61 protein-coding genes, 1 rRNA gene and 1 riboswitch (1 of these 63 cut by a window edge) are annotated in these 56,543 nt (G+C 45.7%); of the genes, 50 read left to right on the top strand and 12 right to left on the bottom strand.

Going from position 1 to position 56,543, the window contains the following annotated elements; genetic code table 11:
• Positions 1-350: the 5' portion of an HAD family hydrolase gene (locus tag REC12_RS19685; RefSeq protein ID WP_308897449.1), read on the bottom strand. 121 nt of this gene lie to the left of the window's left edge; the window shows 350 of its 471 coding nt (coding positions 1-350); it begins with the start codon at positions 348-350; the stop codon falls past the left edge of the window.
• Between the two features lie 142 nt (positions 351-492).
• Between REC12_RS19685 and REC12_RS19690 the strand changes: the two genes are divergently transcribed.
• Both REC12_RS19690 and REC12_RS19695 read left to right on the top strand, forming a co-directional pair.
• Complete coding sequence (locus REC12_RS19690) at positions 493-906, top strand: iron-sulfur cluster assembly scaffold protein (protein ID WP_308897451.1); 414 nt, start codon at positions 493-495, stop codon at positions 904-906.
• A gap of 66 nt (positions 907-972) precedes the next feature.
• Positions 973-1,389: a MerR family transcriptional regulator gene (locus REC12_RS19695; protein ID WP_308897453.1), complete on the top strand. Its 417-nt coding sequence runs from the start codon at positions 973-975 to the stop codon at positions 1,387-1,389.
• Between the two features lie 49 nt (positions 1,390-1,438).
• Here the strand turns inward: REC12_RS19695 and REC12_RS19700 are convergent, their stop codons facing one another.
• Entirely contained in the window at positions 1,439-1,654 is a 216-nt protein-coding gene (locus REC12_RS19700) for a hypothetical protein (protein WP_308897455.1), read from the bottom strand.
• Positions 1,655-2,097: 443 nt separating this feature from the next.
• Between REC12_RS19700 and REC12_RS19705 the strand changes: the two genes are divergently transcribed.
• The 21 genes from REC12_RS19705 to REC12_RS19805 all read left to right on the top strand — a co-directional run bounded on the left by REC12_RS19705 (position 2,098) and on the right by REC12_RS19805 (position 18,608).
• Positions 2,098-3,000, top strand: coding sequence for a hypothetical protein (locus REC12_RS19705; protein WP_308897456.1), 903 nt, complete (start codon positions 2,098-2,100; stop codon positions 2,998-3,000).
• Between the two features lie 2 nt (positions 3,001-3,002).
• Positions 3,003-3,533, top strand: a complete 531-nt coding sequence (locus REC12_RS19710) for a YeeE/YedE thiosulfate transporter family protein (protein ID WP_308897457.1) — start codon at positions 3,003-3,005, stop codon at positions 3,531-3,533.
• A 1-nt stretch (position 3,534) separates the two neighbouring features.
• Entirely contained in the window at positions 3,535-4,113 is a 579-nt protein-coding gene (locus REC12_RS19715) for a YeeE/YedE thiosulfate transporter family protein (RefSeq protein ID WP_308897458.1), read from the top strand.
• A 26-nt stretch (positions 4,114-4,139) separates the two neighbouring features.
• Positions 4,140-6,353 carry a molybdopterin-containing oxidoreductase family protein gene (locus REC12_RS19720; protein WP_308897460.1) on the top strand — a complete coding sequence of 738 codons (2,214 nt, stop codon included), beginning with the start codon at positions 4,140-4,142 and terminating at the stop codon, positions 6,351-6,353.
• Positions 6,354-6,366: 13 nt separating this feature from the next.
• The gene (locus REC12_RS19725; RefSeq protein ID WP_308897461.1) at positions 6,367-6,942 is read left to right on the top strand and encodes a 4Fe-4S dicluster domain-containing protein; all 576 of its coding nucleotides are present in this window, start codon (positions 6,367-6,369) and stop codon (positions 6,940-6,942) included.
• A gap of 22 nt (positions 6,943-6,964) precedes the next feature.
• Positions 6,965-7,861 carry an NrfD/PsrC family molybdoenzyme membrane anchor subunit gene (gene nrfD, locus REC12_RS19730; RefSeq protein ID WP_308897463.1) on the top strand — a complete coding sequence of 299 codons (897 nt, stop codon included), beginning with the start codon at positions 6,965-6,967 and terminating at the stop codon, positions 7,859-7,861.
• Between the two features lie 38 nt (positions 7,862-7,899).
• Positions 7,900-8,352 carry a QcrA and Rieske domain-containing protein gene (locus REC12_RS19735; RefSeq protein WP_308897465.1) on the top strand — a complete coding sequence of 151 codons (453 nt, stop codon included), beginning with the start codon at positions 7,900-7,902 and terminating at the stop codon, positions 8,350-8,352.
• Positions 8,349-8,966, top strand: a complete 618-nt coding sequence (locus tag REC12_RS19740; protein WP_308897466.1) for a cytochrome b N-terminal domain-containing protein — start codon at positions 8,349-8,351, stop codon at positions 8,964-8,966. The genes REC12_RS19735 and REC12_RS19740 overlap by 4 nt, the downstream gene beginning before the upstream one ends.
• Positions 8,967-9,005: 39 nt before the next feature.
• Positions 9,006-9,371, top strand: coding sequence for a hypothetical protein (locus REC12_RS19745; protein ID WP_308897467.1), 366 nt, complete (start codon positions 9,006-9,008; stop codon positions 9,369-9,371).
• 2 nt (positions 9,372-9,373) lie between these two features.
• Complete coding sequence (locus REC12_RS19750; protein WP_308897469.1) at positions 9,374-10,891, top strand: hypothetical protein; 1,518 nt, start codon at positions 9,374-9,376, stop codon at positions 10,889-10,891.
• A gap of 362 nt (positions 10,892-11,253) precedes the next feature.
• A complete protein-coding gene (locus tag REC12_RS19755) occupies positions 11,254-11,814 on the top strand; it encodes an RNA polymerase sigma factor (RefSeq protein ID WP_308897471.1) in 561 nt (186 codons plus the stop codon).
• Complete coding sequence (locus REC12_RS19760) at positions 11,807-12,556, top strand: DUF4367 domain-containing protein (RefSeq protein WP_308897473.1); 750 nt, start codon at positions 11,807-11,809, stop codon at positions 12,554-12,556. The genes REC12_RS19755 and REC12_RS19760 overlap by 8 nt, the downstream gene beginning before the upstream one ends.
• 85 nt (positions 12,557-12,641) lie before the next feature.
• On the top strand, positions 12,642-13,070 hold the full coding sequence (locus REC12_RS19765; RefSeq protein WP_308897476.1) for a hypothetical protein: 429 nt from the start codon (positions 12,642-12,644) through the stop codon (positions 13,068-13,070).
• 121 nt (positions 13,071-13,191) lie between these two features.
• Positions 13,192-13,620 carry a hypothetical protein gene (locus REC12_RS19770; protein WP_308897478.1) on the top strand — a complete coding sequence of 143 codons (429 nt, stop codon included), beginning with the start codon at positions 13,192-13,194 and terminating at the stop codon, positions 13,618-13,620.
• The gene (locus REC12_RS19775) at positions 13,620-13,988 is read left to right on the top strand and encodes a hypothetical protein (RefSeq protein WP_308897480.1); all 369 of its coding nucleotides are present in this window, start codon (positions 13,620-13,622) and stop codon (positions 13,986-13,988) included. Before REC12_RS19770 ends, REC12_RS19775 begins: the two co-directional genes overlap by 1 nt.
• A gap of 372 nt (positions 13,989-14,360) precedes the next feature.
• Entirely contained in the window at positions 14,361-14,528 is a 168-nt protein-coding gene (locus REC12_RS19780; protein ID WP_308897483.1) for a hypothetical protein, read from the top strand.
• A 38-nt stretch (positions 14,529-14,566) separates the two neighbouring features.
• Positions 14,567-14,917 carry a hypothetical protein gene (locus REC12_RS19785; protein WP_308897484.1) on the top strand — a complete coding sequence of 117 codons (351 nt, stop codon included), beginning with the start codon at positions 14,567-14,569 and terminating at the stop codon, positions 14,915-14,917.
• Positions 14,918-15,053: 136 nt separating this feature from the next.
• A riboswitch (cyclic di-GMP riboswitch) is annotated at positions 15,054-15,137 on the top strand.
• Positions 15,138-15,247: 110 nt separating this feature from the next.
• A complete protein-coding gene (locus REC12_RS19790) occupies positions 15,248-16,960 on the top strand; it encodes a methyl-accepting chemotaxis protein (RefSeq protein WP_308897486.1) in 1,713 nt (570 codons plus the stop codon).
• Positions 16,961-16,980: 20 nt separating this feature from the next.
• On the top strand, positions 16,981-17,955 hold the full coding sequence (locus REC12_RS19795; RefSeq protein ID WP_308897488.1) for an ammonia-forming cytochrome c nitrite reductase subunit c552: 975 nt from the start codon (positions 16,981-16,983) through the stop codon (positions 17,953-17,955).
• A 268-nt stretch (positions 17,956-18,223) separates the two neighbouring features.
• A complete protein-coding gene (locus REC12_RS19800) occupies positions 18,224-18,424 on the top strand; it encodes a DUF362 domain-containing protein (protein ID WP_308897489.1) in 201 nt (66 codons plus the stop codon).
• Positions 18,417-18,608: a hypothetical protein gene (locus REC12_RS19805; RefSeq protein WP_308897490.1), complete on the top strand. Its 192-nt coding sequence runs from the start codon at positions 18,417-18,419 to the stop codon at positions 18,606-18,608. Before REC12_RS19800 ends, REC12_RS19805 begins: the two co-directional genes overlap by 8 nt.
• A gap of 22 nt (positions 18,609-18,630) precedes the next feature.
• Here the strand turns inward: REC12_RS19805 and REC12_RS19810 are convergent, their stop codons facing one another.
• The 3 genes from REC12_RS19810 to REC12_RS19820 form a co-directional block, all read right to left on the bottom strand.
• Positions 18,631-20,280: a M20/M25/M40 family metallo-hydrolase gene (locus tag REC12_RS19810; RefSeq protein WP_308897491.1), complete on the bottom strand. Its 1,650-nt coding sequence runs from the start codon at positions 20,278-20,280 to the stop codon at positions 18,631-18,633.
• Between the two features lie 80 nt (positions 20,281-20,360).
• The gene (locus tag REC12_RS19815; RefSeq protein ID WP_308897492.1) at positions 20,361-21,971 is read right to left on the bottom strand and encodes an N-acyl-D-amino-acid deacylase family protein; all 1,611 of its coding nucleotides are present in this window, start codon (positions 21,969-21,971) and stop codon (positions 20,361-20,363) included.
• 117 nt (positions 21,972-22,088) lie between these two features.
• Complete coding sequence (locus REC12_RS19820) at positions 22,089-22,271, bottom strand: hypothetical protein (RefSeq protein ID WP_374214231.1); 183 nt, start codon at positions 22,269-22,271, stop codon at positions 22,089-22,091.
• A gap of 807 nt (positions 22,272-23,078) precedes the next feature.
• On the opposite strand from REC12_RS19820, the gene nifH reads away from it, so the two are divergent.
• The 8 genes from nifH to REC12_RS19860 all read left to right on the top strand — a co-directional run bounded on the left by nifH (position 23,079) and on the right by REC12_RS19860 (position 29,692).
• Positions 23,079-23,906 (top strand): nitrogenase iron protein, encoded by an 828-nt coding sequence (gene nifH, locus REC12_RS19825; protein WP_088225391.1) that lies wholly within the window; start codon positions 23,079-23,081, stop codon positions 23,904-23,906.
• 37 nt (positions 23,907-23,943) lie between these two features.
• The gene (locus REC12_RS19830) at positions 23,944-24,270 is read left to right on the top strand and encodes a P-II family nitrogen regulator (protein ID WP_308897494.1); all 327 of its coding nucleotides are present in this window, start codon (positions 23,944-23,946) and stop codon (positions 24,268-24,270) included.
• A 12-nt stretch (positions 24,271-24,282) separates the two neighbouring features.
• Positions 24,283-24,690, top strand: coding sequence for a P-II family nitrogen regulator (locus REC12_RS19835; RefSeq protein ID WP_308897496.1), 408 nt, complete (start codon positions 24,283-24,285; stop codon positions 24,688-24,690).
• A gap of 44 nt (positions 24,691-24,734) precedes the next feature.
• The gene (anfD, locus tag REC12_RS19840; RefSeq protein ID WP_308897498.1) at positions 24,735-26,297 is read left to right on the top strand and encodes a nitrogenase iron-iron protein, alpha chain; all 1,563 of its coding nucleotides are present in this window, start codon (positions 24,735-24,737) and stop codon (positions 26,295-26,297) included.
• 28 nt (positions 26,298-26,325) lie between these two features.
• Positions 26,326-26,676 carry a Fe-only nitrogenase subunit delta gene (gene anfG / locus REC12_RS19845; protein ID WP_308897545.1) on the top strand — a complete coding sequence of 117 codons (351 nt, stop codon included), beginning with the start codon at positions 26,326-26,328 and terminating at the stop codon, positions 26,674-26,676.
• Positions 26,677-26,735: 59 nt separating this feature from the next.
• On the top strand, positions 26,736-28,130 hold the full coding sequence (anfK, locus tag REC12_RS19850; protein ID WP_308897500.1) for a Fe-only nitrogenase subunit beta: 1,395 nt from the start codon (positions 26,736-26,738) through the stop codon (positions 28,128-28,130).
• A 315-nt stretch (positions 28,131-28,445) separates the two neighbouring features.
• Positions 28,446-29,159, top strand: a complete 714-nt coding sequence (locus REC12_RS19855) for a type 1 glutamine amidotransferase (RefSeq protein WP_308897501.1) — start codon at positions 28,446-28,448, stop codon at positions 29,157-29,159.
• Positions 29,159-29,692 (top strand): pyridoxamine 5'-phosphate oxidase family protein, encoded by a 534-nt coding sequence (locus REC12_RS19860; RefSeq protein ID WP_308897503.1) that lies wholly within the window; start codon positions 29,159-29,161, stop codon positions 29,690-29,692. Before REC12_RS19855 ends, REC12_RS19860 begins: the two co-directional genes overlap by 1 nt.
• A 1,107-nt stretch (positions 29,693-30,799) precedes the next feature.
• Here REC12_RS19860 and REC12_RS19865 read toward each other — a convergent pair.
• Positions 30,800-30,973 (bottom strand): hypothetical protein, encoded by a 174-nt coding sequence (locus tag REC12_RS19865; protein ID WP_308897504.1) that lies wholly within the window; start codon positions 30,971-30,973, stop codon positions 30,800-30,802.
• 18 nt (positions 30,974-30,991) lie between these two features.
• Positions 30,992-31,747 (bottom strand): RHS repeat domain-containing protein, encoded by a 756-nt coding sequence (locus REC12_RS19870; RefSeq protein ID WP_510167180.1) that lies wholly within the window; start codon positions 31,745-31,747, stop codon positions 30,992-30,994.
• Positions 31,748-32,262: 515 nt separating this feature from the next.
• Between REC12_RS19870 and REC12_RS19875 the strand changes: the two genes are divergently transcribed.
• Entirely contained in the window at positions 32,263-33,168 is a 906-nt protein-coding gene (locus REC12_RS19875) for an NAD(P)/FAD-dependent oxidoreductase (RefSeq protein ID WP_308897507.1), read from the top strand.
• A gap of 43 nt (positions 33,169-33,211) precedes the next feature.
• Here REC12_RS19875 and REC12_RS19880 read toward each other — a convergent pair whose 3' ends face one another.
• The 3 genes from REC12_RS19880 to REC12_RS19890 form a co-directional block, all read right to left on the bottom strand.
• Complete coding sequence (locus REC12_RS19880) at positions 33,212-33,472, bottom strand: hypothetical protein (RefSeq protein WP_308897508.1); 261 nt, start codon at positions 33,470-33,472, stop codon at positions 33,212-33,214.
• 182 nt (positions 33,473-33,654) lie between these two features.
• A complete protein-coding gene (gene thrB / locus REC12_RS19885) occupies positions 33,655-34,554 on the bottom strand; it encodes a homoserine kinase (protein WP_308897509.1) in 900 nt (299 codons plus the stop codon).
• Positions 34,551-35,846, bottom strand: coding sequence for a homoserine dehydrogenase (locus REC12_RS19890; RefSeq protein ID WP_308897510.1), 1,296 nt, complete (start codon positions 35,844-35,846; stop codon positions 34,551-34,553). Before REC12_RS19890 ends, thrB begins: the two co-directional genes overlap by 4 nt.
• A 355-nt stretch (positions 35,847-36,201) precedes the next feature.
• On the opposite strand from REC12_RS19890, the gene ilvE reads away from it, so the two are divergent.
• The 11 genes from ilvE to REC12_RS19945 all read left to right on the top strand — a co-directional run bounded on the left by ilvE (position 36,202) and on the right by REC12_RS19945 (position 46,986).
• The gene (gene ilvE / locus REC12_RS19895) at positions 36,202-37,101 is read left to right on the top strand and encodes a branched-chain-amino-acid transaminase (RefSeq protein ID WP_308897511.1); all 900 of its coding nucleotides are present in this window, start codon (positions 36,202-36,204) and stop codon (positions 37,099-37,101) included.
• Positions 37,102-37,121: 20 nt separating this feature from the next.
• Positions 37,122-38,810 carry a biosynthetic-type acetolactate synthase large subunit gene (gene ilvB / locus REC12_RS19900; protein ID WP_308897512.1) on the top strand — a complete coding sequence of 563 codons (1,689 nt, stop codon included), beginning with the start codon at positions 37,122-37,124 and terminating at the stop codon, positions 38,808-38,810.
• 4 nt (positions 38,811-38,814) lie between these two features.
• A complete protein-coding gene (gene ilvN, locus REC12_RS19905; protein ID WP_308897513.1) occupies positions 38,815-39,294 on the top strand; it encodes an acetolactate synthase small subunit in 480 nt (159 codons plus the stop codon).
• Positions 39,295-39,363: 69 nt separating this feature from the next.
• A complete protein-coding gene (gene ilvC, locus REC12_RS19910; protein ID WP_308897514.1) occupies positions 39,364-40,362 on the top strand; it encodes a ketol-acid reductoisomerase in 999 nt (332 codons plus the stop codon).
• Positions 40,363-40,441: 79 nt separating this feature from the next.
• Positions 40,442-41,707, top strand: a complete 1,266-nt coding sequence (gene leuC / locus REC12_RS19915) for a 3-isopropylmalate dehydratase large subunit (protein ID WP_308897515.1) — start codon at positions 40,442-40,444, stop codon at positions 41,705-41,707.
• A 1-nt stretch (position 41,708) separates the two neighbouring features.
• Positions 41,709-42,197 carry a 3-isopropylmalate dehydratase small subunit gene (locus REC12_RS19920; RefSeq protein ID WP_308897516.1) on the top strand — a complete coding sequence of 163 codons (489 nt, stop codon included), beginning with the start codon at positions 41,709-41,711 and terminating at the stop codon, positions 42,195-42,197.
• The gene (gene leuB / locus REC12_RS19925) at positions 42,190-43,248 is read left to right on the top strand and encodes a 3-isopropylmalate dehydrogenase (protein WP_308897517.1); all 1,059 of its coding nucleotides are present in this window, start codon (positions 42,190-42,192) and stop codon (positions 43,246-43,248) included. The genes REC12_RS19920 and leuB overlap by 8 nt, the downstream gene beginning before the upstream one ends.
• A gap of 76 nt (positions 43,249-43,324) precedes the next feature.
• Complete coding sequence (locus REC12_RS19930) at positions 43,325-43,489, top strand: hypothetical protein (RefSeq protein WP_308897518.1); 165 nt, start codon at positions 43,325-43,327, stop codon at positions 43,487-43,489.
• Positions 43,490-43,730: 241 nt separating this feature from the next.
• Positions 43,731-44,540 (top strand): pyrroline-5-carboxylate reductase, encoded by an 810-nt coding sequence (proC, locus tag REC12_RS19935; protein ID WP_308897519.1) that lies wholly within the window; start codon positions 43,731-43,733, stop codon positions 44,538-44,540.
• Complete coding sequence (proB, locus tag REC12_RS19940; RefSeq protein WP_308897521.1) at positions 44,537-45,658, top strand: glutamate 5-kinase; 1,122 nt, start codon at positions 44,537-44,539, stop codon at positions 45,656-45,658. The genes proC and proB overlap by 4 nt, the downstream gene beginning before the upstream one ends.
• 77 nt (positions 45,659-45,735) lie before the next feature.
• Entirely contained in the window at positions 45,736-46,986 is a 1,251-nt protein-coding gene (locus REC12_RS19945; protein WP_308897522.1) for a glutamate-5-semialdehyde dehydrogenase, read from the top strand.
• A 61-nt stretch (positions 46,987-47,047) separates the two neighbouring features.
• Here REC12_RS19945 and REC12_RS19950 read toward each other — a convergent pair whose 3' ends face one another.
• The gene (locus REC12_RS19950; protein ID WP_308897524.1) at positions 47,048-47,401 is read right to left on the bottom strand and encodes a hypothetical protein; all 354 of its coding nucleotides are present in this window, start codon (positions 47,399-47,401) and stop codon (positions 47,048-47,050) included.
• 139 nt (positions 47,402-47,540) lie between these two features.
• Positions 47,541-48,080 carry an NAD(P)H-dependent oxidoreductase gene (locus tag REC12_RS19955; protein WP_308897526.1) on the bottom strand — a complete coding sequence of 180 codons (540 nt, stop codon included), beginning with the start codon at positions 48,078-48,080 and terminating at the stop codon, positions 47,541-47,543.
• A gap of 209 nt (positions 48,081-48,289) precedes the next feature.
• Between REC12_RS19955 and REC12_RS19960 the strand changes: the two genes are divergently transcribed.
• The 7 genes from REC12_RS19960 to REC12_RS19990 form a co-directional block, all read left to right on the top strand.
• Positions 48,290-48,961 (top strand): HlyD family secretion protein, encoded by a 672-nt coding sequence (locus REC12_RS19960; protein WP_308897529.1) that lies wholly within the window; start codon positions 48,290-48,292, stop codon positions 48,959-48,961.
• Between the two features lie 13 nt (positions 48,962-48,974).
• Complete coding sequence (locus REC12_RS19965; RefSeq protein ID WP_308897531.1) at positions 48,975-50,720, top strand: DHA2 family efflux MFS transporter permease subunit; 1,746 nt, start codon at positions 48,975-48,977, stop codon at positions 50,718-50,720.
• A 383-nt stretch (positions 50,721-51,103) separates the two neighbouring features.
• A complete protein-coding gene (locus tag REC12_RS19970) occupies positions 51,104-52,270 on the top strand; it encodes an amidohydrolase family protein (RefSeq protein WP_308897532.1) in 1,167 nt (388 codons plus the stop codon).
• Positions 52,271-52,371: 101 nt separating this feature from the next.
• Complete coding sequence (locus REC12_RS19975) at positions 52,372-53,229, top strand: nitroreductase family protein (RefSeq protein ID WP_308897534.1); 858 nt, start codon at positions 52,372-52,374, stop codon at positions 53,227-53,229.
• A 376-nt stretch (positions 53,230-53,605) separates the two neighbouring features.
• Positions 53,606-54,796 carry a glycine C-acetyltransferase gene (locus tag REC12_RS19980; RefSeq protein WP_308897535.1) on the top strand — a complete coding sequence of 397 codons (1,191 nt, stop codon included), beginning with the start codon at positions 53,606-53,608 and terminating at the stop codon, positions 54,794-54,796.
• Between the two features lie 45 nt (positions 54,797-54,841).
• Complete coding sequence (locus REC12_RS19985; protein WP_308897537.1) at positions 54,842-55,804, top strand: L-threonine 3-dehydrogenase; 963 nt, start codon at positions 54,842-54,844, stop codon at positions 55,802-55,804.
• 446 nt (positions 55,805-56,250) lie between these two features.
• Positions 56,251-56,543, top strand: a 16S ribosomal RNA gene (locus tag REC12_RS19990); the annotation flags it as partial.

Below are 56,543 nucleotides of genomic sequence, written 5' to 3' on the forward strand. Positions count from 1 at the left end.
ATTACGGCGATGCCCAGAGACGCCCGCTCCAGCATCAATTGGTCGTTAGAACCGTTTCCTATGGCCGCTACATGGCGTGCGTTAAATTTGGCAAGATAATCCGCTTTTTCTTGGGTGTGGTTCGCGCTTTCCAAGACCTTTACGTGTACGGCCAAATCTTGACATTGGCTCTCGACAGTGCCGAAAGTATCAGCGGTGATTATGTGAATCTCCAGAAATGGAGCCAACTGGACAAGATTTGCTTTGACTGATTCGAATAACTTGCCATCCAAAGCCACCGTCCCATTAAAATCCAGAATTAACACTTCCAGGGCTATAGTGTCCCTGCCGGGAATCTTAATCACCAGCATAGAATTTTCCTCCTTTGTCAAAGCTCAAGAATAACTTTGATGAAAGTAATAAAATATTATACCTAATACATCAATAATTTTATTGAAATTAGTTATATGATACCATATAATGTGATCATTAGTTTAAATGGTGGTGAAAAAGATGTATTCGCAAAAGGCTATCGAACTAAATAAAAATCCGGAAAACCTTGGTCAAATGCGTGACTCGGATGGTGAAGAAACTGTAGAAGATTCTCAAAGCGGAACCACGTATACTGTTTATCTTAAAGTGGAATTTGGAGTTATAACCAAGATTAATTTTTGGGTTAGCGCTGCCTCAGTGGAGATGGCCGGTTGCAGTATGGCGACTATTTTAGCTAAAGGCAAACATCTGTCCGATGCCTTGAAAATAACGGAACAGGATGTTATAGATGCCTTAGAGTGTTCGCCTGAGTCAGATCAACAGAAGAGTATAAATCTGATTTTAAGCACTTTGCGAAAAGCAATCGATAATTATCTGATGAGGCGGGGAATTTATCACATTCAGTTTCAAAAATTAGAAGCTTCAAATTCCTGAATACAATTAAATTCCAACTTATCTTTCCCCAAACCACATTTAAACATTATTTGGAAGTGATAAATAATGCTTGATGAGGATCAGGGATTGTATACGATCGGTACCGTGGCCGAACTGATTGAAGAACATCCGGAGACCCTAAGAGTTTGGGAACGAAATGATCTTATACACCCCGATAGAAAAGGACACCAGCGAAGATATTCCAATAATGACGTCAAGAGACTCCAGTTTATAAAATATTTAATCGATAAAAAAGGTTTAAATATTGCCGGAGTTAAGCACCTGATCTCTATATATTCTTGCTGGTACAATCGCAATTGTAAAGGCGGAGCCTATCAAAACAGTCCCGTATCGATTAATGAAGCAAAAGCTTGCTGGAAGACTAAGGATACCTATTGTCTCGTGGCCAGCGATAAGGCTGAAATGTGCAATTCCTGTGCTCTTTTGAGGAGTTGTAAAAAACAGCAGGATTGCAGCGATTGAGCGCAAATAAGCATAAAAAAACGACGATCACAACGTCGTTTTTTTATGCTTATTTGCGGCGTTCTAATTCCTTCTTAAGCTCAGCGATGGAATTTTTTAAGGCTAATAACTCGGCTTCGTATTTTTTAACCCTATGACCGGGAAGATGCAAACCGGTTTGCTTTAAAACATAGCCTTTTTCCTCCTCAAGTTCTTCAAGCTCCTCGGACAAGGTTTTCAGGCGGCGGATTAAATCCTCTTTCCCTACTAATGACCAATCATCCATGATTCGTGTCTCCTTCCCTCAAGTCTAATAATAAATAAAGCAGACTTGATTCAGGTGGAGTTTTAACTCCATCTGAATCTTAGTTGCCCTTATCCAGGGACATAGCCGCTCTTAACTTACCGCTTGCAGAAGCGGGAGTCTTAGAGCGGATTAGTCAGCGGCTAAAACTGCAAAGGGGTATTATTGTCCGCTATTGACCTATTGCTCATTTCAGTGTATTCTATAACCACATACCCCACCCCATGGGGGAAGGGGATATGATTTGTGAATATCTTACCATAATAAAGCCCTAAACACCAGGTGCAATGTAAAAACTTGCAAAGACAATCATAAAAAATCCTTTGGAGTCTATAAAATCAAAGGACTTGGAGGTGAGTAAACCAGGACCAAGTACCCCTAAAATATACTGAATATTTTAATTTATCTGGAGGTGAGGAGCAAAGGTGAAAAAGAAAAGCGTGTCCCTAGTTAACCTTATAACCGGAATTCTCGGCATCCTTCTAGCGGGGTATTTTTGGCTGTCCGCTCCCCAGGATACCCAGGCCGCCTGTGGGGCATCCACTTCTTCTTGCAAAACTTGCCATGAAGTTCAAGGTGCGGACCCCGTCTCTAAAAAGGGGGATTGGCATAGTCAGCATTCTTTCGGAGATTTTTGCCAGGCTTGTCATTTAGGAGTGGCTACGGAAACCGATAAAACGAAAGCCCACGCCGGACTGGTGGCTAATCCTCTGAGCCAACCCGATCAATCCTGCGTTTCTTGTCATCCGGCAGATACGGCGGCTCGGGTGGCTAAATATGGAGGGACAGCGACAGCTTCCGGTTCTACAGGCAGTGCCTCCACCGTACCCGGCTCCTCCGGGGTGGGAACAGACGCGGCGGCAGGAGCCGGCGGCGGCACGGTCGCGCCTTCGCCGGCAGCCAGCCAAATTCCGCCAAGCGCCAATCCCAACTTTGATCTTATTGATTTTAACAGCAGGGATCAACTATCCTGGCTGGCCTGGGTTTTAATCCTGGCAGATATTTTGGCGCTTCTGGCTTTAGGAGTTCTGCTTTGGAAATGGAAAAAAGGGTTATGGCCTTGGGCTTTCCTCAAAGGAAAGCAGAAAAACGTCCCCTTTAACACTTTGCCCCCGGAGGTTCAGGATGTTTTCAGGCAACTGTTAAAAGGGGATATGCACACTGTTCTGACGCTTAAAACAATCCTCGCCAGTGAGCATGGACCTCAATTGCTGCAAGTTTTAACTCAATTGCCGGAAGAGGTTGTCCTCCTGCTGCCAACCATGAATGAGGAGGAATTGAAGTCGCTGGTATTGCCAGCCAGGAAGAAGGGAAAGGGGGAAGATTAAGTATGTCCTTTGAGGAGAAAATGCAGGAAAAAGTGTGGTCCCCTTGGGCTGCCGGGTTTCTTTTGGGCTTAACGGCCATTGCCTCTTACGTTTTGGTTGACAAAACTATCGGTTCTTCCGGGGGAATCGAAAGTATCGACAGCATTCTGCTTAAAACATTCCATGTCAGCCTGGCCAACTCCCTGTATTTCAAATTCCAGATGCCTCCGGTTGTTAGTTTTCAAATCATTTTGTTTATAGGCATGCTTCTGGGAGCTTTTGTCTCCAGTAAATGGTCCAAGGACTTCAAGCTCAGAACGATGCCTGATCAGCAGTGGACGCAGAACTTCGGCCCCAGTAAGCTAAAACGATGGCTCTTAATCTTCATCGGCGGGATCATCATCGAATACTCCGCCGGGATTGCGGGCGGATGTACGAGCGGTCTGGCGATTTCCGGAACCATGCAGCTTTCGCCGGCGGGTTTGATCTTTATTGCCGGCTTATTCGCTTCCGGAATTATTACGACCAAACTTCTCTACGGAGGTGACTATTAAGATGATGACCTATGTTGTTCCTTTGCTCATTGGTTTTTTCTTTGCCTTCGCGCTGCAGAAGGCCGGATTGGGTCATTACCATCGGATTGTCAACCAATTTCGTTTTAAAGACAATACGGTCATGAAATTCATGATGACGGGAATTTCCGTGGGGCTGGTGGGCATCTATACTCTCAAGGACCTCGGTTTGATTCGCCTGGATCAGGTCTCTTCCACCTATATACTCGGCAACCTGTTTGGCGGTCTTCTCTTTGGTGTGGGTATGGCTTTAGCCGGCACCTGACCGGGGACATTGATCACAGGCTGTGGTCAGGGAAATTTGGATTATTTAATTCCCGGTGGTTTAGGTTTTCTAGCCGGAGGCGTTATTTTTGGGGCCACTTATCAGTCGGTTTTCTTAAAGATATCCAATATCGGTTCCTATGGACAACAAACGCTGGAAGAACTGTTCCATGTCAATCACTGGCTCTTTATTGCCCTTTTCGTCCTTTGCACCCTCGTGTTTTATGTAGGATCAAAGATCGCCGAGAAACCAAAAGAGGTTTCCGCTAAGCAAGTCAAGGACTTGAACATGAATTAACAGCCGAAAGGAAGGGAGGCCTCAAGGTGTCCAAAGTCTTCACTTGGGACCAATTGTTCAGCCGCCGTCAGTTTATTAAAGCTACTGCCGCAGGCGCGGCACTTGGTGCGACTGCAGGCCTGGGGCTTTTGTCGCCGGGTAAGACCTTTGCCGTGGATCAGCCTTCTCCGCAGGCAGCGGCGGGTACGGAGACCAGGAAGGTTATCACAATTTGTGAGCAGTGTGTCTGGCGCTGCGGGGTGATAGCCAAGGTGGAAAACGGTGTTGTGAAAAAGTTGGAAGGAAACCCCGACCATCCTAATAATCTCGGCAAGCTCTGTCCCCGGGGGAATGCCGGGATCGAGACGATGTACAGTCCCGATCGCCTGAAATTCCCGCTTATCCGGGCGGGAGCGCGGGGAAGCGGGTTATGGCGCAGGGCCTCTTGGGATGAAGCTTTAAGCTATACTGCCGAGCAGATGAAGAAGATCAAGGAGAAGTATGGCGCGAAAGCGATGATGTTTAACTCCACAGATAATTTGTCTCAGCCTTTCTTTGAGACCTTGCTTAAAGCTTATGGTTCCCCCAACTATGGCACTCAGAGAAGCTTATGCTTTAATGCCATGACTACGGGTTTTCTCTATACCTATGGAGTAGCGCAGCCGGGGACGGATTACCAACATTGCCGGTATATGATTTTCGCGGGCAGAAACCTGGCCGAGGGAATTTCCAACAATGAAACGCAGGAAATGATTGAGATGGTCGCCAGGGGGACTAAAGTCGTTGTTCTCGACCCGCGCTTCAGCAAAACGGCGGCTAAAGCTACGGAATGGCTGCCCATACGTCCCGGCACGGATTCAGCCTTTTTTCTGGCCATGATTCAGGAAATTATTAAAGAAAAGCTCTATAACGCCAGTTTTCTCACGGCTTATACTCAAGGATTCGCAGAGCTGACCAAGGAAGTGCAGGACTATACCCCGGAATGGGCGGAACAGAAATGTGAGATTCCGGCGGCGACGATTCGGCGCATTGCCCGGGAGTTTGCGGCCGCTGCTCCGGCGGCCATCGCCCACCCCAACTGGCGGACTTCGAATTTTAAGAATTCCTTCCAAGCGGAACGGGCCATTGCCGTCCTTAATGCCCTGATCGGCAACTGGGCTCAGCCGGGCGGCCTGATTCCCGATCAGGAAATCAACACGGCAAAGCTGGGGATTTTGTCTCATCCCCCTTTCCCGGCGGCCCAGGGAATGCGGCTCGACGGCGTGCCCTGGCAGTATCCTATGGTGCCCTTGTCTTACGGGGTTATCCAGACCATGCGGGACAACATTTTGTCGGGCAAGCCCTATGAAGCTAAAGGGTGGCTGATTTCCCGGCAAAATCCCATTCTGTCCATTCCCGAACGGCAAAAAACGATCAATGCTTTTATGAAATTGGATTTTGTAGCCGTGATTGACATTCAAGCCAGTGATACCGCTTATTATGCCGACGTTATTTTACCGGAATCCAGCTATCTGGAACGTTATGACGGCTTGATTCCCATTGGCGACAAGATCTTTATCCGCCAACCCGTTGTTGAGCCTTTATATGATACGAAGAGCAGCTTAATGATCTATAAGGAGCTGGCGGATAAGTTAGGGCTGGGAGAATTTCTGCCTTATAAGGATGAGAAGGATCTCCTGACTCAGCAGCTTAAGCCCTTCCCGATCAGTTTGGAAGAGCTGCAGAAGAGAGGGCATTATGTGGTGCCGGCTCTGCAGGAAGATCACTCCAAAGACTTTGAATTTCAGACGAGCAGCGGAAAAATCGAAATCTCTTCCAGTATTATGGCCCAGATGGGCAAAAAATCAGTGCCTACCTGGGACGAACCACCCCGCCCTTCGGAAAACCACTATTACCTTTTGACGGGCAAGACGGCTCAGCATTCTCAGATGTTTACGCAAAACAATCGCTGGCTCTTGGAGGTTTTTCCGGAAAACCGGGCCTGGCTGCACAGCTCAGTGGCCGCTAAGCTGGGAGTTAAGACGGATGAAGCGGTTGTCCTGGAAAGTGAAGTCGGCAAGGTCAGTGTCAAAGCTTATGTTACCGAGGGGATACGTCCGGACTGCATCTTCATGGTCGGAGGGTTCGGGCATGTAAGCAAGGGCTTGAAATCGGCCTATAAACGCGGGGTAAGCGATTCCGCTCTGCATAAGACGGTTACGGACCCGCTCTCGGGAAGTTCAGCCTTAAGTGAAACCTTTATCACTGTGAATAAGGCGTAGGAGGGAGTAGAGTATGGCGGTTCGCATGGGATTTGTCCTGATCACTTCGCGCTGTATCGATTGCGATGCCTGTATGGTCGCCTGCCGGGCGGAAAACGACGTACCGCTGGGGAAGACGCGCAATTGGGTGAAAAGCAGTGGAGTACAAGGTAAGTTCCCCAAGGTTAAGGAAGTCTTTCAGCCCGGAAATTGCATGCATTGTGAGCATCCTCCCTGTGTCGCAGTCTGCCCCACAGGCGCCTCCCAAAAACGTTCCGATGGCATCGTCCTTGTCGAAAACAGCAAATGTATCGGCTGTAAATATTGTCTTACCGCTTGCCCCTATGAGGCCCGCTTTCTCAACCCGGAAACAGGAAAGGCGGATAAATGCACCTTCTGTTTACAGCGTTTGGAACAGGGACTAAAACCGGCTTGTGTGCAAACCTGCCTGGGGCAGGCCCGTCAGGCCGGTGACCTCAATGATCCGAACAGTGTTGTCGCCAAGTTGATTGCTCAATATCCAACCCGGCGGCTGCTCACGCAAGTCGGAACAGGCCCCAGTATTTATTACATTGACGACTTGGTACCGGAAATACCCGCAGGCCAATGACACTTAAAAGGAGGGATTTTACGTGGAGATAACCTGGGGCTTGCTGATTGTTATTTATCTCTTCACGGCGGGTGTGAGTGCGGGAGCCATGGTCACGTCTAATCTGGCCTTGCTCCGGGGCGGCCGGGATTTCGAACGTGTAGGCCGCTGGGGCGCCTTTATCGCACCCTTCCCGATTTCTTTAGGTTTAGGCGTACTTTTACTTGATTTAGGCAGCCCGTTTAATGCCTACCGCTTATTTATGACCCTGCGGCTCAGGTCGCCGATGTCTTATGGAAGTTGGATGATTCTCTTTTTCACGCTTCTCAGTGTTGTTTATCTCTATCTTTGGCTTCCGGAGAAGTTTCAAATTTACAGCGGGAAGAAGTCCCTGGACCAATGGAAACGACGCCAGGCCAAAATAATGCCTTTTTTATCCTTAGGGGTAGCTTCCTATACAGGCCTGCTTCTTAAGGCCGCCGTACGTCCCTTGTGGACGACACCCCTGCTGCCGGTGCTCTTTTTAGTTTCGGCTTTGTCCACCGGTGTGGCGGCGGTCCTTCTGATCTCGGCTCTGAGTCCCTGGCAGCGCGCCCGCCACAGAGAACTGCAGGTTTTGACCAAAGCCGACGCTTTACTCATCCTGCTGGAATGTTTTATACTGGTGGCGATGATTATTGTGGGCAGACTAAGTTCGCCGAGTATTGCGGAGGCTTTTGGCAGTCTGCTCTACGGAGAGTTTGCCCTGGTTTTCTGGGTTCTGATTGTCGGGCTGGGCCTGCTTCTCCCCTTTGCTTTAGAGTATTTGGAGCTGAAAGACAAAATCCCAGTGCGCTGGGCACTGTCCGCAACGATTGGCAGCAGCTTTCTGGTTCTTTTAGGCGGTTTTTTCGTGCGCTATATCATAACCTACGCCGGACAAGGGAGCGGTTGGTTCTAAAAGCCTTATCCTCGGCGGAAGAGAGGAGGGGGAAGATTATGACAAGGCAATTAATCTGGTCGAGACGGGCAATACTGCGTTTGGCTTGGGCCGGAGCCGTCGCGGCCGGGGCCTTGACGGTCAGACCTCTCGCTCAGTATCTGACGAGTGAGGAGGATCAGCCGCGCTCTCCGCTGGTATATGTTGCCGAAATACCTGAGGAAAACGCCGACTGGCTGCAGGTTCCCGGTTCACGGGTCTGGCTTAAAAGGGACGGGCAGGGAATTATGGCTTTGGCGGCAACCTGTACTCATCTCGGCTGCGAAGTGAATTATCACCGGGACCAGCGGGAATGGCGCTGCCCTTGTCATGGCAGTATTTATGACGCGGAGGGCAGGCCCATATCGGGCCCTGCCCCGCAGGCTTTGCCAAGGGTGGCCGTGGAACGAAAAGCGGACGGATCGCTGATCATTAACACGGCGAAGCAAGTTGGATTGGATGAACGAGTATGAGTAATTTTGTCAATCATATCAGGCCGCGCCAGGTTCCCGGACGGGTGCTTTCCGTTTTTTACACCTTTTGTCTCGGCGGTTTGTCTTTTCTGGCCTTTATCATTCTCGGGATCACGGGACTCCTGTTAATGTTTCATTATCTGCCGGGAGAAAACACCGGTTTCAGCAGTGTGCTTACCCTAGGGAGTGTGCTTCCTTATGGCGGCCTCCTGCGTAATTTACATTATTGGTCCGCCCAAATCATGGTCGTAACGGTTAATTTGCATATGCTGCGGGTAGTCTGGACCCATTCCTATAAGCCGCCAAGGCAGCTCAATTGGCTGGTAGGCGTCGGCTTGCTGATTCTTGTTTTAGTCTTGGATTTTACCGGTTTTCTGCTCGTCGGTTCTCAGGAAAGCGGTGCGGCGGCAACCGTCGCCGTCAATATTCTTAAATTGATTCCGGGCCTGGGTCCGGGACTGGCGCAAATTTTTTTGGGCCGGCCTTCGGCCTTGAGCGGCAGTACTTTAGCGGTTTATGTCTGGCATTGTGTGGGCTTGCCTTTTGCCGCCCTATTTCTGCAGTTCTATCATTTTTGGCGGATTCGCCGTGACGGCGGAGTACGGCCGCTTTAGCCCTGTTGCAGCGGATGTTTTGACAAGGAGGAGGAGAGAATGGCTCATTCCCCGCTAAATAATCTGAAAGAAAATGAAGGCATTGCCGCGCTGGTTTTTTTGATCTTTTGCACAGCTCTGGCTTTAAAATTCACGCCTAATGTCGGAACGAGCAATTTGGCTCCCGCCGTTTCCCGGGCGGCAGCGCCCTGGATTTTTGGGCCGTTCCAGGTTCTTCTGCTCTATCTTCCTCCCCGGCTGGGGGTTATAGCTATTCCGACCCTGATTGTTGCGGGGCTGGCAGGTCTGCCCTGGTTTGCCAAACATCTTGGGGACGCCTGGGGAAAAGGAATCTTCAGTGTTCTATGGGGATTCGTCCTTATTCTATTGCTGTGGTATGCGGCTACGGAATTGTGGTGGGTTTAAGCATGAAAAAGAAGATCTTGCTGGCCGGCCTCTTGCTGATTCTTGCCGCTCTGATCATCATAGCCGAAAACGAGACTCCAAGTTGGTCTCAATACCAGGAAGAATATTTCCAAGAGCAGATTGCCGGCTTGCAGGCTCAACTGGGAGCGGCCCGGGATAACGCTGAGAAAAGCCGTCTGCAACAGGAAATAGCCGCTTATCAAAAGCGAAAACCTGAGATTATCGATCTGGTTCTTCCCGACGGGAAGGTCGAGCGCTGCAAAACCTGTCATGTGGGTCTTGAAGAAATATCAAGCTCTCATCCCAGCAACACTTTTGGCTGCGCCGTTTGCCATGGCGGCAACCCTCTTTCTTTGGATAAAGCGACGGCTCATGCCCAGATGTATGGAGGAGGGCATCCCGGTTCGCTGAATGTGGCTGCACTAAGCTGCGGAGGAACTGGAGCAAATGGTGTTCTTTGTCACGCAGGGAACCCGGAAGAGGCTAAGAATGAAGTCGACCTTGTAAAAACCTCAATAATGTCCACCAAGGCCGGAGAGCTCAGTGTCCTGCGCAGAATGTTCGGATACGACAAGACCGAAGAGGTTCCGGGTCTGAGCAAAGGACAAGTGGCCGCCCTTTATCCCAATCCGCTCCCAGGACGGGCAAATCAGCAGGATTTCCAGCAGAACTGTCTTCGCCAATGCCATCAAAGTGGCGGTGACCTCCCGGTTTTAACGACTGCAAATAATGGCTCCTGGTCAGGCGCACCAGAACAAGACGGTACCCAAGCCAAAGGGCAGGCCGGGGCGCAGAGCAAAATTCAAGGAAGCGGCTGTGAGACATGTCATGTCTTAACGAACCCTGCGCATACCTACACAGGCACTGATACGACTATGAAATCCAATAATATTGGCTACGGAATGGTCCATAGCTTGACAACGCAAATTCCTTATACGCAGTGCAATCAATGCCATAATCAAGGAAACCATGACCCGGTAAACTTGAACTTTGCCCTGCGCTCAGATATGACCAAAGTTATACGTGATTGGAAATCCGGGGATACAACTTGGCTGGATCGTGTTCAGGATTACTACCTGCCCGGAGAAATTTTTGCCAGATGTGAAGTGAGTCTGGACTGCATCGATTGTCACACGAGGCAAGATGTGATGGGAGACGGCAAACTTCATACATCGCAGTATGAGGCTGTTCACCTGCAGTGTCAGGACTGTCACGGCACCAAGGAAAATCTCCCGCAAACCAAGAAAATTGTCGATTCGCACGATTTAGCCTTTGAGGAGCAAATAACCAACCCTAAGTTTCCGGCCTTAAAAGTCGGGGATGAAATCCTGGTAACGGGCAAAGGAGAAGAATTGCCGTTTATCCGCCATCAAGGAAATGAGTGGCTGCAGAGCAGCCGGGTGACCGGTCAGACGTTTAAAGTTCCTTTAGTTTATGGCAGCAAGTGCCAACAATCCTTGCTGGAGCAGGGAGCGGATTCCTGCCACAAATGTCATGACCGCAGCGCCTCCCATCCTTAGCGGGCTGCTATAATCATTTTATGTATTTTAAGAACGTTGAGGTATCGCAAACTGCCTGTCATTGGCGGTAGCGATGCTTTCTTTTTTATGCGCTTAAATTGTTAGATTCTCTTTGCAAAAATAGTGGTTTTTTAAAAGTGACATATTTATGTGGTATAATAATTAAAAATAAAAAATATTTTAGATATATTGTGACCTATCGTTTGATAACTTTCTATTTTTTTATGGCAATTAACCGTAAAATAATTTTCATTTGAAGGCTAAATAAATATTTTTATCCGTATTTACTGCTATAAATGTTTGGATACCTATTTATAAAGAAGGATGAATTTTAACTTATTAGTGAAGAGGGAGAAAAGTTCATGTTAATTATTTTTGCTGCGATTCGGAATAAGGAAAACCGCAGTAGACTAAGTGTTTTGTATGAAGAACATGCTTCTTGGATGTACAAGGTAGCATATAGGATTTTAAATGATGAACATTTGGCTCAGGATGCTGTTCAGGAGGCTTTCATTAACATTTCCAATAATTTTGAAAAGATTATTGGAAACGAGTGCAACAAAATAAAAGCTTTATTCGTTATTATTATTAGAAATGTTTCCATTGATATCTACCGGCTGAGGAAAAAGCAATACGGCGTCTCTATCGAAGAAATTGAAGAAGATTTAGCTAAATCGGAACCAAGTGTTGAAGAAATTCTAATTAACAATGAAACCTTTACCGAAGTGGCAGCAATAATTAGGAAATTACATCCACCTTACGCTGATATTCTTTCGCTTAAATTTTTTTATCACTATGACGATGAGGAGATATCCCGGATCTTGAATATTACACCCGAAAACGTTCGAACACGACTTCACCGTGCCAGAAGGAGCCTGATCAAATTATTATCACAGGAACAGGAGGCGAAAAATCATGAGTGAACACGAACCGGCCAAGGTGCATGCTAGGGAAAAAATGCTGGAAGCACTCTTCGAATATGCCGCTGCCTGTCATGTAGAAAACATAATTATTGAGCATTCGATTGAAGATGATTCTGCTTCTGATTTTGTCCTTCCGCCCGAATTTGATCAAAAAATGAAGAAACTGATTAAAAGGCATGACCGAAGAGAATCATTTAAGAAAATAAGCAGAAAAACCGTCAGGCTTCTGCCAAAAGCGGCTATTTTTTTGTTGGTCTTATTAGGAAGTTTTGCTGTAGTCGTGGCTAGTGTTCAAGCTTTAAGAGTGAAAGCCTTAAATATGATTCTGAATATCCAAAATCAATACACCAGCATTCAAACGAAAGATAAAAATAACGGCCTAACGAAACAGAATAACGAGCAAATCCCACAGGATTGGAATGGATATGTTCCCAACTATATTCCCCCTGGTTTTAAAGTTGTTAAAACAGAAGAACGTGATATGTTAGAAGCTATTTACTATACCAATAAGCAAGGTAAAACCCTTCGCTTCACCCAGTATCGAAGTAGTGATACTGATTTAAGAGTAGATACGGAAGGTGCTACTGTTCAGAATATTTCAATGCACAATAACGATGCCCTTTTAGCGGAAAAACAAGGCCTTGTCAGTATTGTCTGGAAAGAAAAATTTCTGTTTTCCCTTATAGGAGAAGCGGATAAAGCAGAAATGATTAAAATGGCTGAAAGCGTAAGCGAAAAATAATGAAAATCTTTCCAAGGAAAGTGTAACAAAAGACTACCCTCTTTCGTTTATTTGTATGAAGGATAAATGAAAGGGGGTGAATTTTATGAGAAAGAGAGCAGCGGTTCTCGTCCTGTCAATTTTAATCCTTTGCCTGGTTCCCATGCAGGCGTTTGCCCTTGGAACAAATCAAGTAACTAATTCAGAAAAAGGGCCTTTATGGGTCGGCATTACGGAATTCACAAATTCCTTTGAAATTTCCAGCAGTGGACTGGCTCAATTTGATACAAGCCTTTATGCCCGAAGCAACATAAACAAAGTAGTTATTAATGCCAGCATCCAACAGTACATCAATGGAAGTTGGCAGACAATCAAAAGTTGGTCAAGCACTTCTTATAGTAGCAGCGGCTATCTGAATCAGAAGTGGTATGTCGTGAGCGGTTATAATTACCGTCTGGTTTCAACCGGAGCGGTGTATCAGGATGATGCCCTGGTAGAACAGGCTTCTTACACTGGGTCAAGTTATTGGTATTAGGGCAATTTACATGCTTTATTTTTGAGCAATAAGATTACGATGATTTTAAACAATTAATTACAAAGAGGTGACCATATATAATATTTATTTTATTAAAAAATGGAGAGGTGGTTTATAAATCATGAACATAAAGAAATTATTTGCAGGAGTTGGAATATTAGCTGGAGTAGTAATTCTATCGCTCACGCTGATGAATGGTAATGCTTATAGTAATAACAAATATTCAGAAAAGGAATATACTGTCCGTGATTCAGCTATCAAAAATTTTGATTTAGACACTCAAAAGGCACAGGTTCTTTTTGCCGAAGATATATTTGATAATACGAAAACGGAAATTAACGATACAAAGTCAAAATTAGCTGTTGCTACATTTATGCTAAATGATGAGAAAATTTCCGTGGTTGGTGATTATTTGCCAGTCTATTTCCTTGAAGGTAATAAGGTTTCAATAGCGATTAAGCACGCTAATGGAACTGTCTCCCTTACTCAGTTTGATATATCAAAAGAAAAGCCAGTCCAAATAGGTCATATAGTTAAGGAGGCAAAATAATGAGTACAAAAATCTATAAAATTGCTGCAACAACTTTGATTTTATTATTGTTATGCGTACCTGCTGCGTATGCTTTTTCACCTAACTGTTATTGTACTTTAGTCAATGGTGGTTCCTTCGTAAATGCTTATGCAGTTTCCTCTGCGGATGTCGTTTGTACACAAATTAGAGCAGATGGTAGTTTTTATGTAGATGGCGTTTTAGCAGACACTGCTAGCGGAAATAGAGTAGGTGATACTTGGGCACAAGCAAATATGTCAGCAAATAATCCTTCTGGTTCACAGCAATTTTACGCTTTTGGGTATCACTATATTGTATATAATGGCGTTGCTTACACGTACAACTCATCTAAGCTTCAATCGTATTAACCATGATTTAACTTTTAACTAGCTACTTAGGTTTTTTAAAGAATTAATATTATAATGTATAAATTAATCCCCGAGTTTTGTTCAACTAAATTCGGGGATTAATTGTATTAATCTCCTTATTGTTAATAAAGAGAAGCGGATAAAGCAGAAATAATTAAATTGGCTAAGGATTTAAGCGGAAGAATAAAACGCCTTCAAGAAAAGTTGAAAAACTGTTTATTTGCAGGAAAAGGACTTTATTTTTCCTTTTTGAAAGGATCGATAATAATCATTGAAAAGAATTTTATCCACGCTATTCATATTAATTTTATCATCTAATATATTTGATGTTCTGAATTTCAAAAGAATATTGGGAACAAAAGCATTAATAATATGCCTGATCAGGAAAAAACAATTACATCGGAGGATATTAATGAAGGTAAACAAGCAGTTAGAGACTATATTAACGCTTTAAAAAGCGGAAATTTAGAAGATTTAAGTAAAACATTAGATTTGTACCAACAAGAATTTTATAGTAAAGTTCATATTGGCAATTCCTAAAAACTCAAGGACAACTTTACCCAGATGGTCCTGCTATTGTGGAATTAGAAAAAGGGAATTTAATAAAACCATTACCCCGTTGGAATGATTGGATACAAGTCTCTATCATCCAGTTTGATATCTCCAGTGTTTCCGATACGTGGATAAAAGAAAATTTTCTTGCCTCACCATCAGAAGTAGAACCTAATGAAGGCTTTTTGAGGATTGGCTGTTCTGCGTGTGAAATATCAGATTTTAATAAGATAAGTACAGTAAATCCAACAACAGTCCCATACTCAATGCAAGTAAGACTCAAAAAAAGACAAGGAGAGTTCGTATGGGTTTCGGGGCCTTCTGAATGGGATGCTTGGGTAAAATCAGGTGATATTTTATATAATTATTCGAGCTAGCGATAAGACCTACATGATTATGAATTTGCATAAAATGACGGAAAATTTTTAATTCCGACGACATATCTTGACAAATTTCGCGATACTACTATGATATACTACATTTAGTTTGAACTTATTTTATATTAATAACGTATGTTAACAAGGAAGTTTTGAAACATGTATTTTATTTGGGCGCTTGATACATGTGGAATGAGTAGCGCAACCGGCCTAGTTTATAATTATTATAAACTAGGTTTTTTATTTGGTCAGAAAGTTTGGCAAGTCTTATTCTTGGGATAATTATATCAATGCGGATGTGTTAAAAAATGAAAATTAGGGGGGGTGCTTGTGAAAATATTCCTTTACAAAAACCTATCTTTGTTTAACAAGTTAATGTTAGGTTTACTAGTAACAACAATTTTGGTTATTTCCACTACAATCTTCCTATATCTAAACATAAAGAAGGCCCAAATCATATCACAAAATTCTAATACTAAATACATTCAAATTATCAAAGAAAATGACGCTATTAAGTCGATTATTATTAAACAACAGAATATGGCCTTAGAGTTCGTTTCTACAACCGATGATAAGAGGCATAATCAGATTGTCGATGATTTCCGTTATAATGATCGAAGCTTTAATCAAGAGTTTAATAACTTAAAAAAGTATCTGGGAAATGAACAGGCCGATTTGCTGGAAAATGTTCAATACAAACACGATAGTTTCAGCTATTTGGTCAATAACTTATTTACCCAATATATCAGCGGCAATAAAACAATTGTTGATCAGATTATTCCCAACACGGGAGCTGCTGCCAATCAAATTGTACAGGCAAGCTCCGATTTGTCCACGGCTATTCTTGATCTGGTGGCTGCTACTCAAAATCAAAATAACCACAACATACTCAATACTACAATATCATCGGTTGGCTTAATAATTCTTGGGCTGATTATCTCAATTATTGTAACGTATTTTGTGGCCTTGGAGATCAAGAGATCTATCACTGAAATAATTTTAGTGACTAATAAAGTAGCTAATGGCGACCTTCGACATAAAGTCAAGACAGACAGCCAAGATGAATTAGGACAGCTTGCCCGGTCATTTAACTCAATGATAGAGGACCTTTCTGAGCTGATCAGGGAGACTACGGATAAAGGGAAACAAATCTTAACCTCAAGCGGAAAAATTACCGAATCGACAATTCAGTCGGAAAAGATATCCCTTGAAATTAATGAAACTTTTGAAAATACTGCGGAGAGCGCTAAGCTCAACATGGAAAATTTAAAACAAATGACAACCGTTATTGAACAAAACAATATGAGTATTAATCAAATAGCCGTCTCCAGCCAGCATATTACAGAAACCGCAAAACTATCGTCGATTCAAGCGGAAGCAGGGGGACAAAAACTTCAGGCGGCAATCACTCAATTAGAAACAATGAAAAACAACTCGGAGGAAGCCAATAAAATTGTTAAAGAGCTTTCCGTATTATTCCAGGAAGTCGCCGATATTACGACGGTCACTAAACAGTTTGCCGACGCTACTAACTTATTGGCTCTGAATGCGGAAATTGAAGCAGCCAGGAATGGTGAACATGGCCGTGGTTTCTCAGTTATAGCTAATGAAATACGGAAATTAGCCAAGGCCAGTGCGGAGAATAATGCAATGACTTCGGAACGTATCAACCATATGCTGAATTTCTCTAAAAGAACCCTCATTGTCCTGGAAGATGGGAATAAATCCGTTGCTAACGCAAGAAATATCGTTTATGACATGACAGATGACCTTAAGGAAATTATCGCAAATGCCCAAAAGCAAGCGGATGAAATCCAGGACGTATATTCAACCATTGAGGAACTTACAGCCGCAAGTGAGATGATAAACACACAATCTCGCAATTTAGAGCAATTTACTGAGAGTACAGTAGCACAAACCTTTCAAGTGCAGGCCAACGTTTCGGATCAAACAGAATTTACCAAAGAATTAAAAGGTCAATCCGAAGCGCTAACCCATTTAGCGGAAGAATTGCACCATTCTGTTGAACGATTTCTTGTTTAGATTATTAAGGGGGGCTAGAAATGAAATTCAAATATTCCAAAAGAATGTTGCTCATTATTCCTTTGGTACTTGGAATTGTGATTATTACCCAACTGCCTAGACTTTACACCGCTCGCCAAACAACTGCAGCGCCTAATACAACGAGTGAAGGCGCAGCAACTAACTCAATAAAAATCAAATTGCCTGATCCGGAGCCCAAAACGGACATTTATACTCCTATTAGGCAAGAGTACGATAAAAGCGTACATGCTCAGTCCCTGAAGGTACTAAATGATCAAAAGCAAACGCCGGGCGGCCACGTCACGAATAGCTGTTATCAATGCCACTCCTACGAGTATGCCATCGCTCCGGACAGCAATAAGCCGTCAATTCAGTCTTTGACAACGTCCATAACGTGTGGAACTTGTCACACCTTGGATGCCAAAGGGTATATTGCTTTTAGAAATGCAGCTAATCCTACCGAGCTGTGCTCATCCTGTCATGTGGCAACGGGTATCAAACCGGGAAGTGCGGTTCATAACTCTCAATCGAATATGTTTAAAGGAACTGGTGCGCTCGGTATTGCGGCTATGCCCGATAAAAGATATACAGATGGAATTTCTTGCGCGGATTGTCACATGCCAAACGAAAACCATACGTTTGTGGCGACCCTTCCTAGTCAAGCTTTAAAGGACAAAACCATCGCTTCCTGTTATTTATGTCACGCGACTGAAGATGAACAGAAATTTGCGACACATGTTGACCAAATTCAAACCGATTTGAAAAATGAAGCTAAAACATTTGATGATCGTCTTGCCAAGGACAGTAAAAAGCTTGCCGGTTTAACCAGCACTCCTAATTACAACCAAGCAAAACAATTAACAGATATAGTTATGACCAACTTGAGTTTTGTGGAAAACGACAAAAGTTGGGGTGTACATAATCTGGATTATACTAAAACTATCATGGACGACATTGGCAAAAAATTAACGCAGGCGGAGCAATTAATAAATTAGCCCGTTCAAACTGCCGCCCGGTCTTTACGGTGTATGTCTCCTTCATATCCATGGCTCTCTAGCCGCTGAGAATTAATCGTAAAGTGCAGCCCCATGAGGTTCTATTGCCTGGAATTATGCGGACAACAATTTTTAATTTGAAAATTTCCGAATGAGTTCCGTGCAAAGGGGTTGACAAATGAAAGCGATAAAAATATATTGAAATCATCCCATACCCTGCGGGAGTATGGGATGACGGAGACGTTCTCTGGAATGAGGAGGAGAAAAAATGTCAGCGTTCATCTTGGAAAAGCTTTGCCGGGGGTGCAAACACTGTGTCAATAGCTGTCCGGAAGGGGCGATTACCATGTTGTCACATCTAGCGGTCGTTGACCCTGCAAAATGTGTAGAGTGTGAAGCTTGCATGGAAGCCTGTATGCACGGCGCCATTACCTTTGTAGAGATGGGAGAGAGCAAACGGAATGGATGATAAAAGTCAAGAACAGCAACTTAAACGCCAGGAGCTTCAGAGGCAATTAAACGAGGTTGAGAATAAACTGGCAGATCTTAAGGCACGTTGGCCATACCATTCAGTGCAACCCAGGCTGGTGGCGGAACGCGAAGACTTGGAAGAAGAACGTGAGCGCTTGCTAAATTTAATCAAGTCGTTATAAGGCTCAAAATCCAGCTGCATAGCTATTTTAAAATATCCCGGACAACCTCATTAATCAGGTTCGGAACAATCTGGCAGGAGTAGGCGGTCTCAGTCCTTTCATGCTTCTTGTGAGCATCAAGACCATAAGGCCCGATGCAGATCACGGGAACGTTAATGTCCCGGATATCCTGATAGTTTACATAGTGTTTGGTGCCCCAGGCCGGATTATTTAAAATGGCCGCTTGGCTTCCCGCTTCATCGTCACTCATGGCCACGAAACTCATGTCCGAAATGTAAGGGAAAAAATTACGGGTGACGATAGGGTTGGGGTAGTGGGGCTGAACTTTGGCAATAGCCTTTTCGAGGGCCTCAATCAGTTGTTCTTCCTGCTCATTTTTACCGGTAACTTCAACGCGCGGAGAATAGAGAGACGAGTAAAACAAGATCATGGCCGGACTTTTGTCCTGCATAAATTTCCAGGCTTCTTCAACGACTCGGGCTGAATACATGCGTAGATCCAAGGTAGAATCAGCAAGAAGATCCGCCGTAAACTCTTTCATGTGCTTGAGATAAGTCTCACCGTTTTGCTCTACCAACAGTTCTTGAAATTCTTCATAGGTGAACACCCGTACTGTCCAAGGGACTGGGCGGTAAGTTTCCGAGCTAAGTTGGCAATAGGCCAGATAGCGTTCGGTAAAGGTGTCTAAAGCTCTTTTAAAGGCGATTTCAGCGTGATGCCTGAGTTTTTCCAGAACCTCTTTGGGACTCCAGGAATGTATTAAAAAGTTATAATAGACGAAAGAGGACAGAGCGGTTTGAACCGTATAAGAAGGCTTTAGATCTGTTTGTTTCAGGGAAACCGGCGGAGCCGGCGTTTCGCCGTAGGCCTTGTCAATGAGGAGCGGGTTGTAGTTAATTTCCCTGGTCAGTTCGGCGGCTAAAAAGTTTGGGTCAAAGCCTTCGAAACAGGAGCCGACGTGTGTTTCTTGGCCCGTAATAAAAAATGAAGGCAAGAGTTTGCCAACAGACCCTTTATAAATATAGCGATTTTCATCCCCTTCATAGCGGGGAGAGACAAAATCGGCATTGATCGCTGCGACATAGTTGAACCGGTAGGTTTCCTTCCACCTTTTAAGGATTTTTAGAGCGGAGAGGATACCATGCGAACTGTCCTCTTCGTCGCACTCCGCGACCAGCAAGAGGTTTCCAGCCAGAGCCTCAGGATGTTCCGCATAATATTGGAGCAAATAAAGGTGGCTGGCTAAGCCGCTTTTCATATCTAAAACTCCCCGGCCAAACAGCCATTCTCCTGAGTTTAAGTGCTGTTCTACATTGGCGGGGAGTTTTTCTGCTGAATAGGCCTTGCTTAATTCAGCGGGCCGGCAGGCCAAATCCTTAAATTGGGCAAAGTCATCAATCCCAACCGTATCCATATGTCCCATAAGTATCACGGTTTTATCGGATAAACGTTTGGTTCCTTTGACAAAGGCCGTGATATTATAGCGCTCGACTTCATCGTCTGCCGTTGGCGCCATTACCAAATGATTTGGATTGGCAATAAAATAAGGTAAACTGCTTAACTGATGATGAATGGCTGTGGCTATATCCTTTTCGCCGGAAGTGTTTACGATGCTCGGAATACTCACTAATTTTTTGGTAAGCTGCAGGACTTCATTAAGGCAATCTAACATAACCGTAATCTCCTTATTCATTAGTGCTTCTAAATTTAAAGCGGCAATCCTTGTCTTTACCTGAACCAAGGGCAGATGCTTTATAGTATCGCTCCATTTCTCGACAATAGCTGACCAGCCTTGACTTCTTTGACGATTCCCTTGTCTAAGGCGACGTTGCCATTGACGATGGTGTATTGTACTCCCCTGGCCATAGTCAGTGGGTTCAGGGGGTCAATTTCCTCATTGGAGGGATAGCGGAAATTGTTCAAATCAAGGATTGCGATATCGGCTGCGTAACCTTTGGCTAATAGCCCCCGGCCCTTTAATCTGAACTGTTGGGCTGGAAAGGATGTTACCCTTCGGATCACTTCTTCCGGCGGAATCTCTTTTTGTTTACATAAGTTGAAATAAAGGGGGAAGGCTCCCTTTCGGAATAACTCATACCAGTCATAAGGGTCGTGAAGGTTTCCAAAGATCCTGTCCGAGCCTACCATGACGAGAGGATTGTGGGCAATATCATCAGGGTAAGGGGTTCCCGGGAAGTCCCAACGGTTTAGTCCTCCCTGACAGAATGTTAGTTTAGGGTTGTTATTGTCCAAGAGTTGAAGAATTAGATCGTCGACAGTTGTCCTTTTTTCATCAGCTATAGCTTGGAGAGTCCGATGTTCCATCTGAGGATCAGCTGTGTGAAATACCAAAAGCCTATCTTTAAATCTCATTTTTTTCAGCAGTTTCCGACTGACCTTATATGCGCTAGCGGTATCTTGTAAATTATTTTGCTCAGGCTCATAAGTTTGAGATGATGAAGGCAGCAGAAACTGAAGAAATCTGTCCCATCTCTTAAAGTGTCCGCTGCTTTTAGGAATCGTGTCAACGGCGATTTCCAGGCCCCGGTTCCTTGCTGACAGGATTTCGGCGAAAGCCTCAGGACAAGTCGGGGTTAGATGTGAGACCTGTACTCTTATCCCTGTGACTTCACCAACTTGTATCGCCTCTTTAACGGCTTCGAGAATCCCAAGATAGGTTCGGAGATGGGATGTATAGATTCCGTCATATTTCTGAGCTATCTTAGCCAGTTGAATGAGCTCATCTGTGGCCGCATATTTGCTCGGGGTATAGGCTAGACCGGCGGATAGACCGAGAGCCCCCTGTTCCATGCCCTCTTCAATTAAGCGCTTAAGTTCCTTGTACTCCTCGGCATTCGGAGTTCTGGCAGTCGTTTTGCCCATAACGCTCCAGCGCAAAGAACCGTGGCCTAAAAGAAATCCCATATTTACATTAGTGCCCCTGCTTTTAGTGGTATCGATATAACTGGAAAAACTGTTCCAGGCAGGCACAGAACGTTTATACCGTTTTTCTTCCTCAGGGGAAATTAGCCCACTTGTAGTCATATACCTATAGATATTATCTGATGAGTAGGGAGTGATGGAATGTCCGCAGTTCCCATTGATTGTGGTGGTCACGCCTTGGCGTAAAAAATCCTCAAAAGTCCCGCTTGTCAAAACAGTAAGCTCGGCATGAACATGTGGGTCAATAAAACCCGGAGTGACCACAAGTCCGGAAGCGTCAATGATTCTGCCGGCGGCGCACTCTAGTTTAGGAGCAATTGCTATGATTTTCCCCTTGCTTATGGCCAGGTCTGCATAAAAACCTGGTTTTCCCGAACCATCAATGATGAAGCCATTGACGATCAAAAGGTCACAATTCATACTATGGCCACCTTAGAATTAAAAATTGCTGATTCACGTCTGGAAACAGGCTGCAGTCTTGGAAACAATGATTAATCATTGTTTCCAAGACTGCAGTAGAAATCATGTGGAGGAAGGCTAAGTCTCAGCAATGACTTTTCCTGGTTCAGTGAGGTCATAGCCGCCTAATCCCTGCAATTCAGCTTTAAACTCGTCGGATTGGATTATTTCAAAAATCGCGTCAAAGGCAGGACTGCCAAGATCCGCATCGCCACGGGCAACAGTACTGGCGATGGCGAGATGAGAATGAAATTCTCTCATATAGCCGATATATTTACAATTATATCACATGGTAAAGAGCTTATTATACTTTGAAAACCAAAAAGAAATCATATGACTAGTGATGCTTGCTATTGAGCAAAGCGAAGGATTATGTATTAAGTTTATATAAGCATTGACACGAACCAAATGCTATGTATATAATGATACAAAATAATACCAAATGGAAATAAATCAATAGTCAATAAGTTACAAAACGGAAAATTCATTGACGAAATAGTACAGTAGCAATTTATGGTCGTTCTTCCCTTCATCCGTTATTGGAACACGCTCGGGTGGGTTTGGGAGTTATGCATCTCTAATTAGAGTGGAAAAGTGACAAGAGAACGTTTAATAAACTAACCTGACTTATATAATTTCATAATGGGCAGCAAATCAGAGGATGATTTGAAGTGGAAAAGTGTTTTAGTGGGCCTTTAATTAGACGGGAATTAAGGGCTCACTTTGTTTTTTCTGAGTTTTGAAGGAGGTGATGCGATGGCATCTGATAATCCAAGCAACAAACTAATCAATAATTTGTAAGTAACGAAGAGAGGCCTGGAAAATAGGCGGTGGGTCCTTAGCTGAGTAGTGGTGTCAAGTAATTGAAATGAGCTAAGTGGTAAAGTGATATGAGTTTCATCGTTTAACTCGGAAAAATTAGTACAATTTCATAATTCGGCAGCAAATCAGAGGATGATTTGGAGTGGAAAAGTGTTTTAGTGGGCCTTTAATTTAGAGGGGAATTAGGGGCTCACTTTGTTTTTTTCAGAGCCTAAATGAATGGTAATTTAGAGAGGAGTTTTTAAAATGACAAGAAAAATCGCTATTTACGGTAAAGGCGGAATTGGCAAATCAACGACTCAGCAAAATACAGCCGCTGCTATGGTTCATTTTTACGACCAAAAGGTTTTCATCCATGGATGTGATCCAAAGGCAGACTCTACCCGCCTTATCCTGGGCGGAATGAATCAGAAAACCTTAATGGATATACTTCGTGATGAAGGGGAATCGAAAGTTACCATTGAGAGAGTAGTAAAGACGGGGTTTGGGGGGATTCGCTGTGTAGAGTCGGGCGGTCCGGAACCGGGCGTAGGATGTGCGGGCCGGGGAGTTATCACAGCCATTGATCTTATGGAGAAAAACGGGGCTTACACCTCAGATTTGGACTTTGTGTTCTTTGATGTCCTAGGTGATGTTGTCTGCGGCGGGTTTGCTATGCCGATCCGCGAAGGAAAGGCTCAGGAAGTTTATATCGTGGCTTCAGGAGAGATGATGGCCGTCTATGCAGCCAATAATATTTGCAAAGGCTTGCTTAAATATGCCAGACAAAGCGGTGTCCGTCTCGGCGGGGTTATTTGCAATAGTCGTAAAGTTGATAAGGAAAGAGAATTTCTGGAAGAGTTTACAGCGGCCATCGGCACGCATCTGATCCACTTTGTACCGCGCGATAATGTCGTTCAAAAGGCTGAATTCAACAAACAAACCGTCGTTGAATTCGACGCCAATGAAAATCAAGCCCATGAATATGGCGAGCTGGCACGTAAGATCATTGAAAATGAGAATTTCGTCATTCCGAAACCTCTGACCATGGATGAATTAGAAGCTATGGTGGTCAAATACGGTTTAGTGGATTAAAGGCTGGTTCTAAGACAGAAAGAAGGGGGGCACTTTTATGATCATGATTAAAGCGATTGTCAGGCCGGATAAAAAGGAAGTAGTGCTCAATGAACTATCTCAAGCAGGGTTTCATGCCGCCACTGTTATTGATGTAGTAGGCCGTGGGAAACAAAAGGGTATTACCTTTGGAGATGTTCTTTATGATGAAATTCCTAAAAGCCTGATTATGTTAGCTGTTAATGATGGAGACAAAGAAAATGTGCTGGAGGTCATTCTCCAGCATGCTAAAACCAGCGAAAGTGGAGCTTTCGGAGATGGGAAAATAATTGTCAGTCCTATCGATGAAGTATATACCGTCTCAAGCGGCGTTGCAGAGTTGTAAAGGAGTGGCGTAATGAAAGAGATTTTAGCTGTTGTACGAATGAATAAGGTCAGCGCAACGAAAAAGGCTCTAATCGAAGCTGGAGCTGCCGGTTTTACGGCTACAAAGGTTATGGGGCGCGGCAAGCTGGTAGAAGACAAATCCATCATTGCTGAGCGGAGAAAAACTTTGTTGGCTCTAGCTCAAAAAGATGATCAGACTACGGATAAGATGATCACCGAATTTTTAGATGGCACCCGTTTATTTCCGCGCAGGATGTTTAATATTCTGGCCCATGACGAAGCTGTGCCCAAGATTGTCTCAGCGATCATTAAGGCCAATAAAACAGAGTACAAGGTGGGTGACGGCAAAATCTTTGTCCTGCCGGCGCTTGATGCGGTCCGAGTTAGAACAAGGGAGTCCGGAGATGCGGCGATCTAACAACAAGGAAGCTATCTCCGGATTAAATAAAGGAGGAAGAAATTATGCCTTATCACAAATTCAAATGCAGCGAGTGTATCCCGGAAAGAGAAAAGCACGCCGTCGTCAAAGGGCCTGGTGAAGATTTGACATCGTGTCTGCCCCTAGGTTATCTCAACACCATTCCGGGCACGATTTCCGAACGTGGATGTGCTTATTGCGGGGCCAAACATGTTATCGGGGCTCCGATGAAGGATGTCATTCATATGAGTCATGGACCGATCGGATGCACTTACGATACCTGGCAAACGAAACGCTATATCAGCGATAACGATAACTTTCAGCTCAAATATACCTTTGCCACAGATGTCAAGGAAAAACACATTATTTTTGGAGCTGAAAAAATTCTCAAGCAAAATATTATTGAGGCATTTCAGGCTTTTCCCGACATCAAACGGATGAGCCTCTACCAAACCTGCGCTACGGCCCTGATCGGGGATGATATGGGTGCAATTGCCCAGGAGGTCATGGAGGAAATGCCCGGCGTGGATATCTTTGTCTGTAATTCTCCGGGATTTGCAGGGCCGAGTCAGTCGGGAGGACATCACAAAATCAATCTTGCCTGGCTCGATCAGAAGGTGGGAACCTTTGAACCGGAAATTACCAGCAGGTACGTCATCAATTACGTCGGCGACTATAACATCCAGGGAGACACAGAAGTCATGGTGGACTATTTTAAGAGAATGGGCATCCAGGTGCTTTCCTGCTTTACCGGCAATGGGTCCTATGACTCACTCAGAGGGATGCACCGGGGTCACCTCAACGTTTTGGAATGTGCGCGTTCCTCCGAATACATCTGCAATGAACTGAGAGTAAGATATGGGATTCCGCGCCTCGATATCGAAGGTTTTGGCTTTAAACCACTGTCCCAGTCTCTGATGAAGGTCGCTATGTTTTTTGGTTTGGAAAAGGAAGCTCAGGCCATCATCGACGAAGAGATTGCCCGCTGGAAACCGGAACTCGACTGGTACGCCAAACGTCTGCGCGGGAAAAAGGTTTGTCTCTGGCCCGGCGGTTCCAAACTCTGGCACTGGGCGAATGTAATTCATGAAGAGATGGGAGTCGAGGTTGTCTCGGTGTATACGAAGTTTGGCCATCAGGGGGATATGGAAAAGGGGATTGCCCGCTGTCAGGAAGGTGCCTTGGCCATTGACGATCCCAACGAGCTGGAGGGCATTGAAGCCATGAAGACGCTAAAGCCTGACATCATCTTCACGGGGGTTCGTCCTGGTGAGGTTGCCAAAAAGCTTCGGGTTCAATACCTCAATGCTCATGCCTATCACAACGGTCCTTACAAAGGGTTTGAGGGTTGGGTCAGGTTTGCCCGGGACATCTATAACGCACTTTATTCGCCGATTCATCAGCTTTCCGGTCTGGACATCAGTAAGGATGAGATACCTACTGATGTAGGATTTCTGACACGTCAGATGATTTCTGATGTAAATATTAATCAGGACGAGGCAGCTTCAAGTGAGGAAAGACCGTATACGGGTGATTATGACTGTGTTACAAAATTACGCGGCAAGACTTATCCGCAATCACCAGGACCGCTTTCCAGCGCGGTGTAAAGGGGGCATGACAGTTATGGCGGAAATTATGGAAGATGCTCTGAGCGACAAGGTTGAGCAATTGGTGGATTATATTATGAAATGGTGTCTGTGGCAGTTTCACTCCCGTGCTTGGGACCGAGAGAGACAAAACGAGGGGATTCTCAGCAAAACTCAGCAATTATTGTGCGAGGAGCCTGTCGCGCTTGAGACCCCGGCGGACAAATGCTATTGGGTAGATGCCGTAATCCTGGCTGAGGATTTTAAAGCTGCGTACCCGTGGTTAGTTTCGATGGACAAACAAGAGATTAAGTCACTCATGCAGGGGCTTAAAGAGCGCATCGATTTCCTGACGATTAAGGGGTCACTTAATGAAGAGCTTACTGACCCGAAATATTAAGGTCAGGGGCTGTGCCGTCACGGTGGGCGTATAAAATCAAAAGGAAAGGGAGTCATGCTATGTCTTGTGAGATTAAAGATAAAGAACGTGCCGGCATTATCAACCCAATATTTACCTGTCAGCCTGCGGGAGCACAATATGCCAGCATAGGAATCAAGGATTGTCTGGCGATAGTTCATGGAGGACAGGGCTGTGTCATGTTCGTCCGCTTGTTGTTCGCCCAGCATTTCAAGGATAACTTTGATATCGCGTCTTCCTCAGTGCATGAGGATGGTGCAGTGTTTGGGGCCGTTCATCGCGTCGAGGAAGCGGTTGATGTAGTCCTCATGCGCTATCCCCATGTGAAAATCATACCCATTATCACAACCTGCTCGACGGAGGTTATCGGTGATGATGTCGAGGGTGTGATTCGCAAACTTAACCAGGGACTTTTAAAAGAAAAGTACGCCGACCGGGAGGTCTATCTCATTCCGGTTCATACCCCCAGTTTTAAAGGAAGCCAAGTGACGGGCTACGATGTTGCTCTGGAGGCTTTTGTCCAGACGCTGGCCCAAAAGGGCAAACCCAACGGGAAGCTCAACCTAATTACCGGCTGGGTCAACCCGGGAGATGTAACAGCCCTTAAGCATCTTCTGTCGGAAATGCAGGTAGAGGCAACCGTTCTTTTCGAAATTGAAAGTTTCGATTCCCCTCTGATGCCGGACCCGGATCATAGCGCGGTTTCTCACGGCAGCACTACGGTCGAAGATTTGATCGACACGGCAAATGCCTTGGGAACGATTGCGCTGAACAAATACGAAGGCGGAAAAGCCGCCCGCTATCTTGAAAAGGAATTTGACGTTCCAGCCATAATAGGGCCGACTCCTATCGGCATCCGCAATACGGATACCTTTTTGCAGAATCTGAAAAAAATAACCGAAAAACCGATTCCTGAGTCTCTGGTTCGCGAACGGGGGATTGCCATTGATGCACTGACCGATCTTGTGCACATGTTTTTTGCCGATAAGCGAGTTGCCATTTACGGACATCCTGATCTGGTCATAGGTCTGGCGGAATTTTGTCTTGATCTGGAGATGAAACCCGTACTGCTTCTGCTCGGCGATGACAATGTGACCTATCAGGACGATTCCCGTCTTAAAGCGTTTCAGGAAAACGTTGATTTTGAAATGCAGGTTATTTGTAATTCAGATCTGTGGGAACTGGAAGATCGGATCAAAAACCGGGGACTGGAACTTGATCTCATATTGGGCCATTCCAAAGGGCGCTTCATATCGATTGACAATGATATTCCTATGGTCCGCGTAGGGTTCCCCACTTATGATCGAGCGGGACTGTACCGCCATCCGGTTGTCGGCTATGCGGGAGCGATATGGCTGGCCGAAGAGATGGCAAATACGCTCTTCACTGATATGGAGCACAAAAAGAATAAAGAATGGATACTGAATGTATGGTAGAGAAAATTAATTAGGGTTCTGGGTAAGTAATGCTGGTAAAATCCAACCGGCTTTTAGCGGGCTAGTCAGAGTCTAATGATCATTAGGCTCTGACGTTGCAACGTCGGATACAAAAATGTCAATCTCTGCTGCTATGCTGGAAAAAAACCAGCGGCATCCCTGTTACTCCTTTGGTGCTCATCAGAAATTTGCGCGAATGCTATCGGTTTGCTTGGTGAAGACCGGTCTCAGGAATTTCGCGGCAAGGGACGACTGTCAGCGGCTTTGTCAATTAAGCAAATCAAAAATTAAGGGTGAAAGGACGGAAATAAGGAGATGAGGCTTCACTATTTGCAGCATGTTCCCTTTGAAAATCCTGGAAGTATTCTAGACTGGGCTAAGGAAAAAGGTTTTAGTATAACCAATACTCAAGTGTACAAAAATGACCTTTGGCCTGAGCAGCAGGATTTCGATTGGCTGGTAGTCATGGGTGGTCCGATGAATATCTACGAAGAAGAGGCTTATCCCTGGCTGATTAAGGAAAAAGCGTTCATCCGAGCGGCAATTGACTCGGGCAAAGTGGTTCTTGGCCTATGTCTGGGAGGGCAATTGATTGCCGATGCGATAGGCGGGAAGGTGACTCAAAATCCTTATCCGGAAATCGGCTGGTTTCCCATTCGTCTAAGCGAAGAAGCCAGGTCATCCCCTCTATTTTCCTTTTTTCCTCACCAGCCCGTCGTTTTCCAGTGGCATGGGGACACTTTCAGTGTTCTGCCGCAAGAGGCGAAATGTTTGGCAGAAAGCGATGCCTGTAAGCAGCAGGCTTTCATTTATAGAAAAAGAGTTTTTGGGTTTCAGTTTCATATGGAAACCACTTCGCCAATCATCAAGAGCCTGGTGGAAAACTGCGCGGGGGAAATGGTTCCCGGGACTTACGTTCAGACACCGGAAGAACTGCTCGCTCATTCTGAACATATTGTTTTAAATAATCAGTGGATGGCGATGTTTCTAACGCAACTAGAAAAGATGGATAGGCAGGGTGATCTGTGATGAACCAGGTAAGTTATACGACGAGAAACTGTACGGATCAGCAGAAAATTAAAACTTTCCTCGGGAGAGAAAGAACAGGTGTGCTTGGCTTGGTAAGTGATACTCTCCCATATGCCGTTCCACTGGACTATGTATGGCACAATGATTCTATTTACTTTCACGGCATGGGCTCCGGCAAAAAAGAAAAGATCCTTTCCCAACATCCCTTCGTTTGTTTCACGGTCTATAAGGAACTGGGTACCGTGACTGACCCGGTGCCTTGCCATGCTGATACGGCCTATATGAGTGTGATGATCTTCGGAAGGGCGGAAAAGGTGACTGATCCTGATGAGGCTGCCGCAGCTCTCCAGAAAGTGCTGGAAAAATTTATGCCCAATTATTACACTCAATCGTTAACAGGCACTTTAATAGAAAAGTATCGCTCTTCCATGGATGGGAATGCGGTTTCGGTTTACAGGCTAACGCCTCAGGAAATCACGGCTAAAGAAAACTCGGCAGATTTGGACAAACTGTTCCCCATGGAAACCCAATAAGGACTGTTGCCAAAATAGCAGGGTGTCCGAAGACCGTGATTTATACGTTTATGGAGGATGGGTTTATCACAGGGGACCAGATGTTGCTGGATTTGAAGCCATAACGAAATGAAAGAGGTCAGACTTTCTGTGAGTTAAGGGAGTCTGATCTTCTTGGTTTCTTAAATAGCCATAAAAACTAGCTTTGAATTTATTGGTCAAAGGGTGCAGCAGCAAATATCCGGCAAGGAATGTTTATCGGGTGGTTGGCAATAGTTCACCCGAGATACTTTGATGTAGGTATACAAGTGCCTTAAATCTAGAGTAAGAGGTACTTGTTGGATTTTGAGTATATCTATTCAGCTTAAAACTATATTAAAATCAAGAAATAATACATAATTATTCAGCTTTTCTTAAAACGCTGTGCTTTTATTCGTATAATTAATAGGCTGTATATTAATGAAACAATAATTAGAATACATATAATAATTATAATTTGAATTAGAGTAAAGGGATTATTAGTACCGTCAATATTACTAATAAAACCGAGTAAAATTCCAAGCAAAACTGGATAAACTATACTTCCTGATAATAGGACCCTTTTTGAACCTAATTTTTTCTCAAGTTTAAGACTGATAATTACATAACAAATACTTATTAGTGTAATCAAGCCTATGAGAAGCAAACTATAATTCATAAGCGTTTCTCCTGATTACTATATAATTTAATAATACAACTTAAAAGATTAAAAAAAGATTAAAGAGATGGTACTTCAACTCCAAAGTGATTTGCTGTTGCCCGCCGGAAACCTTAACCTGGGTCAGATGATTCTCCGCGTCGTAAACGAAGGTCTTTCCGGCTTACAAGTTACAATCACAGCCTTTTGCTTATTTTGTTAAAGAACATAGTTATTAAAACTGTTCCAATCAGCAAAATCGGTAAAAAATTAATACATGAATAAAATTCTTGGAGAGTATCCCCAAATTAATTAATTGGTCAGATACATATAACACAATAAAAACGTAGAAAAAAATACATATATTTTTGGTTATTCTCATTTAAATAATCCGCCCATTATTTATGATATGTGTCGCGAGCATGGTGCTCCCAACGAGATTAATTTACTAGCTAGCTATTGTTTGTGTAAATATCAGTTCCGGCCTCTGCTTTACCTTTTTTAATAATAAATGTTTTGATGGCGGAAAGCCCAACACCGCCGATTGCCCATCCAGGCACCATATCTACTATGATTGTGAGATTTTTTACGCTAATAGCGAAATAGCTGTCTGGATCAACATTCAATACCGGGTTTCTATTGGCCTATGAATACTGATTTAAAGTCAATTGATTATTCTCAAATCCATGGAAGGTATCCCTTATAATAAACTTCCCCACACTGGCATCATAATACCGGGCCATCAAGTAGTAAAGCCCTGTTACCTCATCATATCGGTAACCCGTATACCGATATGGGTTAGCCGAAGCCATACTTCCCGATTGAGAAAGAATATTTCCCCAAGCATCATACTGATACTGCGCCACAACAGTCCCACTCGCATCGGTTAATTTAACCACATCACCATGCCCATTAAGCTGATAATAATAGGTTGTCCCATTTTTCGTCATCGTAACAGGGTGTCCCTGGGCATCCCAAGTGTAGTCCGCCACAATATTATTGCTGGCATCGGTCTCATAGGCGACATTATCTCCGGCGTAGTGGTAATAAATCGTGCCGCTAGCCGTGGTCATGCTCGTTCGCTTGCCCGTATAATCGTAGGTGTACGTTGCCAGCGTATTTCCTCCGGAAGCCTTGACCTGAGTCAGGTGATTCTCCGCATCGTAAACGAAGGTCTTTGTCCCATTGCCAGTCAAGTTACCGTTAGCATCATAGCTGTAAGCTTGGCCATTGACGGCAGTCAGCTCATTGGCTGCATCATAGGTGTAATTCGTGACGGCTGATCCGTTGACCGTTTTCTTCGTCCGGTTGCCGACGGCATCGTATTGATAAGTGATCGTCGTTCCGTCCAGCTCTGTTTCCTGGGTCAGCTGGTTCAAGGCATCGTACTGGTAGCTGATGGTTCCGGCACTGGCAAATAATCTGGTGCATTGTTATCTATTGCCATTAGACGATAAAAATTACTGCTCGCCTTTTAGGTTTACAGATTTGCATGGAAGATAAATGGGTTTCGCGCTTTCAGTGCTCCCGGCAAAGCAAAGCGGTCAACTGGAAAAAACTAAAAGCAGCGCATTTACCCGGATAGGGTATATGCGCTGTTGGAGCAGTTCACAGTATGTAACCTATGTTATACTCTGATCAATATGAAAAAGGTCGGATTTCTTACAAGTTAAGGAATTCTGACCTTTTCAGTCTTTCAAATATTCGTGAAAACTAGCTTTAAATCTATTGAGAAATCCGGAAAGATACTGATGTTAATTTTATTCTTTTCATTGTAAACTTCCGGTCTACTATATCGCAGCAGAGTATGGCCAAATGCTGAGAATGCTTTTGAACACTTGGGGAAAGATTAGTATATTGCCGATGTTTGGGGAACACTTTCATTATTGGAACAGCATTTTGGAGGTGTACTGAATTGTCAGAGGCTCTTCAGACTCTTAAGGATCACTATGAGCTGGCCATTGTGGGTTGTGGACCGGCAGGGATGGCAGCGGCGCTTAATGCCAGGATTCGAAAGCGGGATTTTGTTTTGTTGGGTTCAGAATTCTGCAGCCCCAAACTCTCCAAAGCACCCCGGATTGAAAATTGGCTCGGATTTCCTGACATTGGGGGAGAAGAGCTAAGGCAGCGCTTTTTAAAGCATCTTGAGGAGAAGGACATTCCCATCATTCCCTTTAAAGTAATCAACATCTATCCCGGCCCCCCCTTCACCGTGGTGGGCAAGGAAAAATCTTTGGAAGCGGACGCGCTCATTTTGGCGACGGGCGTGTCCGTCAGTAAACTTTTTCCCGGAGAGGCCGAATTACTTGGTCTGGGTGTGGGGTATTGCGCCACCTGTGACGGGCCGCTCTATAAAAATAAGACGGTTGCCATTGTTGCTTATAACCGGGAAGGGGAAGATGAGGCTAATTTTATGGCAGGTATTTGTTCCAAGGTCTATTACCTTCCTTATTACAGCGATCCTTTAGAACTTGATGCGCGCATTGAGGTCAAAAAGAGCAAGGTTCAGAAAATCATTGGCACTCAAAACGTGGAGCGGCTTGATCTTGGTGAAGAACAATTAGCGGTTGACGGGGTTTTCATCATCAGAGAGAATCTGCCTGCCGAACAGCTTGTTTCCGACCTGGAGATGGCAGACGGAAGTATTAAAGTGAGTCATAACCTGGAGACTAATTTGCCGGGTTTATTTGCCGCGGGAGACTGCACCGGTCAACCGTATCAATTGATTAAGGCCGCTGGAGAGGGCGGGACTGCGGCATTGCAGGCTGTGAAATATCTTGATGGTTTAAAAGTTTCAGATCGCCAGGCTCCCGCTCTATAAGTAAAAATAAATGAAGGGTAGGATTTCCCTACCCTAAGCAAAATTATTGAGATACGAACGTAATATTCCTAATCGGGATACGAACCACCGGGCGACATCCATCAATAGGAGTACCGACATTGGAAAACAACCGGGCATTGGTTAATAAGGCCACGCCATCTTGTAAACCGCCAAAATTTCCAACCCAGAAGCTTGAGTCTATGCCAATCGCTAATCGCGCACCGATAGGGTAAGTGTCAAATAAACCAAGCCTGGAAGATCCACAGGGTGCTCCGCAAGACGAAAACTGTGTCCCAAATAGCATAGAGGTGATCCCCTTTCTGTTTATTAGCCACATAGGGCTATAAGAACTAGAAAAGCACGGGGATTCGCCATTTGGAATATTACTACTACAATTTATGGAAGCAAGCCCTTTAGTGTTACAGAACTACAAAACTGTCCCTAATTTCTTATAAATTTAAGGTTTAATCCCAGACATGTTTCAGCTTACTGACTGATAGAACAGACAGCTCCGCCGGCGTCAATATCGAGAACGCTGGTCTGGACTTTTGTGCCATGCCGCTCCATAGTGTTTAACATATCTCCAGCGATGGATTTCGTTGCAGCCTCCGGGGCGAGAGCAATCAGGGTAGGGCCGGACCCACTCAGTGCGGCTCCATAAGCCCCGGCATCCAGAGCCGCTTTTAAAGTTTCCAGCATGCCCGGAATGAGAACCGCCCGCTGGTTTTGATGAAGCAGGTCGCGCATCCCTTCTTTTAAAAGGGAATACTCTCCCCGGATAAAAGCGTCAATTAAAAGTCCGGCATGGGAAATATTGAAAACTGCCTCTTGTCTGGATACTTGAGGAGGTAAAATTCCCCGGGCCTTTTCTGTTTTTAAACGCAGATCGGGAATGAGAACTACAGCCTTCAGGTCGCCGGCCTGCCCTAAAATTCTGGGGAGAATCCCCTCTTCGCTGGGGACCGCTAAGGTGATTCCGCCGTACAAAGCAGGAGTGACGTTGTCGGGATGTCCTTCGAGAGTATTGGCAAGCTGCAGCAGTTCCAATGTGCTTAAGGGTGATCCGGCCAGGGCGTTGGCGGCGACAAGACCGCCGACGATGGCTGCCGAACTGCTGCCGAGACCACGGGCAGGGGGAATGTGATTTTCCAGTGTCAAAGCGACAGAAGGAGTCGGGTAATTAATTCTTGACCAAAGATAGCACATGGTTCGCCAAACCAGGTTGCTTTCATCTATGGAAATTCCCTCGCAGTAAGTTCCCGTCAAGGAAATTTGGAACGGCCGCCCTGTTTCAACTTTGATGAAGTTGTATAGCTGCAGCGCCAGACCCAGACAGTCAAAGCCGGGTCCCAGATTCGCGGAGGTGGCGGGGATTTTAACAATCATGACGTTGCCTCCTCCTCTTTTTCAAAGCGAATGACGTTGTGGATATTGAGGACTTTGCTGTAGGCCCTGACGGAGTCCAGAGCTTCCTGCAGCGCTCCTTCGCGGCAGGGATGGGTTAGAAGCACAATCTCGGCCTGTTGCTGCCCGCGGGGCTTTTGGATGATTGAGGCAAAGCTGATATTGGCCTCGGCAAAAAGCAGCGCTAAGGTTGCCAGAACCCGCGGCTCATCTTTAACTAAAAGGCGGATATAGAAGGCTGTGGAGAACTCGGAGGAAGCCTTCAGTCCAAGATTACGGTAACAGGTACAGTTGATCACAGACGTGGAGTTGGCCTGGATGTTGCGGATAACCCGGATGATATCGGAGACAATGGCGCTGCCTGTGGGAAGTGAGCCTGCTCCGCGGCCATAAAACATAGTTTCCCCAACGGCATCGCCAACGACGTAAATGGCATTAAAAACACCTTTGACCGCGGCCAGAGGGTGAGTGTTGGGCAAAATCGCTGGATGAACACGAACCTCAATGCCTTCCTCTTGATGTTTGGCAATGGCCAATAGTTTAATCGTGCAGCCCAGTTCCGCGGCATAGGCTAAATCTTCCCGCGTGATTTTGGAGATGCCCTCGACAAAAACGTCCTGAATGGTAACCCGTGAATTAAAGGCGATGGAAGAAAGGATGGCTAATTTACGCGCCGCATCTAAGCCATCGACATCGGCGGCAGGGTTGGCCTCGGCATAGCCGAGGCTCTGAGCTTCAGCCAGCACCTCGGCATAGTCGCGGCCCTGTTCCGCCATGGCAGTCAGAATATAGTTGGTTGTGCCGTTGATAATTCCCAGCAAGGCCGTAATCCGATTAGCGGCCAGCGCGTGTTTAAGCGCGGCAATGATGGGAATGCCGCCGGCAACGCTCGCCTCAAAATAAAGATCTTTGCCGGCGGCATTAGCCGCATCAAGGAGTTCCTGGCCGTGTAAGGCCAGCAAATCCTTATTGGCCGTAACAACGTGTTTACCCTGACGCAAGGCTTCTAATATATAAGAACGGGCCGGTTCAATTCCGCCGATGACTTCGACGACAATATCAATCTCCGGGTCGAGGAGAATGTCATTTGCTTGGTCCGTAAGCAGAAAATCTCCTCGTACGTCACGTGGAAGAAGGAGGTTGCGGACAAGAATTCGCTTAATATGAATCTCGCTTTGAGTTCGAGTTTGAATATCTTCCGCATTTTGCTGCAATATGCTGATGACGCCGCTTCCGACAGTTCCCAGTCCTAATAGACCGATGTTAATAGGCATTATATGACAGCCCCTCTCAATAAAAACAAATGTGTTGCCATAGTGGACATTATACCGCTTTCCAGCAAGTTTTGACAAGGGATTCTTAAAGTAATTGTTAATTTAAGAGAAAAAGGGTTGACACTGGGGAATGTATTCTGTATCATATACACAAAGTTAGCAATAGGGATGTCTTATAACAGAAGAGGAAGTGTATCTAGGGTTCCGAGGGCAGCCTGTCTGGTCCAAGCGATACAGAATCCAATCCAGGATTTACACCGTGGGTAGAAAAAACCCAAGCGGAAAGTTCCACGTTGCTAGGGACTCGGCTTGGGTTTTTGATTTGTTGAATTATTTAGAAAAAGGGGTAGATGGAATGGGACTTGTAATTTACTGTAATGGCGCTTTTGTTTCGGAAGAAGAGGCAAAAGTATCGATTTTTGACCATGGCTTTTTGTATGGGGACGGTATCTTCGAAGGAATACGCGCTTATCACGGCCGCGTGTTTAAATTGGAGGAGCACTTAAAACGCCTCTACGATTCCGCCAAATCGATTGCCTTATCCATCGGCATAACGAAGGATCAAATGCAGGAGATCGTCTTAGAAACCTTGCGCAGAAATAATTTAAGCAATGCCTATATTCGCCTGATTGTTTCCCGCGGCAAAGGAGACTTAGGGCTCGATCCCCATAAATGTCCGCAAGCGGCGATCTACTGTATCGCAGATCAAATCAAAATTTTCGAGCCGCTGATGTATGAAAGGGGTTTGCAAGTTAAAACTGCCGCTACCCGCAGGAACAATCCGGACTCCTTAAATCCGAGAATAAAATCCCTGAACTATCTTAATAATATTCTTGCCAAAATCGAAGCAAATCAAGCAGGGGTTGTGGAAGGGATCATGCTGACGCAAGATGGCTACGTTGCCGAAGGAACTTCGGACAATATTTTTATTTATCGCAATGGAGTATTGCTGACTCCTCCCTTGTCGGCCGGAGTTCTGGAAGGCATCACGAGGAATTCGGTCCTGGACCTCGCTCGCGATTTGGGGATTAAGACGGCTGAAGAGTTATTTACGCGGCATGATCTTTATACGGCTGAGGAGTGTTTTCTCACCGGTACAGCCGCTGAATTAATTCCTGTTGTCAATGTTGATGGACGGGATATTGAAAACGGCGTTCCCGGAGAGGTCTTTAAAAAACTTCTTGCTGCTTTTAGAGCTTTAACCCTGGTGAATGGCCCTGAAATTTACAATGTCACGAGCGCGACAGCCAGATAATTTAGGAGGGACAATGAACTATGACAGAAGAAAAGAAGGGATTAACAGGAGCGACAATTTTGTTAAATGCCTTGCAAGAGGAAGGCGTTGAAATTATTTTTGGTTACCCCGGCGGGGTGTTGCTTCCTTTATATGACGCTATGCTGGACAGTCCGATACGGCATGTCTTAGGACGGCATGAGCAAGGAGTGGTTTTCGCTGCCGATGGTTATGCCCGGGTGAGCGGCAAAGTCGGGGTTTGCCTGGCAACCTCCGGTCCCGGGGCAACAAACCTGGTGACCGGTATCACCAATGCTTTTTCCGATTCCATCCCACTTGTGGTTCTGACAGGTCAGGTACCCACAAGCTCCCTGGGGTCGGATTCATTTCAGGAAGTGGACATTATCGGCATTACCATGCCGATAACGAAGCATTCCTATTTGGTGAAAGACCCCAGGGAACTGCCCAGGATTGTCAAAGAAGCTTTTTATCTTGCCCGGACCGGACGCCCGGGTCCTGTACTCATCGACTTGCCCAAAGACGTCTTGGCTCAGGAAAATGTCGAGCCTTTTCCTAATGATATGAAGCTGAAGGGATATAAAATCTTCGGCAGAGGCAACAATAGTAAAATTGAGGAAGTAGTCCAAGCCCTTTCCGTATCCCGCAAACCGGTTCTCTATGCGGGTGGGGGGGTTGTAACGGCTAATGCCGAAAGAGCTCTCCGCCAATTTGCCGAAAAAGCGAATTTACCCGTTGTTACTACCTTGATGGGGATAGGCAGCCTTCCTTTTGGTCATCCCAATCTTTTAGGTATGGTTGGTATGCATGGCACGGTGACGGCTAATTATACGGTGGATGATTGCGATTTGTTAATAGCCGTGGGAGTTCGCTTCGATGATCGGGTGACGAGCGGCTTAGGGCATAAGTTCGCGACCAAAGCAACAGTCGTTCATATTGACATCGACCCGGTGGAAATCAGCAAAGTCGTGAAAACGCACATGCGGATTGTGGGCGATGCCCGTAAGATTCTGGAAGAGGTTCTGGAGGTCTTGCCGGAATATCCTCTGCCTGAACTCTCCCCGTGGTGGGAGCAAGTGCGCCAGTGGCAGCAGGAGCATCCTTTAAAGTGCGATTTGGAAAGCCTGTCTCCGGAAATGGTCGTAAAATGTCTGGGCGAGCTGGCCGGCGGGGAGTCAATCGTGGTCACAGATGTCGGCCAGCATCAAATGTGGGTTGCTCAATTCTATCCGACGGTGCATATGCGCAACTACGCCACGAGCTGCGGCCTGGGAGTTATGGGTTATGGTCTTCCGGCGGCGGTGGGGGCCCAATTAGCCCGTCCCGGGGATAAGGTCTTTTTGGTAACGGGTGACGGTTCCCTGCAAATGTCTCTGCAGGAACTGGGAACGATTGCTCAGAACAAGCTGCCGATCAAGATTATCTTACTGAATAACGGTGTTCTTGGCATGGTGCGCCAAATGCAAAAAATGTTTTATGAAGGGCGGTATAATCAGATCCAACTGGAGGGGAATCCGGATTTTGTCAAAGTGGCAGACGCTTATGGCATCCATGGTATTCATATAAACTCTGCGGATCAGGTGCAGGCGGCTATTGCCGAGGCTGTTGCTTACCCTGGTCCGGTATTGTTGGATTTTGTGATTTCGCCGGATGAAGATGTTTTGCCGTTGGTTCCTCCGGGCAAGGTCATTACTGAAATGATTGTGAGGTAAGAATATGTTGCATACACTGGCAGTTCTGGTGGAAAATCATCCAGGTGTTTTGATCAGGGTGGCCGGGCTTTTCGCCCGCAGGGCCTATAATATCGACAGCCTGACAGTATGTCAGACCGAGGACCCGGAAGTTTCCAGGATGACAATTGTTGTCGCCGGAGATGATCAGGAGATTGAACAAGTAAGAAATCAGCTGAGCAAACTGGTTGTTGTTCACTCTGTCGTAGATTTAACTGAAAAAAGCGTTGTGGACCGGGAACTGGCTTTAGTTAGGATTGAGTTTACTTCGGAGACCCGCTCGGACGTATTTCAAACCGTTGATGTTTTTCGAGGAAGGGTCGTGGATATGGGCAGAAGCAATATCACCGTCGAATTGACGGGAGATATTGAGAAAGTTGATGCCTTTGTTCATGCCATACGTCCCTATGGATTATTAGAACTCGTGCGGACGGGCAAAATAGCTATTATGCGATCAGAGGCCTGAGGTGTATAATAGATACTGTTTGCAGCTTGGTTTACTACAATAGTTTAGAGATGGAGAGGAAGATTTATAATGGCAAAAATGTATTATGAAGTTGATGCAAATCTGGAGTTACTCAAAGGCAAAGTTATTGCGGTCATGGGCTATGGAAGTCAAGGACATGCTCAAGCTCAGAACCTCAAAGATTCAGGTCTTCAAGTCTTAATCGGTCTTCGTCCCGGAAGCGCCCGCTGGGAACGCGCTCAAGCGGCGGGCTTCGAAGTGATGACAGTCACTGAGGCTGCCGCCCGCGCCGATATTATTCAAATTCTTCTGCCCGATGAAACTCAAAGCAAAGTATACGAAGCAGAAATAAAGCAACATTTAACCTCGGGCAAGGCCCTCGTTTTTTCCCATGGCTTTAACATTCATTTCGGACAAATTGTTCCTCCTAAAGATGTCGATGTCTTTATGGTTGCGCCCAAGAGTCCGGGGCATCTGGTCCGCCGCACCTATACCGAAGGAGCAGGCGTACCGTCTTTAATTGCTGTTCATCAGGATGCCACGGGAAAAGCCAAGGAATTGGCCTTAGCTTACGCTAAGGGCATAGGTTCCACCAAAGCCGGTGTCTTGGAAACAACCTTTGGTGAAGAAACAGAAACTGACTTATTCGGCGAGCAAGCGGTTCTTTGCGGAGGAACTTCAGAATTGGTTAAAGCTGGTTTTGATACCCTTGTGGAAGCCGGATATCAACCGGAAATTGCTTATTTTGAATGCCTGCACGAACTCAAACTGATCGTGGACTTAATGTATGAAGGCGGTCTGGGCTGGATGCGCTATTCGGTTTCCGATACAGCCCAGTATGGAGATATGACGGTTGGCAAACGGATTGTCAATGAAGAGACCCGCAAAGAAATGAAAAAGGTTCTGGCGGAAATTCAGAACGGAACCTTCGCTAAGAATTGGTTGTTGGAGAATCAGGCGAATCGCCCCGCCTTTAACGCTATGACACGCCGCGAAGAAAATCATCTGATTGAAAAAGTCGGTCAAGAGTTAAGAGGTATGATGAGCTGGCTGAAGAAACACGAGTAAGATACTCCAAGATCTCAAAACAGCGGGGATTGGATAACGGATTTGCAATAGAGAATGGGAAAAGGAGGGAGTAAGAGCTATGTCCATGACGATAACTGAAAAGATCCTGGCTAAACATGCTGGGTTGGATGAAGTAGTTCCCGGTCAGCTAATCACAGCTAAGCTGGATCTGGTCTTAGCCAATGATGTCACTGGTCCGGTAGCAATTCGTGAGTTTGCCAAATTTGGAACGGAAAATGTATTCGATCCTCACAAGGTGGCTCTTGTTCCGGATCATTTTGCTCCGAATAAAGATATTTCCTCGGCCGAACAGTGTAAGATGATGCGGGATTTTGCTCGAAGCCAACAAATTGAACACTATTTCGAGATCGGCAAAATGGGGATTGAGCATTGCCTTTTGCCGGAACAAGGACTTACTTTGCCGGGGGATTTAATTATCGGGGCTGATTCCCATACCTGCACTTATGGAGCTGTCGGGGCCTTTGCTACCGGAGTCGGCAGCACGGATTTGGCTGCGGGCATGGCTACGGGGGAAGCTTGGTTCCGGGTTCCTGAGTCGATGAAGTTTGTCTTTCACGGAACTGATTTCCAAAACTATGTAGGGGGAAAAGATCTTATTCTTTTCCTCATCGGCAAGATCGGCGTCGACGGCGCGCGCTATCGGGCGATGGAATTTACCGGTGACGGAATTGCGGCCTTATCCATGGATAACCGCTTTACCATGTGCAATATGGCGATCGAGGCAGGCGCGAAGAATGGCATTATCGCTCCTGATGAAAAGACCTTTGCTTATTTAGAAGGACGGGCCCGCCGTTCCTATCCCTGTTATTACAGTGATGACGATGCTCAGTACGTTGAGGTTCAGGACTTTAATGTCGCCGATATTCCCCTCCAGGTTGCCTTCCCGCACTTGCCGGAAAACACAAAGTCCGTACAAGAGGCCAGCGGCATCAAGGTAGATCAGGTGGTGATCGGCTCCTGTACGAACGGACGCCTGGAAGATTTGCGTATGGCGGCGAATATTCTGCGCGGCAAGAAAGTTCACCCTGAGATTCGTCTCTTGATTTTCCCCGGGACGCAAACTATTTACCGGGATGCCATGAAAGAGGGTATTATCGATACCCTGATCGAGGCCGGCGCGGCTGTAAGCACGCCGACTTGCGGACCGTGTTTAGGCGGCCATATGGGGATTTTGGCCAAAGGCGAGCGGGCTATCTCCACGACGAACCGGAATTTTGTAGGGCGCATGGGACATGTCGAAAGCGAAGTTTACCTGGCGAATCCGGCAGTGGCTGCAGCCTCGGCAATTAAGGGACAAATTGCCCATCCAGAGGAGGTATCTTAAGATGGGAAACGCTTGGAAGTTTGGACATGACATTGATACGGATGTCATTATTCCGGCACGTTATTTAAACCAGTCCAATCCGGAACATCTGGCCGCTCATTGCATGGAAGATGCGGGGACTAAGTTTGCCGAAGAAGTACAAGCAGGGGATATTATGATCGGAGGCAAGAACTTCGGCTGCGGTTCTTCCCGGGAGCATGCCCCTATTGCGATTAAAGCCTGCGGGATTAAAGTCGTGATTGCGGAATCTTTTGCCAGGATTTTTTACCGCAATGCTTTAAATATTGGCTTGCCAATCTTGGAATGCCCTGAGGCCGTGGCCGGAATTTCTCAGGGGGATGATGTTGAAGTTGATCTGGCCTCCGGCAAAATTGAGAATAAAACTACGGGTCTCCAATTTCAGGCGCGCGCGTTTCCGCTGTTTATGCAGGAATTGATTCGCGCCGGCGGGCTGGTTTCCTATGTTCGGGGGAGGGGACAGAATGCCTAAAGTCGTTGTTCTGCCGGGAGACGGTATCGGTCAGGAAATAACTCCTGAAGCGATTAAGGTCTTGCAGGCGGTCCTGAAAAACAGCTCTCTGAACTTAGAGTTTACAAACCACCTAATTGGTGGGGCGGCGATTGACGCAGTGGGAAAAGCACTTCCCGACGACACTCTCCAGGCGGCTTTAGCTGCGGATGCTGTTCTCTTGGGCTCAGTGGGCGGACCTAAGTGGGATACCTTACCGGCTCCCCAGCGTCCGGAGCTGGGCGGCCTTCTGGCTATCCGCAAGGCTTTAAGCCTTTTTGCCAATATCCGTCCGGTTAAGATGCTTCCCATGTTAGTAGATGCCTCAACGCTCCGTCCGGAAGTCGTGGCCAATGTCGACCTTGTGGTGTTGCGGGAGTTGACGGGCGGCCTCTATTTCGGTGAGAAAGGGCGGACAACAAATCCCCCCAGTGCCTATGACACTTTAATTTATTCAGATGAGGAAATTCGCCGTATTGTCGATTTGGGCTTCCAAATGGCTCGTCAGCGCCGCGGCAAGCTTTGTTCTGTGGATAAGGCCAATGTCCTGGAATCATCCCGTTTTTGGCGTGAAATCACTTTGGAGGTAGCCCGGGAATACCCGGATGTCGAATTGACCCATATGTATGTTGACAATGCTGCGATGCAGTTAGTTCGCTATCCGACCCAGTTCGATGTCATTGTCACCGAGAACATGTTCGGAGATATTCTTACCGATTTGGCCTCGATGCTGATGGGGTCCATCGGTATGATCTCGTCGGCAAGCTTAAACGGGAAAAAAGGATTGTATGAACCGGCTCACGGTTCGGCTCCGGACATTGCCGGCAAGAACATCGCCAATCCCTTGGCTACGATCTTGTCGGGGGCTTTAATGTTAAGGTACTCTTTCGGCTTGGAGGATGAAGCTCAAAGGATTGAGCGGGCCGTCGAAAAAGTATTGCAGGAGGGCTATCGCACATCGGATCTGGCCAAACCGGGGGATAAGGTTTTGGGAACCCGGGAGATGGGTGACGCGGTCGTAGCGGCCTTATAAGTTCCCGGATGGCCGTAATCTGAAACAATTGGTTGCTATTTTAATTCTCCTGGGTTAGAGTATAGTAAATTGGATAGTGAAACGTCGAGGATCGACCCAGTATGATGACAGTGGCGTTCAGAGAGAAAAACAAAAGCTGAGAGTTTTTCCGCCAGGCTATCAGAAACCCAGTCGTGAGACTCTGATGATGAATCAGACGGTTTCCGCCGTTATGAGGATGTTTACCGGTTTAGTCCGGTAACGTTGAGCTGGCATGGCAATAAAGGTGGTACCGCGGAAGGCTTCTTTCGTCCTTAATAGGGATGAAAGAGGCCTTTTTTATGTGAAACAGGCCGGGGCTAATAAAAGGCTTTCGGGACAGACAGAATAAAGAGAAGTGTTCAGCTACTAATCTTAGTATGTGATGGGGCCAGCGCAAGAGCGGACCCTGTCATTCGAGGAACTGGTTCAGGGAAGACGTTATAAAGAAAGGGTGTTGGGACATGAAACTAAGTGTTGGTTTCATCGGTGCCGGAAATATAGCCGAGGCTATGATCAGTGGTTTAACTAAAGTGGAAAAAGATATCCAAATCCGAGTGACGAATCAATCTAATCATGAGAGGTTGCAGGATTTAGTTGCCAAATATGGAATTATGGCTGTTCAGTTGAAGGAACTTATAGAAAACTCCGCGGTCCTGATTATCGCCGTAAAACCTAAAAACGTCGTCGATGTACTTAAGCATTTAAAAAACTATGCTTTAGGGGATAAGCTGATCATCAGCGTAGCGGCAGGCATACCTCTGCGGCTGCTCAATCAGTATTTGCCTGGAGCCGCAGTTATCCGGGCGATGCCTAATACCTCAACAACCGTACTGCACTCCATGACCGGATTGGTGCGCGGTGAAAATGTTACGGCAGAGCAGACGGAAATCGTTGAACAGATTTTTTCAGCCGTGGGGAAAATCTTATGGATTCCGGAGGAAAAGATGAATGCCATTACGGCCATTAGCGGCAGCGGTCCGGCCTATTTCTATTTGTTTATTGAAAGCCTGATTCTGGCCGGGATTCAGTTGGGGTTAACTGAAGAAGAAGCAGAAATGCTGGTGCTGGAAACTTCAATCGGAGCAGGAAAAATGATTGCGGAGAGCGGCAAGTCGCCGGGAAGACTGCGCAAGGAAGTGACTTCTCCCAACGGGACTACCTATGCGGCAATAAGTGTCTTTACGGAAGAAAGGCTGGCCGAAATCGTGCTTAAGGCCGCAAAGGCCTGTGCCCGGCGTTCAGAAGCTATGGAAGGAGAGTATTCGCTGTGACAACGTTTGCGGTTCGGCGGATTGTTTTAAAAATAGGAAGCAGCAGTCTGAACCATCCGCAAGGAGGTTTAGATGAGCAAGCTATTGCCGAAGTCGCCGGGGTGATTGCTGCTTTAAGGCAAAAGGGCATAGAGTGTGTCTTGGTGAGTTCAGGCGCAGTGGCGGCCGGAATGGGAAAGCTGGGGCTGGCGGCACGGCCCCGGGACCTGGCGGGCAAACAAGCGGTGGCTGCGGTCGGCCAGGGAGTGCTGATTGAAAAATATGCTCGAAATCTGGAGCGGCATGGCCTTGTAGGGGCGCAAATTCTTTTGTCCCGCCTCGATTTGGCGGAGGTGTCGCGTTACCATAACGCTCAAAATACCTTGGAAAAATTGTTGAGGCTGCAGGTAATTCCGATTATTAATGAAAATGACACTGTCGCCGTTGAAGAACTCTGCTTCGGAGATAATGACAGTCTCTCAGCCTTGGTCGCGGGGTTTGTTCACGCTGAGCTGTTAGTCATTCTTACGGATGTGGATGGTTTATACACGGCAAACCCTAAAAAGGACCCTTCAGCCCAACTTATTACAGAGGTTTCCGAGGTGTCCGCCGTGGAAATGCTGGCCGGAGGAGCAGGGAGTATGCTGGGAACCGGGGGGATGGTGACCAAACTCAGGGCGGCTAAGATTGCCACCCGTTTCGGCATAGGCATGCTTCTTTTAAACTTCACGCGGATCAGAGAACTTTTGAAGCTTAACGAAAGCCAGGCTGTGCAAGGAACGTATTTTCAACCGCTGAAGCACCGCCTGGCCGGGCGGAAACGTTGGATTGCCTATGCAGGGCTGTCTGAAGGCAGTATCTGCATCGACGACGGCGCGGAGAAGGCTTTAGTGGAAGAAGGGAAAAGCCTCCTGGCTAAAGGGATTAAATCTACGGAAGGAACCTGGGAACGCCATGAGATTGTGCGTATTGTCAATTTGCGGGGAGAGGAGGTCGCCAGGGGAGTTGTGGAATTGAGCGGTGAAGAGGTAGAACTTGTCAAAGGTTTGCATTCGGAAAAAATGCCTCAATTAATTCCCGACATTACCGGGGAGGAAGTAGTCCACCGGGACAATATGACCTTGATGCTGGATATGTGATTGGCCAGGATAGCTATGGAACATGTTCGATTTAGAACCTGTTGTCCCATCGTAAATTGAAAATGAGGAGGATTTTTATGATTCAGCAGGAATTGGTGGAAATTGGGCGGCGGGCGAAGCAGGCTGCCCGTCAGTTGGCCTATGCCAGCACGGAATCTAAAGACAAAGCCCTTCTCGCCATGGCTGAGGCTTTGCTGGAAAATGAACAAGATATCCTGCGGGCTAACGCCGCCGATATTCAGGCAGCGGAAGAAAAAGGCATGAAAAAAAGCCTTGTCAACCGTTTAAGGCTTACAGAGGCGGGAATCTCGCATATCAGCCAATCGTTAAAAGACGTGGCCGTTTTACGAGATCCGGTAGGAGAAGGGGAAGTTTGGACAAGGCCCAACGGGCTGCGTATCCAACAGACCCGGGTTCCTCTCGGTGTGGTGGCGATGATTTACGAAGCGAGGCCCAATGTAACCGTTGATGCGGCGGCCTTATGTCTGAAGTCCGGTAATGCCGTGATTCTCAGAGGAGGCTCGGAGGCTTTGGAAAGCAATAAAGTTTTGGCCAGGGTAATCGCAGACGCCGCCGCAGCGAGCGGGTTGCCCTCGGGGTCTATTCAATTGATTACGGAAACGAATCGCGAGTGGGTTCAACAACTAATGCGTATGAACGATTATGTCGACGTCATCATCCCCAGAGGAGGCGCGGGGCTGATTCAAACCGTTGTCCAGAATGCCACAGTGCCTGTCATCGAGACAGGAACAGGCATGTGTCACGCTTTTGTTGACCGGGAGGCGGATTACACCAAGGCGGTCCCTATCGTTATCAATGCGAAAACCCAAAACCCCGGGGTCTGTAATGCTTTAGAGACACTTTTGGTGGATGAGGCCATTGCCCGGGAGTTTCTCCCTTTAATCGGCGGGGAGCTGCAAAAACACTGTGTGGAAATAAAAGGCTGCCCTAAGACCTGTCAGATCTTGCCCTATGCCCAGCCTGCTGAAGAAGACGATTGGGTCTCTGAACATCTGGACCTTGTTCTCAGTGTAAAAGTGGTAGCTCACTTAGATGCTGCCCTTGATCATATTTATCAATACAGTACGAAGCATTCGGAGGCGATTATCACTGAGAATTATTCCAAGGCGCAGCGCTTCCTCAAAGAAGTTGACGCGGCAGTGGTTTATATTAATGCCTCGACTCGTTTTACCGACGGAGGAAGGTTCGGCTTTGGAGCGGAAATCGGAATCAGTACCCAAAAGCTGCATGCCCGCGGACCCATGGGGCTGAAAGAACTGACGACTATCAAGTATATGGTTTATGGGGACGGGCAGACCGTTTTATAAGTACAGGTTTTCTATAACTGCCATTCTGAGGATAATTCAGGCTAGACGCTGTGAATTATCCTTATTTAGGTGGCCGCATCGAACGTAAAGCAGTACGATAGTCTTTGTCACTGTGGTCTTTGGCTGGAGAAACAGAATACTCCGGTTTGTCTTTAGTATGGTATTGGCGCAAAATGTTTCGATATTCCTGATCAGATAAGGTTAGGGTTTGATCTTTTTTCTCAGGAATAAAATCTTCTTGATTTTTGTCTAAAACCTGATGTTCGATGTCTGCATCAGGCTCTTTTGTGGCAACTTTGGCTTCAGGTTGGACGGTTTGTGTTGTTTCCGTCCGGCCGAAGGACCGCATATTAAAGGTTAGGAGAAGAGCTACGACAATGAGAGCGATGACCCCAAAAGCAATTAGAGAAAGCATTTGATCCACTCCTTTGGCAAATTTTTTGTAAACCCTGAAATTTAATGATTGTACTAAAAAGACTTGGAATTCCAAGTCTTTTTAGTATTGTCAGAAAGTATAACTTCATTGCTACTTTCTGCAAGCCCCTTGAGCCCAATCAGGCATGGAATTTCTGAACAGTTTCAGCGACACGCCTGCCGAGAGCCCTTCCTAAAGCCAGATCAGATTCACTCGGCATATTTGGCGGACTGTCGGAGGTGTTTTCAACGGGACAGGTGATGCCAACACCATAGTACGAGCCGTAAAGGGCATTTTCAGGAATTGTCCCCGGTAAGCCTACGATGAGCATTCCTTGGTGAAGCATGGGAGTTAAGAGATTAAGCAATGTCGATTCTGTTCCACCGTGAACTGTTGCTGTCGTACAAAAAACTGCACCGACTTTGTCAATTAATTTGCCTTCCGCCCAGAGGTTGCCCAAATTGTCGATCCATTTCTTCAAATTGGCGCTTATGGTTCCAAAATGATCGGGGCATCCCCAAATAACGGCGTCCATCTCGGCTAAATCCTCCGGTTGGCTTTCGGATATATGTTTAAGATAGACCTGTGTATTGGCAACACTTTCAGCGCCCTCGGCAATTGCTTTAGCAAGAATTTCAGTATGTCCACCCTCACTGTCATAAACAATGTAGACTTTCATTTTTAATAAAGCCTCCTTTGCGAAAGATCTCTAGATAGATTTCCAATTTCCCTATCATGCTATGCAAAGGTCTGAAACGCTTACCTAATATTCCCTGACATACTAACTTCCTATCTATCGAAAACTAACCAAAGCTGAATTACATGCTTAGAAATTCAAGATTAAGATGATGTTTCAACATAGCAAAATATCAATGGAGGTTTGACAGTATGAGTAACGGACGGGCGGCTAACACCAGCAAAGTAATTTTGGTGAATATTATTGTTTTGGTGCTTCTCATTGGCGGAGGATTTGCAGTTTATTATTACTACAATCAATCGTATTATTATGCTTCAACAGATAACGCGCGGATTGATGGTCAGTTAATAACAATCAGTGCTTTAGGAAATGGCAAAATCGTTGACTGGAGCGGGGCGGTCAACAATCGGGTCAGCGCCGGGCAACGCCTGGGGGGAATTCTCTTAGCGGGAACTTCATCTTCCACCGCCACGGATATCACTATGCCGGCTAATGGAACGATCGTGCAGCAAAATGTTATTCCCAACAGCTTTGTGGCCGCGGGTACCCCGTTAGCTTATGCTTATGACCTGGACAATTTATGGGTCAGTGCCAACATTAACGAAACGAATATTAGCAATATCCAACAAAACCAAACGGTTGATGTCTATGTTGACGCTTATCCCGGGACGACCTTGTCAGGGAAGGTCAGCCAAATCGGACTTACGACAGCCGCACAATTTTCCCTTATTCCCCAACAAAATACAACCGCTAATTTTACGAAAGTGACTCAAGTGATCCCGGTAATTATAACCTTGGATGGCTATAAAGGACTGAATCTCAATCCGGGCATGAGTGTAACGGCACGAATACATATTAAATAGAGGAGTTAACACGATGATTATTTTAGTGTTCGGCTATGTTTTGTTCGGTTTTGCCCTGTTGATTTTTGTTAACATGACGCTGATTGGCAGGAAAGATAAAAATTTTAAAAGAACCAACAAAAACTCACAAATCTTAGATGAACCCGCTATCGTTGAGCCATCAATGAGTTCGGCTTCCAATATTGCCGGTCCTGTTCAAGCGCCGATTATACCGCCGCGCACTAAGCCGACGCGGGCCGGCGTCCCGCAATTTAATACGCTGCAAATTCTTACAGTTTTAATGTTAGGAGCTTTTGTCTCTATTCTGAACCAAACGTTGGATAACGTTGCAATTCCGCATATGATGTTGGATTTTAATGTTTCAGCGAGTACCATTCAATGGATTGTGACGGGATATATGCTGGTTAACGGAGTTTTGATTCCTATCACTGCTTTTCTGATGGAATCTGTGGGAAGCCGGAAGCTCGTTTTGGCAGCGATGATTTCTTTTACCTTAGGTTCCTTTATTTGTGCTTTAGCCCCCACATTTCCGGTATTTATGATTGGCAGGATTATTCAAGGGATTGGTGCGGGAATTCTGATGCCCCTATTAACTAATGTGTTCCTCAGTATTTTTCCGCCTCAGCAGAGAGGGAAAGCTTTAGGTACGATGGGGATCGTCATGGTTTTTGCGCCGGCGATAGGTCCAACTCTTGGAGGGTGGGTAGTTCAAACCTACTCCTGGCGGCTTCTCTTTTCCGCACTCGTTCCTATCGGCATCTTGGATTTGTTTTTAGCAGTCATTTGGATGAAAGATGTCTTAACGTTGAGCTTTCCGAAGTTTGATTTGTGGGGAGCGGTCTTTTCGACGATTGGTTTGGGAAGCTTGCTTTATGGGGTTAGCGAAGCAGGCAACAAAGGGTGGAGCAACGCGGAAGTTGATATTTTTTTAGCTGTCGGCATTTTCGCAATTGTTCTCTTTATCCGGCGAGAACTAACCGTTGATAAGCCAATGCTGGAGTTAAGAGTTTATAAGTATCGAATTTTCTCCTTGACGATTATCATCAATGCTGTGGTAACGACGGTAATGTACGCGGCTATGATGCTGCTCCCGATATACTTGCAAAATATCCGCGGTTTTACTCCTCTGCAATCAGGGTTTCTTTTGCTGCCGGGAGCTTTATTGATGGGAGTTATGGGGCCAATTGCCGGGGCGGTTTTTGATCGTATCGGCCTAAGGGTTTTGGCAGTCGTCGGCTTAATGATTACGGCTCTGGCGACTTGGGAGTTTACTAAATTAACGTCAGAAACCATGTATGACAACATTTTGTTGCTTTATACCGTTCGTTCCCTGGGAGTTTCCTTAATCATGATGCCGCTCATGACAGCGGGGCTTAATCAATTGCCCAGACGTTTGAACAGTCATGGCACTGCGATGTTCAATACCATGCGCCAGGTTTCAGGATCTCTGGGTACGGCAATTTTGGTTACGATCATGACCACAAGGTCGACGATTCACTTGGCAACTTATGCTAGTACAGTGACATCAACCAATCCCTCTATTCTTAGTCAGTTGAGTAATCTTGCTTCCCATTTGTCTCTTTCGCCTCAGACGGGACGTGCTCTTGCCCTTCAGGAGATTTATGCTTTAGTATCGCAACAAGCCACGATTCAAGGAATCAATGACTCGTTTATTGTGGCTACTGTTTTAGCATTCGTTGGTTTAATACCGGCCCTGTTTATCAAAAAAGTAATCGCGTCCAAGACTGATCCTGCTTAAAAAGAAGTGATTGGTCGATCGGATAGGCAAAACTGTAAATCTGGCAGGTATCCCTTATAATATTAATTTCTATGAAGGAGCATGGTGCGGCCACTGCTCCTTTATTATGGCTACAATCACTATTTCAGCCACCCGGAAGAATAAGTGAAAATAATTTGTTGTACAATCTGGAGTAACAATGATTAATTGAAAGGTTATTTAAAAACTTCCGTAGAATAAATTAGGAAAAGGTCTGCTTTAGGGACTGGCACCAAGCCAGAGGTCTTTTAGGGTTAATGAGGACCTGGTATTAAAGCCAATTTGCTGGAGAACTGGAGAAATAGCCATTGATTTTTAATTTTGATATTTGAGCAGATGAATTTTCTAAAGAAACGGTGATAACTTTGAATATTTCATGCAGCGCCCAAAAAAAGATCATAGAAATACCTAGCGAAGGTACGGCAGTAATTGCCGGATATTGGAGCCCTAAGCTGGGGCTGAATCCTCAGCCTGCGTTTGTAACGTGGAAGGAAGGCAAAATAAACCGGCTTACCCCTGTTCAAGAATCGGAGCACATAGACGGTAACACCCTGGCCTGGGACTCTTACTACCTTCAACCGGGCTGGATCGATGCCCATGTGCATTTGGCCTTAGACAGTATTGATTTTTATCAGTGCTTAAAAAATTGGGAAAATCCTGAGCTGATTGAGGAAAAAATCCAAGGGTTTTTGGAAAACTACCTTAAGTTAGGGATTGTTGCCGTCAGGGACGGCGGGGACCTGCCGGGATTTTCCTGGCTGGCGAGGAGAAAAGTTCAAGAGGGCATTTGGCCTGGACCGAGGGTTATTTCCGTGCGTGAAGCGGTTAATCGCCAAGGTATGTATGGCCGTTTTCTAGGTCGGGGCTTTGACAGTTTAACTGCTTGGCATGATCAAGCGCCGGGATTTTATCAGCAGGGGCTTGACCAGCTTAAAGTAATTGTTTCCGGCTTGATCCGTTTTGACCGGTATCAAGTTGTAGGGCCAACTCAATGGACGGCCAAGGAACTGAGAGATATTGTGGAAACCGCGCATCGGCGCGGGATTCTCGTAATGGCCCATGCCAGTGGAGAAGAAGGGATTTCGGTAGCCATCGCCGCAGGTGTGGATTCTATTGAGCACGGATATTATATGACCGGGCAGCATTTGGAACAAATGAAGAAACAGGGCATTGCCTGGGTGCCGACGGTGGCGCCCATCGGCAATATTTTAAAATACCCGACAGACCGTTATTCGCCCCAGGAAGTGGATATCTTAAAGCGGATTTTGGACAGTCAAATTTCCGGAATTCATGAGGCATACCAAAGTGATGTTCGAATTGGAGTCGGCACGGATGCCGGCGCCTACCTTGTGCCCCATGGTGAGAGCTTATTTGATGAAATAGCTTGGCTGGCCCAAGCGGGAATTCCTAAATTAGATTTGTTTTCTCTGCTGACACGAGAAAATGCTCGAATTTTAGGCCGAGAAGATTTAGGAGATTTAGATCTTGGAACAGCGATGGATTCTTTGCAATTGGCGGCTTCGCCACTTTAACCAAGCAAACTTATAACAATCCCATAATACAAGAGCCACGGCAGCGGAGAGCGTTAAAAACCCGGATAGTAATAATATTTAAGTAGAGGTGAGCCGGACGTATGGAGTTGTACTCGGAAATTCCCGTTGTGGAAACGATTAAAAAGAGAACTTCTGTCAGGACATATAATGAAAAATCATTATTATCCGGCGAAATAAAAGAAAAATTAAGCAGATTTTCTTCACTGCTTAAAGGCCCCTTCGGCAAATCCTCGCGTTTCGAAATTATTGAAAGTGATATTGCTCGAAGGGATGCCAATGTTCGTTTAGGAACCTATGGAGTTATCAGGGGCGCCGAGACCTATGTTGTTGCAGCCGTAAAAAAAGGGGAAAAGGATCTGGAGGAATTCGGATATATTTTCGAGTCGTTTATTTTATATGCGACTTCATTAGGACTAGGGACGTGTTGGCTGGGAGGCACTTTTAAAAAAAGTGAATTCTCCAAAGCAATTGGGCAAAAGGACGATGAGATTTTGCCTTGCATTTCTCCGCTGGGTTTTCCCGGTGGGCGCAGGAGCTTGCTGGAATCGACTATGAGATTTTCTGTTGGTTCGGACAAGAGAAAAAGCTGGAAAGAACTGTTTTTTCAAAGGGGTTTTCACAAAGCTCTAACTGCGGCAGAGGCCGGAAAATATGTTATTCCTTTGGAAATGGTTCGCCTGGCGCCTTCAGCTTCCAATAAGCAGCCGTGGCGAATTCTCCAAGACGAGAGTGTGTATCATTTTTATCTTCAACATACGAAAGGCTATGCTAAACCTTTGGGATATGATATCCAAAGAGTGGATCTTGGAATTGCTATGTCTCATTTTGAACACACTGCCAGAGAATTGGGCATTAGCGGGAAGTGGCTGCACATTCCTCCACAGGACGTTTCCGTACCGTCTGATACGGAGTATATCATTAGTTGGCGGGAAGGCTGAGTCTGATGTCAAGGGAAAAAGCAATCTGAAATAAATGGAATTGTTGCCAAATCCATAAAGCCTTTAATATAACAAAAACCAGGTATATATCGTGGGTAGAGTCCACTATATGCCTGGTTTTATATTTATAAAAACTTATAAATATCCCTTTTGTAACAATCCCATAAGGCACAAAGCAAATTTTTTTATTTTTCCATTGGATACAAACAAATATACTGAATATAATGTACACGAGGGGTGTACATTATAGGGCAAATATGATAGTTTATAAGTAAATAAAGGGCTTAAACATCTATATATTCAACCGAATGTTCGCCGTACGCGGACAATTGATTTTTGCTCAAAAAGCCGGTTTGTTTTGAAAGGAGTTTTAGTAATGGGAAAAGGTGTTCTTGAGAATTTCTTACAAGAAAATATTAAGGACTTAAAAGACAAAGGGTTATTCAATGTTATTGACCCCCTGGAAAGTGCCAATGGACCGGTGATTAGAATTTCGGGTTTTGATCTTATAAATTTATCCTCAAATAACTATTTAGGCTTGGCCACTGATTCAAGATTAAAAGCCGCGGCGATTGAAGCTATTAATACTTATGGAGTCGGGGCAGGCGCTGTAAGGACGATCAATGGTACTTTAAAGTTACATGTACAATTGGAAGAACAAATTTCAGCCTTTAAACATACGGAAGCAGCTATTGTTTTTCAATCTGGTTTCAATTGCAATATGGGAGCAATTTCAGCTGTGATGGATAAGGACGACGCAATCCTGTCGGATGAATTAAACCACGCCTCCATTATTGATGGGTGCCGTTTATCTAAAGCTGCCATCATAGCTTATAAGCACTCCGACATGGCCGATTTGAGGGTCAAAGCTAAACAGGTCAAAGAGTCGGGCCTGTATAAAAAGATTATGGTGATTACCGATGGCGTTTTTTCTATGGATGGTGACATCGCCAAATTACCGGAAATTGCAGATATAGCCGAAGAATTTGATCTCATTACTTATGTCGATGATGCTCATGGCTCAGGGGTCTTAGGTGAGGGGGCCGGCACGGTTAAACATTTTGGGTTATCTCAAAAAATTGATTTCCAAATGGGTACTCTCTCTAAAGCTCTCGGAGTTATTGGGGGATACGTAGCAGGTAAGAAAGAACTCATAGAATGGCTGAGAGTCAGAAGCAGACCGTTTCTGTTTTCCACAGCTCTGACACCGGGAGATGTTGCCGCCTCCCTTAAAGCTATCGAAATCCTCTCTAATAGTACTGAATTACAGAGAAAACTATGGGAGAACGGGAACTATTTAAAACATGGACTTAAAACCTTAGGCTTTAACATTGGGGCCAGTCAGACTCCGATTACGCCTTGTATTATCGGTGATGAAAATTTGACTCAAAAATTCAGCAGAAAGCTTTACGAGAACGGGGTATATGCCAAAGCGATTACCTTCCCGACCGTACCCAAAGGCACGGGGCGAGTCAGAAATATGCCTACTGCCGCTCATACAAGAGAAATGCTTGACAGGGCCTTGGAGATTTATGCCGAAGCGGGCAAGGACATGGGGATTATCTAACAGAAGTCGGAGCTTATTTCATAGAGAAGAAACGGGGGATTAACCATGAAAAGAATCTTGGTTACGGGTGCTCTAGGTCAGATCGGATCAGAATTAGTTCCGAAATTGCGTGATATCTACGGTAATTCAAATGTCATAGCTACGGATATTAAACAAGAAAAGCAATATTGGCAGACTCAGTCAGGACCTTATGAGAGTTTGGACGTTTCGAATGTTCAGGCTATGTATAACTTGTGTAAAAAGTTTAACGTTGATACCATTATTCACTTGGCGGCACTTTTATCGGCGACAGCGGAGAAAAAGCCTTTATTGGCTTGGAACTTGAATATGGGCGGTTTGATTAATGCTTTAGAAACGGCTAAAGAACTTGAGTGCCAGTTTTTTACGCCAAGCTCGATTGGTGCTTTTGGACCCAATACGCCGAAAGAAAAAACTCCTCAAGTTACAATTCAAAGACCGACTACTATGTACGGGGTTACCAAAGTCTCCGGAGAATTATTGTGTGACTACTACCACCTTAAGTTCGGAGTGGATACCAGGGGGGTACGCTTCCCGGGTTTGATTTCTTACGTAGCTCCTCCGGGAGGTGGTACGACAGATTACGCGGTTGAGATATTTTACGAAGCACTTCTCCGGGGAAAATACTCTTGCTATATTGCGGAAAACACATACATGGACATGATGTATATGCCGGACGCTCTCAATGCCGTCATTCAGTTAATGGAAGCGGCTCCTGATAAACTCATCCATCGCAATGCCTATAATGTTACCGCAATAAGTGCTCAACCGGGAGATTTTGAGCAAGAAATTAAGAAGTTTTTGCCTGATTTTAGGGTGGATTATGAGGTCGATCCGATTCGCCAGGCAATTGCCGAGAGCTGGCCTGACTCAATTGACCCAACGGTTGCCGAAGAAGAGTGGGGGTTCACTGTTGGTTACGATTTAGGCAGATTAACTCAGGATATGTTGGAAAGGCTTCGGCAGAAATTCAGAAGTAATGCAAGTTAGCATCGAATCATCGGGAGGGCGCAGACTTGTAAAGTAAATAAATATTGACCATCTAAAGTGACTATGATATTATGATCATCGTCACTTTTTTAATGGTTCTTTGCTGGTTCAAGGATACACTGTTTTGAGAGATCCACTGTTTTAAGAAAGAATAATAAAAAACGTTGACAAATCAAGTCGAAAATGGTACTATAACTGAGCGCCGCAAAAGCGGCGATAACCTCTAAAACAGGTTAATCCATGGTCTTTGGTCACCTCCCGCCATCCTGCAAGAAGGTTGGTACGTGCGAAGACAGTGTCTTCGGGCTTTGGTGACACCCAGACCGTCCGTGGTCTTTGAAAACTAAACAACAAGGACAGCCAATGAGAGGGACTCGCAAGAGTTCCAAAAGGAATCATGAAATCATGAGCAAGATATCAACTTCTACTGAAGAAGTGAAATAGCTTTTTTGGAGAGTTTGATCCTGGCTCAGGACGAACGCTGGCGGCGTGCCGAACACATCCAACTCGACCGGACACAACCTCAACCGTTACATAGCGAGCGTATTCGTGCCGGACGGGCGAGTACCGCGCGGGTAACCTACCCACCAAGCCGGGACAACCCTTGGAAACGAGGGCTAATACCGGATACGCTTAAGACCTGGCATCAGGTTTTAAGGAAAGGTGAAAAGCACCTCGGAAGAGGAGTGAAAAAGACCCAGACACCGTACGCTTACAAGCAGTCCCAGCACGTTGGTGT

The organism is Candidatus Desulfosporosinus nitrosoreducens (genome assembly GCF_030954495.1).
GTDB classification, from domain to species: domain Bacteria; phylum Bacillota; class Desulfitobacteriia; order Desulfitobacteriales; family Desulfitobacteriaceae; genus Desulfosporosinus; species Desulfosporosinus nitrosoreducens.

Bases quoted from the DNA above. Each gene is read 5' to 3' on its own strand.
- REC12_RS19690 (WP_308897451.1), top strand. From the start codon at position 493: ATGTATTCGCAAAAGGCTATCGAACTAAATAAAAATCCGGAAAACCTT.
- REC12_RS19695 (WP_308897453.1), top strand. From the start codon at position 973: ATGCTTGATGAGGATCAGGGATTGTATACGATCGGTACCGTGGCCGAA.
- REC12_RS19700 (WP_308897455.1), bottom strand. From the start codon at position 1,654: ATGGATGATTGGTCATTAGTAGGGAAAGAGGATTTAATCCGCCGCCTG.
- REC12_RS19710 (WP_308897457.1), top strand. From the start codon at position 3,003: ATGTCCTTTGAGGAGAAAATGCAGGAAAAAGTGTGGTCCCCTTGGGCT.
- REC12_RS19725 (WP_308897461.1), top strand. From the start codon at position 6,367: ATGGCGGTTCGCATGGGATTTGTCCTGATCACTTCGCGCTGTATCGAT.
- REC12_RS19735 (WP_308897465.1), top strand. From the start codon at position 7,900: ATGACAAGGCAATTAATCTGGTCGAGACGGGCAATACTGCGTTTGGCT.
- REC12_RS19740 (WP_308897466.1), top strand. From the start codon at position 8,349: ATGAGTAATTTTGTCAATCATATCAGGCCGCGCCAGGTTCCCGGACGG.
- REC12_RS19745 (WP_308897467.1), top strand. From the start codon at position 9,006: ATGGCTCATTCCCCGCTAAATAATCTGAAAGAAAATGAAGGCATTGCC.
- REC12_RS19750 (WP_308897469.1), top strand. From the start codon at position 9,374: ATGAAAAAGAAGATCTTGCTGGCCGGCCTCTTGCTGATTCTTGCCGCT.
- REC12_RS19755 (WP_308897471.1), top strand. From the start codon at position 11,254: ATGTTAATTATTTTTGCTGCGATTCGGAATAAGGAAAACCGCAGTAGA.
- REC12_RS19760 (WP_308897473.1), top strand. From the start codon at position 11,807: ATGAGTGAACACGAACCGGCCAAGGTGCATGCTAGGGAAAAAATGCTG.
- REC12_RS19765 (WP_308897476.1), top strand. From the start codon at position 12,642: ATGAGAAAGAGAGCAGCGGTTCTCGTCCTGTCAATTTTAATCCTTTGC.
- REC12_RS19770 (WP_308897478.1), top strand. From the start codon at position 13,192: ATGAACATAAAGAAATTATTTGCAGGAGTTGGAATATTAGCTGGAGTA.
- REC12_RS19775 (WP_308897480.1), top strand. From the start codon at position 13,620: ATGAGTACAAAAATCTATAAAATTGCTGCAACAACTTTGATTTTATTA.
- REC12_RS19780 (WP_308897483.1), top strand. From the start codon at position 14,361: ATGCCTGATCAGGAAAAAACAATTACATCGGAGGATATTAATGAAGGT.
- REC12_RS19795 (WP_308897488.1), top strand. From the start codon at position 16,981: ATGAAATTCAAATATTCCAAAAGAATGTTGCTCATTATTCCTTTGGTA.
- REC12_RS19800 (WP_308897489.1), top strand. From the start codon at position 18,224: ATGTCAGCGTTCATCTTGGAAAAGCTTTGCCGGGGGTGCAAACACTGT.
- REC12_RS19805 (WP_308897490.1), top strand. From the start codon at position 18,417: ATGGATGATAAAAGTCAAGAACAGCAACTTAAACGCCAGGAGCTTCAG.
- REC12_RS19810 (WP_308897491.1), bottom strand. From the start codon at position 20,280: ATGTTAGATTGCCTTAATGAAGTCCTGCAGCTTACCAAAAAATTAGTG.
- REC12_RS19815 (WP_308897492.1), bottom strand. From the start codon at position 21,971: ATGAATTGTGACCTTTTGATCGTCAATGGCTTCATCATTGATGGTTCG.
- REC12_RS19820 (WP_374214231.1), bottom strand. From the start codon at position 22,271: ATGAGAGAATTTCATTCTCATCTCGCCATCGCCAGTACTGTTGCCCGT.
- nifH (WP_088225391.1), top strand. From the start codon at position 23,079: ATGACAAGAAAAATCGCTATTTACGGTAAAGGCGGAATTGGCAAATCA.
- REC12_RS19830 (WP_308897494.1), top strand. From the start codon at position 23,944: ATGATCATGATTAAAGCGATTGTCAGGCCGGATAAAAAGGAAGTAGTG.
- REC12_RS19835 (WP_308897496.1), top strand. From the start codon at position 24,283: ATGAAAGAGATTTTAGCTGTTGTACGAATGAATAAGGTCAGCGCAACG.
- anfD (WP_308897498.1), top strand. From the start codon at position 24,735: ATGCCTTATCACAAATTCAAATGCAGCGAGTGTATCCCGGAAAGAGAA.
- anfG (WP_308897545.1), top strand. From the start codon at position 26,326: ATGGAAGATGCTCTGAGCGACAAGGTTGAGCAATTGGTGGATTATATT.
- anfK (WP_308897500.1), top strand. From the start codon at position 26,736: ATGTCTTGTGAGATTAAAGATAAAGAACGTGCCGGCATTATCAACCCA.
- REC12_RS19855 (WP_308897501.1), top strand. From the start codon at position 28,446: ATGAGGCTTCACTATTTGCAGCATGTTCCCTTTGAAAATCCTGGAAGT.
- REC12_RS19860 (WP_308897503.1), top strand. From the start codon at position 29,159: ATGAACCAGGTAAGTTATACGACGAGAAACTGTACGGATCAGCAGAAA.
- REC12_RS19880 (WP_308897508.1), bottom strand. From the start codon at position 33,472: ATGCTATTTGGGACACAGTTTTCGTCTTGCGGAGCACCCTGTGGATCT.
- thrB (WP_308897509.1), bottom strand. From the start codon at position 34,554: ATGATTGTTAAAATCCCCGCCACCTCCGCGAATCTGGGACCCGGCTTT.
- REC12_RS19890 (WP_308897510.1), bottom strand. From the start codon at position 35,846: ATGCCTATTAACATCGGTCTATTAGGACTGGGAACTGTCGGAAGCGGC.
- ilvE (WP_308897511.1), top strand. From the start codon at position 36,202: ATGGGACTTGTAATTTACTGTAATGGCGCTTTTGTTTCGGAAGAAGAG.
- ilvB (WP_308897512.1), top strand. From the start codon at position 37,122: ATGACAGAAGAAAAGAAGGGATTAACAGGAGCGACAATTTTGTTAAAT.
- ilvN (WP_308897513.1), top strand. From the start codon at position 38,815: ATGTTGCATACACTGGCAGTTCTGGTGGAAAATCATCCAGGTGTTTTG.
- ilvC (WP_308897514.1), top strand. From the start codon at position 39,364: ATGGCAAAAATGTATTATGAAGTTGATGCAAATCTGGAGTTACTCAAA.
- leuC (WP_308897515.1), top strand. From the start codon at position 40,442: ATGTCCATGACGATAACTGAAAAGATCCTGGCTAAACATGCTGGGTTG.
- REC12_RS19920 (WP_308897516.1), top strand. From the start codon at position 41,709: ATGGGAAACGCTTGGAAGTTTGGACATGACATTGATACGGATGTCATT.
- leuB (WP_308897517.1), top strand. From the start codon at position 42,190: ATGCCTAAAGTCGTTGTTCTGCCGGGAGACGGTATCGGTCAGGAAATA.
- proC (WP_308897519.1), top strand. From the start codon at position 43,731: ATGAAACTAAGTGTTGGTTTCATCGGTGCCGGAAATATAGCCGAGGCT.
- REC12_RS19945 (WP_308897522.1), top strand. From the start codon at position 45,736: ATGATTCAGCAGGAATTGGTGGAAATTGGGCGGCGGGCGAAGCAGGCT.
- REC12_RS19950 (WP_308897524.1), bottom strand. From the start codon at position 47,401: ATGCTTTCTCTAATTGCTTTTGGGGTCATCGCTCTCATTGTCGTAGCT.
- REC12_RS19955 (WP_308897526.1), bottom strand. From the start codon at position 48,080: ATGAAAGTCTACATTGTTTATGACAGTGAGGGTGGACATACTGAAATT.
- REC12_RS19960 (WP_308897529.1), top strand. From the start codon at position 48,290: ATGAGTAACGGACGGGCGGCTAACACCAGCAAAGTAATTTTGGTGAAT.
- REC12_RS19965 (WP_308897531.1), top strand. From the start codon at position 48,975: ATGATTATTTTAGTGTTCGGCTATGTTTTGTTCGGTTTTGCCCTGTTG.
- REC12_RS19975 (WP_308897534.1), top strand. From the start codon at position 52,372: ATGGAGTTGTACTCGGAAATTCCCGTTGTGGAAACGATTAAAAAGAGA.
- REC12_RS19980 (WP_308897535.1), top strand. From the start codon at position 53,606: ATGGGAAAAGGTGTTCTTGAGAATTTCTTACAAGAAAATATTAAGGAC.
- REC12_RS19985 (WP_308897537.1), top strand. From the start codon at position 54,842: ATGAAAAGAATCTTGGTTACGGGTGCTCTAGGTCAGATCGGATCAGAA.